The following is a 55,610-nucleotide window of genomic DNA, read 5'->3' on the forward strand; positions in this document are numbered from 1 at the left end:
GGTGGTCAGTTCGTCGGTGATCTTCCTGCTTTGGTACTCGTTCACCCGCGAGGCGTTTCAAATCCAGCCTCTGGTGCCGGCCCTTAAAAGCTGGTGGATGAAAATACACGTTCCCGCCAACTTCATTGGCTACGGCACTTTTTCTTTAGCGGCGATGGTGGGTTTTGCCTACCTCATCAAAGAGCATGGCGAAACCCGCTCGTGGGGCAAGCTGCTGCCGCTGTTCGTGCTTGGGGCGGTATTGTGCGCTGAACCGATGATGTTCGGTTCGCAAGAACTGTCCGCGACCTGGATGCTGTACTTCGGCATTGGCGCCATCATCGTCGGTGCAATCCTTGCATTGCGTGGCCCCATCTCGCGCAAGCTGCCTTCGCTCGAGATTCTCGACGACATCATGTATAGGGCCATCGCGGTGGGCTTCGCGTTCTTTACCGTCGCCACCATATTGGGTGCGCTGTGGGCCGCTGATGCCTGGGGCGCATACTGGCAGTGGGATCCCAAAGAAACCTGGGCCCTTATCGTCTGGCTCAACTATGCGGCATGGCTGCACATGAGGCTCATGAAGGGCTTGCGCGGCACCATGGCGGCTTATTGGGCGCTGGCAGGCCTGCTCATTACCAGCTTCGCCTTCCTGGGCGTAAACATGTTCCTGTCAGGCCTGCACTCTTACGGCGAACTGTAATTCAGGCGCAGGTGTTGCCGCCGGTAAAACGGCGGCCCGCGCTTGGGCCGCCGGCTGGTCGTGCATAAACGGTTTCACGTTTACGGCAATGGTTTTTCTTCCGCGAACAGGCTTTCCAGGGTTTCGCGCGGGCGCACCACATGGTAGCTTGAGCCGTCGACCATGATCTCTGCCGGGCGGGGCCTGGTGTTGTACTGGCTGGCCATGGTAAAGGCATAGGCGCCGGCCGACATAATCGCCAAGAGGTCGCCTTGCTGCACCGCCAGTTTCCGGTCGCGCGCCAGCCAGTCGCCGCTTTCGCAAATGGGCCCGACCACATCGTAGGTTTGGGCGTCGTCGGGCCGATCCGCCGCCGGCTGATCGACCTGCTCGACGCTGTGCCAGGCATCGTACAGGGTAGGACGCAGAAGATCGTTCATGGCGGCATCAACGATGGCGAAGTTCTTGGCTTCGGTGTGCTTCAGGTAGTGCACGCTCGTAAGCAGTATTCCGGCGTTGCCGACTAGCGAGCGGCCTGGCTCGAGCACGATCTGCAGGTGTTCGAGCTTGCGGGCGTGCAGTCGTTCAAAGACCGCGTCCAGCAGCATCTTTGGGGTCAGGGGAGTTTCATCGGTATAGCGTATGCCGATGCCGCCGCCAAGGTCCAGGTGTTTGATGTGTGTGCCGGCTTCGGCCAATGTGTCGATCAGGTCGAGCAGTTTTTCGAGGGCATCCAGGTAAGGCTCTACCTCGGTGATCTGCGACCCGATGTGGCAATCGACGCCGACAACGTCCAGGCTTTCAAGTTCAGCCGCACGCTGGTAGACGTCGGGCGCGGCTTCAATGGCGATGCCGAACTTGTTTTCTTTCAAGCCGGTCGAGATATAGGGGTGGGTGTGTGCGTCGACATCGGGGTTGACACGCACCGATACGGGCGCCACCTTGCCCATTTCGGCGGCAACCCTGGCCAGTTGTTCAAGTTCAGCCTCAGATTCGACGTTGAAGCATTTGACGCCCGCCTGTAGCGCATCGCGCATTTCCCAGGCCTGCTTTCCCACGCCCGAAAACACCACCTTGGCAGGGTCGCCGCCCACAGCAAGCACGCGGGCCAGCTCTCCGCCCGAGACGATGTCGAAGCCTGACCCCAGCTTTCGAAATTCGTTAAGCACGGCGAGGTTGGAATTGGCCTTCATGCCAAAGCAGACGAGCACGTCGCGGCCCTGGGCGGCCTCGCTATATGCGCTCCATGCATCGCGCAGCGCTTGCCGCGAATAGACGTAAAGGGGGGTGCCGAACTCTTGCGCAAGCTTGGCAAGCGGAACCTCCTCGGCGTGCAAGGTCTGGTTTTTGAAAGCAAAGTGGGGAGCAACAGTCATGGGAAATCAGGGCAGGATGCGCGACGGCCTTGGTTTGCCGGCCATACACGCGAGGTTGAGCAGAGTTCGTAAACTACGAACGCAGCCTGAAATAATACAACACTGCTTGCATCCGCCCTTCTTTTATTCGACAGCCAGAGGTACGGTGCCATCTGTGCTGACGTTGCCCGGCGCCGGCGGAGGGGTGGTCAGTGCTTCTTCCGGTGGCGGGGGGGGCGGCATATACAGCGGCCCCTTGTAGCCGCAGGCAAGCAGCAGCGGAAGCAAAGCCAGGCTGGCTACAATGCGGTACTTGAATGACGCGCGCGTCTTGGTTCGGGGCGCTTGCATGATGGACTCCAAAAATCGGTGAATATAAAGATATGAATGAATCTGAATTTCTTGCTCGATGCAAAAGCATACTGGATGCGCTTGAAAGCCAGTCGGATGACTGGGTTTCATTACACGATCTCGACATCGAGGCCCATCGCAGCGGCAATGTCCTGACCCTGGTGTTCGACAACTCTATTCATGTGGTGGTCAACAGTCAGACGCCCATGCGGGAAATGTGGGTGGCGGCTCCAAGCGGCGGTTTCCATTATCGCTTCGATGGGCAGCGCTGGAATGATACGCGCGGCGGCCCCCACATGGCCGAGGCGCTGTCGCAGATCGTCTCCGAGGCCACAGGCGAACCGATAAAAGTCATCATATAGGCATGGCGGCGGCCGAACCGGGCCGCGGCTGCGGGCGTGTCGCCGGCCAAGATCGTTTCGAAGTTCGGCCGTCTTGGCCGGCGCCTGGGTTACGGCTAGAACTGTACGCGTTGAACTTGCGCGGCATCGCCCTGCACATTGCCGGAACCGATACGTTCGAGCAATGTGCCGATGCCATCCAAGCCGCCGTCGTCGATGCCGCTGCCGTCAATGAACGGCTGCAGTTCTTCGGGGGTGGGCAGGCCGACACGAGCCACGGCTTGTCCGGGCGGAAACTCGGCAAAATACAGGTCGCCGTCGATTCGGCTTAGCCCGTTGGGCGGGTCGCCGGCGGGAGCTTCGGGGACCCCATCGAGAGCCACTCGCATGTAGTCGAGCCAGATGGGCATCGAGGCGCCGCCGCCCGTCTCGCGCGTACCCAATGAACGGGGCTGGTCAAAGCCCATCCAGGCCACGCCGACCAGTTTTGGGGTGAAGCCGGCGAACCAGGCATCGTGCGAATCGTTCGTGGTTCCCGTTTTGCCGCCGATATCGTTGCGCTTGAGCGCAGCATGCGTGCGTGCGGCCGTGCCGTAGGTGGCGACACCGCGCAGCATGTCGTTCATCACGTATGCGGTTCGCGGGTCGATGGCGCGCGCCGCCGCGTCGCCGGCGACGGTGGGGCGAGCCTGCATGATGACCTTGCCGTTTGAATCGGTGACATGGTCGATAAGGTAGGGCGGCACCCGGTAGCCGCCGTTGGCGAAGACCGCGAACCCGCCCGCCAGCTGCAAAGGCGTTACGTTGCCCGCGCCCAGCGCCAGGGGCAGCACGGCCGGATTTCGGGAGCGGTCGAAGCCGAACCGTGTGATGTAGTCTTGCACGTACTTGGGCCCGATGGCCTGCATGATGCGAATGGACACCATATTTTTGGATTTATACAACCCCTGGCGCATGGTCAGCATGGGTTCGTACGTGTTGCCGTAGTTTTTGGGCTGCCACGCCTTCGACCCTGTTTGCTGGGCGGTAAGCATGAAGGGCTCGTCCGACACTTGCGTGGCCGGTGTAAGGCCTCGTTCGAGGGCGGCGGCATAAATGAAGGGCTTGAATGCCGAGCCCGGCTGGCGCCATGCCTGCGTCACGCGGTTGAACTGTTCTTCGAAGTCGAAACCGCCGACCAGTGACAGGATCGCGCCGTCTTGCGGCCGAACGGATACGAAGGCTGCCTGCACCGCGGGGCGGTTTATGACTTCCCAGTGATCGCCGTTCTCGTGCACGTAGACAACCGACCCGCGCTCTATGCGGTATTGGTCCTTGGCGTTCTTGCCCAGGCCTCGGGCCACGATTTTAAGGGCTTCTTTATTGGTGACTTCGATGATTTGCTGCGAACTGCGCGCCACCGTGATTTTATCGGGGCTGGCCGACAGGACGACGCCCATGAGCAGGTCGCCGCTGTCCGGATATTTGTCTTGCAGTTCGTCGAGCAGCGTGTCAAGAGCCACGCCGTCGTTTTCCAGACCCTCGGGCAAGCGAACGGTTTCTTCTGGGCCGGGATAGATCGCCCGGCGGGTGTACTGCAGGATGCCTTCACGCACCGCATCGTAGGCGGCCTGCTGGTCCTTTGAATGGATGGTGGTGTAGATGTTGAAGCCGCGCGAATAGACATTGTCTTGGTAGACGCTATACAGCAGGCGGCGAGCCAGCTCGGCGACGTACTCGCCTTGAATGGCGTAGCCACCGGCCGGCGTGCCGGGCGCCGACTTCAGTACGATGGGCTGCTCAGTGGCTTCTTCGTATTCGGCCTCGGTGATATAGCCCAGGCTGCGCATGCGGTTCAACACGTAGCCCTGGCGCGATTTTGCGCGGGGCATGTTGGCAATAGGATTGAAGCGTGACGGCGCCTTGGGGATGCCTGCCAGCATGGCGGCCTCGGCGATCGTGATGTCGCTAAGCTGCTTGCCGAAATAAGTGCGCGACGCAGAGGCGAAGCCGTAGGCCCTATGACCCAGGAAGATCTGGTTCATGTACAGATCGAGAATCTGGTCTTTGGTAAGGGTGGCCTCTATCTTGAAGGTAAGCAGCAGTTCGTAGAATTTTCGGGTGTAGGTTTTTTCGGACGACAAATAGAAGTTGCGCGCGACCTGCATCGTGATGGTGCTGGCGCCCTGGGCCTTGGCCATGTGTGTGACGTTCGCCACAACGGCACGCGCGACACCTGTCCAGTCAATGCCCCCGTGCTGGTAAAAACGGTCGTCCTCGGCTGCTAAAATGGCCGATTTCATGACGTCGGGAACCTCATCGAACCGCAATACGTTGCGGCGTTCTTCGCCGAACTCGCCTATTAGCACCTTGTCAGAGGTGTAGACCCGCAGCGGAACGCGCGGACGGTAGTCGACCATGGCCGTAAGGTCAGGCAGATTAGGCCAGGCCAGCGCCAAGGCAAGCGCGCCAAGCAGCGCCCCGCAAAGGCCAAGCCCGGCCAGAAAAACGGCCGACTTGATCAGGAATCGCGGCAAGCGTGATCGAGGCTTGCTGTCAGAAGATTTAGTAGAGCTCATTGATGGCGATTTTAAGCCCTGGCGGTCCGCGCCGCGAGCATTGCACAAGAACAATGTAACGGATTAATGCGAAGGCAGTGGGCTAAAGAAGGATTGCAAGTGGGATAATACACAAATGACTGATTCTTTACGTGCGAATTCCGCGATTCAGGCAGGCCATCGGTGCGATGCGGAGGCTGGGTCGGCGCCCGCCGATGCCAATGAACGGCCGATATTCCTGGTGGGCATGATGGGTGCGGGCAAGACCACGATAGGGCGCCATCTTGCCAAGGCATTGAAGCGCGAGTTCGTTGATTTGGATCTTGCGCTTGAAGCCCGTTGCGGCGTGCCTGTTGCCGTCATTTTCGAAATTGAGGGCGAAGATGGCTTCCGGCGGCGCGAAACTCAGTTGCTCGACCATTACTCTCAGCGAAAAGGCATTGTGCTGGCCACCGGCGGGGGCGCAGTGCTGGCCGCAAAGAACCGCAGCATGCTCAAAGAGCGCGGGCTGGTGGTGTATTTGCGCGCCACCAGCGATGAATTGTACCAGCGCGTTGCCCGCGACCGTCAACGTCCCCTTTTGCAAACCGACGATCCGCGTGCGCGCGTTGCCGAACTTCTGGCTCAGCGCGAGCCGCTTTATGAAGAAGTGGCCACGCTGGCATTCGACACCGGCAGCACGCCTATCCCCCAGGCCGTGCACGACCTGGTGTCTCTATTGAACCAAACGAGATTGCGTGATGAACACCGTACAAGTTGAAACGCCCGGCGGCGCCTACCCCATCCATATTCATCCGGGCCGACTGGATCATCTCGGGCAGAGCATACCCTCTGACGCCACGGCGGTGGCGCTGGTCACCAACCCGACAGTGGCGGCGCTTTACGCCGCCCGAGCCGAGAAAGCCCTGGCTGACGCGGGCCATCGGGTGGTGCGCATCGAATTGCCCGACGGCGAAAAGTACAAAGACCTGCAAACGCTCAACCTCGTTTTCGATGCCCTGCTAAAAAACCGCTTCGATCGCAAGGCGGTGCTGGTGGCATTGGGCGGAGGTGTCATCGGCGACATGGGCGGCTTTGCCGCCGCCTGCTATATGCGCGGCATCCGGTTCGTACAGATTCCCACCACGCTGTTGGCGCAGGTCGATTCTTCCGTGGGGGGCAAGACAGGCGTGAACCACCCCTTGGGCAAAAACATGATCGGCGCCTTCTACCAGCCGGTCGCGGTTGAAATCGACGTGAACGTGCTCAAGACCCTGCCGGCGCGCGAGATCACCGCCGGGCTGGCCGAAGTCATCAAATACGGTGCGATTATCGACGCCGAGTTCTTTGCCTGGTGCGAACAAAATGTTGCCAAGCTGCGGGCGCTTGACGAGGCTGCAATCGTTCATGCCATTCGCCGTTCGTGCGAACTCAAGGCTCAGGTCGTTTCGCAGGACGAACGCGAATCGGGTTTGCGGGCCATTCTTAATTTTGGTCATACCTTCGGGCATGCCATAGAGGCCGGCCTGGGCTATGGCCAGTGGCTGCACGGCGAGGCGGTGGGCTGCGGCATGATCCAGGCGGCCGAGCTTTCGTCCTTGGTGCTGGGGCTGCCGCGCGAAAGCGTCGAGCGTGTCCGGTCGCTGGTGCGCGAAATCGGTTGCCCCGATACCCCGCCCGATCTTGGCGTTGAGCGCTGGCTCGACCACATGCAGGTCGACAAAAAGACCGAAGGGGGGCAGTTGCGATTCGTGCTGCTGCCGGAAATAGGCCGGGCCGTGTGTCAAACAGCGCCCGACGACGCGGTGCGCGAGGTATTGCTGCGTACCACAGCGGTTCAGGGCTAGGGGGGTGGCGGTGACGGCTTTGGCGCCTTATGCATCCAACCCCGAGCGTACTCGCGGCCGTCCGCACCCCGAGGCGCCGCCTTCCAATCGCTCTCAGTTCCAGCGCGACCGTGACCGCATCATCCACTGCAACGCATTTCGCTTGCTTGAATACAAGACCCAGGTGTTCGTCAATCACGAAGGCGACCTGTTTCGTACCCGCCTTACTCACAGCATAGAAGTGGCGCAAATTGCCCGAACTTTGGCGCGCAACCTCGGCCTGCACGAAGACCTCACCGAAGCGATTTCGCTGGCGCACGACCTGGGCCATACCCCATTTGGCCATGCAGGCCAAGATGAACTTAACGCCTGCATGCGAGAAATGGCGCCGGCCGCCGGCGGCTTTGAGCACAACCTTCAAAGCTTGCGCGTGGTCGATGAGCTTGAAGAGCGCTACGCGGCCTTCAATGGCCTGAACCTGTGCTTTGAAACCCGCGAAGGCATCCTCAAGCACTGCTCGGTGAAGCATGCGCGCGAGCTGGGCGATGTGGGCCGGCGTTTTTTGGAACGTACACAGCCCTCGCTGGAAGCGCAAATCGCCAACCTGGCCGATGAAATCGCCTACAACAACCACGACGTCGACGACGGCTTGCGCTCTGGGCTTATTCGCATCGAACAGCTGATGCAAATAGAAATATTCGCCACTCATTACTCGGGCGTGATGCGCAAGCATCCCAACCTTGAACGCCAGCGAGCCATCGCCGAGACCATCCGGGCGATGATCAATACGCTGATCGTCGACCTGACCGAAACCACGCTTGCCAATATCCAGCGCGTGGGCCTCGCCGACGTGGACGATGTGCGGGCGGCTGAGCCGCTGGCGGCTTTCTCGGCGCCCATGCGTGCTCAAACCGATGCCTTGAAGCGTTTTTTACTGAACAACCTGTATCGTCACAGCCAGGTCATGCGCATGACGACCAAGGCGCGTCGAATCGTGCGTGAGCTGTTTGTCGCTTTCATCGACGAGCCCCGCCTGCTCAAGGACGAATACCGGCGCGAGGGCGACACGCAACAGGCCCGGGCCATTGCAGACTACATCGCGGGCATGACAGACCGCTACGCTATTCGCGAGCATCGCGAACTATTCCGCATGGATTGAAGCCGCCTCAAGGCAAAAAGCGCTCGTCGGAGGCGGCAAGCGGCATGGCTTGCGCCGGGCGGGAGCGTTATTCATTCGCCCTCGGGGCATGCGCTTAGCGTTGACCCGGTGGGCATGCCGCGCATCTGGCGTATTTCTTCGATAAGCAATTGGGCGCCGGGCGAAGAATGTTCGGACGTGCGGCGCAATATGCCCACCGAGCGCGGCGATTCGACCAGCTCCAGAGGCAGCTGTTGAAGGGCGCCCGCACTGAACTCATGGTGGAACAGGTGGGATGACGCCGCGGTGACCATGTCGCTTTCCAGCAGCAGGCCTCTTATCACCGACAGATCAGAGGATTCGACCGTGGCCGAAGGTTCTTGCATGCCCAGCGCCGCGAAGGCGGCGCGCAGCACCTGGCGCGGGGGCGTGCCCTGGCGGGGCAGCACCCAATCGGCCGACAGCGTATCGGCCAGGGTGAGCCCGGGTCGCGCGCCAAGGGGGTGGCCGGCGCGGGCGATGACGCCCATGCGGTCGCTGAAGAGGTTTTCTTGTATGAGATCTGGGTACAGCTCGGTGGGGCTGAGGGCGCCCAGGATGAAATCGATATCGCCGCACCACAGGGCATAGGTAAGCGTCTTCAATGGCGCTTCAAGGGTGTTGAACTGCAGCCCCGGATGCTTGCGGTGCAGGCGCGAGATGGCGGCGGGAAGGATGTAGGGGCGTCCGAAGGGCAGCGCGCCCACGATGATTTGCCCGCGTATATGGCCGTCCATGGCCGCCAGCTCGGCGTCGGCCAGGCGTAGTTGCGACAAGGCGCGTTTAACGTGATTGATGATGATTTCGCCGGCCCCGGTGGGTTGCCACAGCGTGCCCGAGCGATCGAACAGAGCCAGGCCGATGCCGTCCTCGAGATCGCGCACCGCCATGCTGACGGCGGGCTGGGAAATGTCGAGCTGTTGCGCCACGGCGCCCATGTGTTTTTGCTCGGCCAGCGCAACCAGGGCGGCCAGGCGGCGTTCATTGACCGCCAGGCTGAAAATCGGCGCATTGCGCGGTGGTATGTCTTGCGCCGTGTATATGTCTTCCAGCTCGGTGCGGGCGGCTTCCATTTCGGCAAAAGCGTATTCGACACGGCGCAGCAATATGTGGCCGGCCTCGGTCAGCAGCATGCCCCGGGCGGCCCGCTCGAACAATGCCTGTTCCAGCCCCTGCTCGAGTTGCTGTATGGCGTGGGCCACGGCCGAATGCGCGCGCAGCAGTTCCACGGCCGCCTTGTTCATGCTGCCAAGCCGCGCAACCGCATGGAAAGCCTTGAGGTGTTTGGTATGAGGAGGCATAAAGGGTTTCGGCAACCTTAGAAGGTTTTTGCGTAACTGCCGCTTGCAACGACATGTAAGAATGAGTCCATGGATCAAGTGTAAGGCTTAGTGAGCCTGAATACGACGTCAAGGAGACGAACCATGGACACAACGGACGCATTGAAAAAAATGATCGTGACGAGCGGGTTCGAGATGCCCACTCTCGATTTCGAGGCGGTTATGCAGCATCTTATCGAAACCGGCAAACGAACCCACCAGCTTTGGCTTACTCCCGACTCGCTGGCATTTGTGGCGCGGGGGCGCGAGTATCGCAGCGAGTTCCACCTGAACCCCAGCTACGAGATTCAGTATTCGCTCAAGGGCGACCTCAATCTGCACTATCGCACGCCCGAGGGTAAAGAAGAAATCGCCTATGTGCCTGAAGGCTCGGTGCTTTTCCAGCCCCCCATGGTGCCGCATTCGCCCCGCTTCGCGCCGGACGCCTTCCAGTTTGTGATCGAGCGCGCCAGGTTGCCCGGTGAGATCGACCGCTTTCATTGGTACTGTCCCAACTGCGACCACTTCCTGCACGAAGAAAGCTACGTTGTGGCCCACTATACCAACGACCCGGTCGGACGCGCCTACGAAAATTTCTACGGCTCTCAAGAGTTTCGCACCTGCGACAAATGCGGCCACGTGCTGCCCGCTCCTGAAAGGCTGTAACCCATGGCGGCATTGCTGGAATCTCTTGACGCTCAGCTTCATCCCGAGCATACGGCGCTGTTGGTCATCGACATGCAGAATGATTTTTGCGCCGAAGACGGGTACCTGAGCAAGCGCCGCGACTATAAGGTCGGCTTCGCCGCCGGCGTGGCAGATCGCATCAAGCGGCTGATGGACGCTGTGCGGCCTTTGGGGGTGCGCATCGTGTGGGTGCGTTCCATCTACGACTTCAAATACCTGACGCCGGCCTATAGAGTCAAGCGCGGTGAAGAAGGCTGCTGCCTGGAAAACACCTGGGGCGCCGACTATTTTCGCATCGCCCCCGAAGAAGGCGACGTAGTGATCGACAAGCATAGCTTCAGCGGCTTCCACAACACCAAGCTCCATGAGCTGCTTCAGCGTGAAGGCATCAAGACCCTGGTGCTTGCCGGCGTGGCAACCAATGTGTGCGTCGATTCCACCCTGCGTGAAGGGTTTTTCCTTGGCTACAGCATTGTGCTGGCCGAAGACTGCGTGGGCAGCAACAGCAAGGTGGGCCACGAAGGCACGCTGGCCACGGTGCGCAACAACATCGGCACAGTGATCGATTCGCGTGAGATCGCGCGCCTGCTGGGGGGCAGCCTGGCTGACTGATCGCGCCGGCCCCGCAGCCGCCGAAAGGACGACCTTTCGGCGGCTGTTTCCTTTTTTGGATGCGCCGGCGGCTTAGCGCAAAGCGGCTTGTAATCGTCGGGTTCTAGGTCTTGAGCAAATGCTTCAGATAGCGGCCGGTGTGGCTTTCGGGATGGGCGGCGATGTCTTCGGGCGTTCCTTGGACGATGATGCGTCCGCCCCCCGCGCCGCCTTCGGGCCCCATATCGATGACCCAGTCGGCGGTCTTGATCACGTCCAGGTTATGTTCGATGATGACGACGGTATTGCCGCTGTCTACTAATTTGCGCAGCACGTCGAGCAATAGAGAAATATCCTGGAAATGCAGGCCGGTGGTGGGCTCGTCAAGTATGTACAGCGTCTTGCCGGTGCTGCGCTTGGAAAGCTCGAGCGAAAGCTTCACGCGTTGCGCCTCGCCGCCCGATAGCGTGGTGGCGCTTTGCCCCAGGCGCACGTACGACAGGCCCACGTCCATCAGGGTTTTCAGTTTTCTTGCAACGGCGGGTACCGCATCGAAGTATTCAAGCGCCTGCTGCACTGTAAGGTCAAGCACTTCGCTGATGTTGCGGCCCCGATAGCGTATGTCCAGGGTTTCGCGGTTGTACCGCTTGCCCCCGCAGACGTCGCAGGGCACGTACATGTCGGGCAGAAAATGCATTTCCACCTTGACTACGCCGTCTCCCTGGCAGGCTTCGCAGCGGCCGCCTTTTACATTGAATGAGAAACGGCCGGGGTCATAGCCGCGCGTGCGCGATTCGGGCACGCCGGCGAACAGCTCGCGTATGGGCGTGAACATGCCTGTGTAGGTGGCGGGGTTGCTGCGCGGCGTACGCCCGATGGGGCTTTGGTCGACGCTAATGATCTTGTCGAAGGCCGACAGGCCTTCCATAGACTCGAACGGCGCCGGCTCGGCCTGGCTGCGGTGCAGCTCATGCGACACCGCCGTGGCCAGCGTGTCGTTGATCAAGGTTGATTTCCCAGAACCTGAAACCCCAGTGATGCACACCAGCCGGCCGGCAGGAATGGCCAGATCGACAGACTTCAGGTTATTGCCTGTGCAACCGTTGATGCGCAGCCACTGCATATCGGGCGTGATCGGCCTGCGTTGCGGTATTTCAATGCGCCGTTTTCCGCTGAGGTACTGGCCGGTGAGCGAGTCGGCGTTGTTTTCCAGCGCTTCGGGGGGGCCTTGAGCCACCACTTGGCCGCCATGCTCGCCGGCGCCCGGCCCCATGTCGATCACGAAGTCGGCCGAGCGGATCATGTCTTCGTCATGCTCAACCACAATGACGCTATTGCCCAGGTTGCGCAAGTGGCGCAGGGTTTCGATGAGCCTGTCATTGTCGCGCTGATGCAGGCCGATCGAGGGCTCGTCCAGCACGTACATGACGCCCGTCAATCCCGAACCGATCTGGCTTGCCAGCCTGATGCGCTGGGCCTCGCCGCCCGAAATGGTATCGGCGCTGCGATCCAGTGAAAGATAATTCAGCCCCACATTGTTCAGGAACTGAAGGCGCGCTTCGATTTCACGCGTGATGCGGTCGGCCACTTCTTTTTTGGCGCCCGTCAGTTCAAGCTCCTGGAACCATTTGAGGCAGGCGGCCAGTGACAGCGCTTCAACTTCATAAATGGCCCGTCCGCGCCGCTGCTGGGCGCCCGGCTCGCTGCCGATAAGTACGTTGCGCGCTTCTACGCGCAGCCGTGAGCCCTCGCAGTCGGGGCAGGTTGTGGTGTTGCGGAACTTGCCCAGCTCTTCGCGCACGGCGCTGGAGTCGGTCTCGCGCCAGCGCCGTGCAAAATTGGGGATGACGCCTTCGAACGGATGCTTCTTTACGGTGCTGCGCCCTTTCTCGTTCAGATAGAGGAAAGCGATTTCTTCTTCCCCTGAACCGTACAGTACGCACTGCCTGACTTGTTCGTCCAGCTCATTGAACGGGGTTTCCAGGTCGAAGTCGTAATGGGCCGCCAGGCTGGTCAACAGGGAGTGGGTGAACGCGTTGCGGCGATCCCAGCCGCTGATGGCTCCGCTGGCAATGCTCAGTTCGGGAAAAGCAACCACCCGCTTGGGGTCGAAGAAGTCGACGTGGCCCAAGCCGTCGCAGGTGGGGCAGGCCCCCACGGGGTTGTTGAAGCTGAACAATCGAGGCTCAAGCTCGGGCAGGCTGTGGTGGCAGGCCGGGCAGGCATAGCGGCTGGAAAAGGCCAGCTCGTCGCCCGAATCCATATTCAGTGCAATGGCCCGGCCGTCGGCAAGCCCCAGCGCCGTCTCGAAGCTTTCGGCAAGCCGTTGGCGGCTTTCGGGCTTGATGCGCAGGCGGTCGACGACCACGTCAAGGTCGTGCTTCTCGGTCTTCTTCAAGGGCGGAACGCGGTCTATCTCGACCATTTCGCCGTCGACGCGCAGGCGCACGAACCCCTGGGCCTGCAGGCCCGCGCATTCGTCTTCGAAGCTGCCCTTGCGAGCCCGCGCCAGCGGCGCCAGGATCGCCAGCCGGGTATTGGGCGCCCAGGCCATGGCCTGGTCCACCATCTGGCTGACGCTTTGAGCCTGCAAGGGCAGGCCGTGGTCCGGGCAATAGGGTGTGCCCACCCGCGCGTACAGCAGACGCAGGTAGTCGTGGATTTCGGTGATGGTGCCTACGGTTGAGCGGGGGTTGTGGCCGGCTGACTTCTGCTCGATGGAGATGGCGGGCGATAGCCCTTCGATCATGTCTACGTCGGGTTTGTCCATTAATTGCAGGAACTGCCGTGCGTAGGCCGAGAGGCTTTCCACATAGCGACGCTGGCCTTCAGCGTACAGGGTATCGAATGCCAGCGATGATTTCCCCGAGCCCGACAAACCCGTAACCACCACCAGCTTGTGGCGTGGCAGGTCTACTGAAACGTTCTTCAGGTTATGCGTACGGGCGCCCCGGATGCGAATCGCGTCCATCAAGTTCTACAGTTTTAACGGCTAACTCATTACTATAGCGCGCCGGGCCACTTCGAGCTTGTTTATACTTGAGCCTTCTTCATGAGGGAAAGATGCAACCCACCAAACTGAAGCTTACCGCCGGCGAGAGGCGCGCCAGCATCATGCTGTCTTTGTTGTTTGCCTCGCGCATGCTGGGTCTGTTTCTTTTGACTCCTATTTTTGCTGTCGCCGCGCTGTCTGTGCCCGGCGGCAACGACGCCACCAAAGTCGGTATCGCCCTGGGCGCCTATGGCCTGACCCAGGCCTTTTTGCAGATACCGCTGGGAATGGCGTCCGACCGCTACGGCCGCCGTGTCGTCATCGTCTTCGGCATGGTGCTGTTCACCGCCGGCGGCGTCATCTGTGCACTGGCCACCGACATCAACTGGATCATCGCCGGACGCGTGGTGCAGGGGCTGGGGGCGGTGTCGGCCGCCATCACCGCCTGGATCGCCGACTCGACCCGGCCCGAAGTGCGCACTCGTGCCATGGCCATGGTGGGCGGTTCGATAGGAATTTCGTTCGCGGCCTCGCTGGTGTTGTCGCCGCTATTGGTCGGCCGGTTCGGGCTTTCCGGCCTGTTCTGGGCGATCAGCTTGCTGGGCTTTGTCTGCCTGTTTATCGCCGTAGCCCTGGTGCCTTCGGCGCCGCAAATTGAAAAGCCCATCGTTCAGGCACGCGCCCGGGATGTGCTGTCTCATGTCGGTCTGCTGCGCCTTAATTTCGGTGTCTTCTGCCTGCACTTCATCTTGATGGCCATATTCATGGTGGCCCCCGGCCTGCTTGCCACCCTGGGCGGCTACGATTCGGCCCATCTGTGGGAGGTCTACCTTCCGGTGATCTTGCTGTCCTTCATCCTGATGGTGCCTGCGGTGTTCTACACCGAGACGCGGCGCATCCATAAGGTGGCGCTTGAAATTGCCGTGGCGGGCCTGGCCGTTGTACTGGCGCTGATGCCGCTGGCCAGCCACAACTTTTACACACTGGTCATTTTATTTGTGGGCTTTTTCATCGCGTTCAACATCCTTGAGGCGCTACAGCCGTCGCTGGTTTCCCGCGTGGCCCCGGTCGAATTTAAAGGGCTGGCCCTGGGTTTCTACAATACGGCACAGTCGCTGGGGGTGTTTGCCGGGGCTACGCTGGGCGGAGTGATTACCTCTTACGGGGAACCCAGCATGGTGTTCCTGCTGGCCGCCGCCCTGGCCTTCGTCTGGTTCCTTACGGCAAGGGGCTTTCAGATGGGGCCGGGTGGGCAGGGGTCGGCGGCATAGGCCGCGAAGGTTTTATATAGGCTCGGCCAATGCGGTAAGAGATTCCGCAACCAGCCGCGTTTGATCGGACGCCGGTGCACCACGCTGTTCAAGCCGGCCGATTTCTATGGAGTTTTCGACCACAAGACGGCAGCGGCTATAGCGACGGTTCATGAACCCTTCAAAAACGTGTTCCACCTCGGCGTGACGGGCAGCCTCTTGCCCTAGCACCAAGGCATCTTCAACGGCCATTCCTGCTCCGGAGGCGAGCTGGGGCGTTGTCGGGTGCGCCGCGTCCCCGATCAACAGGACTCTGCCGACATGCCATGGTTTTGGCAGGAAGAAGGTCTGAAGCGGCCTCATGATGATGTTTGAATCCGGGCCAAGATTTTGTCGTATCTCCTTCAGGGGGCCTCCGTAGCCTTCCAGCAGGCCTTTGAGCTTTTCCGGCAATACTTCGGCGGGAAGATGCGGCGGACGTGGCGTGGTCTGAAGCAAAAACATGTACATTTGTGCATGGGTGACCGGGCTGAGCCCCACTTTTACATTGCCGCCCAGGAAGAAGGTTCTGCGTTCAATGGACGCTGGGCGCGGGGCAGCCAGTCGCCAGCAGGTCTGGCCGGTATATTCCGGCTGTGGTGCTTGCGGCAGTATTAAATTCCGGACACGCGAAAACAGGCCGTCGGCGCCGATGACCAGATCGTAAGAGCCAGAGGTTCCGTCGGAAAAACCGACATCCACCCGATCGGCCCGTGAAATGAGCGTGTCGACGGTGAGGCCCAGCCGGACATCTATGGGCTTTTGCTTTACCTTCTCTGAAAGAATCTGGTGCAGGAGAGGCCGCATGATCCCACCACAACCGGGCACGTGTGAGGGGCCGACGCCGGGAGTCGGTACCAGGCCGGTTGGCTCGCCTTCGACATTGCAGATTTGAATGCCCTCGCCGGTATAGGCATGCGCCATGACTGGCTCCAGTATGCCCAAGTCGTGGAACGCCCTGAGGGTGGGCCCGGTAATCGTGATGCCTGCGCCGTAGACTCGCCAGTCGGGGTCCAGGTCGATGAGGTGCACCGCGAGGCCGGCTTTGTGCAGCTCCAACGCGCAAGACATGCCTGCGATTCCTCCGCCAACTATCAGGGCTGTTCTTCTGCGTCCCATGACACTCTCTTCATCGGTGGTTGATCACTTCGCCTTGTTTCGAGCGTATTAAGTGGCCAAGCATGCGTGCGCGTCAACAGGTCGGCACGGCTTTCGCGCACTGGGTCAAAAGATGGTGCGTGCTTGGGCAAATGCCGGCAACTTTGCGGGTTTCTCCGGCTGCCTGAGGTTCGGTTTGTCGGGAAGGGTGAAGAGACGGGCAAGTTGGGTGCGCAAATAGTCAAAAGATTGTGCTGAATTGGCACAACATGATCGAGGCGCCCTCCCTATGATTAAAAGGCGAATCCCAACAATGGGGCCATTGCGCTGCAGCGGCAGCGCAAAATAAGAATGATGGAGGCAAAGGTGAACGACATGCTCAAGGGTGCGACGGTGTCCGGGCGCCCCAAGACCTTGCAGGAGGCAAAAGAGTGGATGCTGGTAAAGCTTGCCGCGCGTAATCATCCGATGAACTCATTGCCGGCCGACGAAGGTGCAGAATGGATTCAAGGTGTGCCGGGTCTGGATGGCCAGACCTGGGGCGCATACTGGGAAGCGCTAGGCTCAACCGTCCGTAAACAGGCGGAAGCCGCAGAGCAAAGCGGCGATCAACTGCTGGCTTCTCGCCTGTATCAAAAGGCCAGCGGCATATTCTTCATGGGTCGTTTCCCATGCCCGAATCATCCGGCCAAGATACGCTGTGCCGTGGCCGAGCGCGACGCCTATGTCCGGGGTTCCCGTTATTGGGAAAACCCTATCGAGCGAGTCGTAATACCGTTCAACGGACGCGAGGACGAAGGCAAAGAAATCGTGCTTCTGGTTCGAAGGCCGGCGGGTGTGGACCAGCCTCCTCTTGTGGTGATGTGGGGAGGCGTCGATGCTTATAAAGAACAGATGACGGCGGCTTCTGACGCATTTCTGGCGCAAGGTGTCGCCACCATCGCCATGGACAACGTCGGTACGGGCGAGTCACCCGTAAAAGGCGTTCCCGATGCCGAGCGGCAATTCGTCACGGCGTTCGATTGGATACAGCAACAACCCGAGTTCAAAAGCGTGCGGGTGGGATGCCTGGGCCGCTCGTTTGGAGGTTATTGGGCCACCAAGCTTGCCCATACCATGCACGGCCGGCTCGCCGGCTGCGTAAATTGGGGCGGCGGGGCGCATCATATGTTTCAGCCGGAATGGGTCGCGGCATCCCGTTACCCAGACAGTTATCTGATGGAGCTGGTCGAAACGCGTTCGCTGATGCTGGGCGCCACAAACGACAATGAATACCTCGCGGGCTTCAAGCGGCTGTCCCTTCTAGATCAGGGCATTCTCGAACAACCGTGTGCGCCATTGTTATTGGTCAATGGGAAGGAAGATCGTCAGTGTCCCGTCGAGGACATTTCGCTGTTGATCGGCGTGGGTTCACCTAAAACGGTTCGCTTGTTTCCCGGGGGACACATGGGCCTGACGCCGCAAACCCTGCCGACCATTGTCGACTGGCTGTGCAAGCAGGTACGCGGGGAAGGAGTGACATCATGACGCGTAATTGGCGCCATCTGATGCCGACTCCGGATTGCTATGCAATGAGCCGGATTCTTTACGACATCCATCATCAACCCAGCGCGCTCGAGGAATACAAGCAGGATCCGGATAAATACATGGCGAGCGCTCCATTGCCGCCCCGGCTCAAAGCTGCCATACGCGATAACGATATTGGCGCAATGTATCTTGAAGGCGTAAACCCCTTGTTGCTTCGCGCGCATTGCCTCGGCTTGCGCATACCCGAGAGCGAGTTCGTGGCGTCACTGAAGGCCATAGAGCATATTGTGCGAGAGGAGGGCGCCCATGGCTGAAGTCGTTGGCGTATACGCTGCAAGTCATACCCCGGTCATGCTGAACTTTCCGGACGCCATTCCAGAGGCGGATCGAAGCGACATATTCGCAGCGTTCACGCAGCTTGGCCAAGACCTTCGGGCAGCCAGGCCGGATGTGGTCGTTATTATTTCGGACGATCATGTCCACAATTTCTTTCTGGATAATCTGCCCGCCTTCTGCATAGGGGCCACTGACGCGTACCCGACCCCTGTCGAGCATTGGCTGAAGGCCGAGAAGCAGGTTCTGAAGGGCCATCGAGATTTGGGCGCTCACCTGCTGACCACAGCCTTGCAGGAAGGGTTCGACCCGGCGTTCTCCATGGAGCTGACACTGGATCACGGTGTATTGACGCCATTGGTACTGGCCGGCATAGCCGACCAGGTTTCCATCGTGCCCATATTGGTTAATTGCGTGCAGCCGCCATTGCCGACCATGATGCGCACATTGCAATGGGGCCGCTTTCTGGCGACCGCCTTGAGATGTTTCCCCGAGAATCTGCGCATTGCCGTGCTTGCCACGGGTGGCCTGAGCCATGATATTGCGACGCCTCGCATGGGAATGGTCAACGAAGAGTTCGACCGACGCTTTTTGGGCTTGCTGGCAAGTGGCGACGACGATGCCCTGATCGACTATGCCACGAACTACGTGGATGAGGCCGGGAATGGCGCCGAAGAAGTTCGTACCTGGCTGATGGCTCATGGCGCCGCCCAGGGCGTCTTCGAGCAGGTCTATTACAAACCCATGCCCGGCTGGTATACGGGCATCGGCTTGGGGCGTTGGTCGTTGGAGGGCCGGCCATGACGCGCTGTATGTACCGCACAGAGGGTCCTGTTGACGGCCACCCGGTGGTGCTCTTGCATGCCATTGCCACCAACAGTAGCTTGTGGTCGGCCCAGATTCCCGTTTGGGCCAGTGCGTTTCGCTTGATCTGTATCGATTTGCCCGGCCATGGCGACAGCCCCGACGTCGACAGTGAGCTTGACCTGAACGGCTACGCCGCATGTGTTTGCGAAGTGCTGGATGAATTGCGCATCGACTGCGCGTCTCTGGTGGGATTGTCTTTTGGCGGGATGGTTGCGCAAGCGTTCGCACTTCAGTATCCCGAGCGAATTCGCTCGCTGGTCCTTGCCCATTCCAGCGTCAGAACCGCGGAAGCCGTTCGAGGCATCTGGAACGGTCGCATCGCGCGTTTTGAGAAAGACGGCATGGAATCTCAAGTCATGCCGACTCTCGAGCGTTGGTTCACGCGGGCATTCGCCGAATCGTCACCGCTGACGCTTATCTGGCTGTCCGAACAAATCTTGCGTACGACGCACAAGGGGTATGTGTCAGCGATAAAGGCAATTCAAAGCTTGGATTATCTGGACAAGATCAAGGCGATCAAGGTGCCGGCGCTGGTGGTTGCCGGAGAGGAGGATTCGGCCGTACCCCCTGCTGCCGCAGCGAAGATTGCAGAGCAAATGGGCAATGCGCGGACGTTGGTGCTGGCGGGGGCGGCTCATCTTGGAAACCTCGAGCGGCCCGTCGAGTTTACGGAAGCGGTTGGGGCTTTTTTAAGCAATGCAGGTAAATAACTACTCATGGAGACATAGATCATGAAGAAGATAATTAAATGGGTTATTGCGACAGTGGGTTTAAGCATGGGCGTGGCAAGTGCACAGCCTATTCCGGTGGCTTTGGGGTATCCACCTGCGGCGGATTGGCTGCCGGCCATGGTGGCCAAGGACACCGGCATATTCGAGAAGCACGGACTGGACGTGTCTTTATCTAAAATCGCCATGGTGTCCAATATTCCGGCCGCGATTATGTCGGACAGCCTGAATATCGGCGCAATGACACCAACAGCGCTAATCGATACATCAATGTCCGGCCTGGATCTGGTCGCTGTCGCAGGCGCCACGCGCTTCGTCAAAGAGACGCCGTTTTTCAGCGTGGTGGCGCGTGACGGGGTGGAAATCCAGTCAGCTAAAGACTTTGAAGGAAAGCGTGTCGGAGTGCCCGGAATTCGCAGTGTGGCTGATGTGCTGTTTCGCAAATGGTTGATTGACAAGGGGGCGGATGTATCGAAGGTGTCCATCGTTGAGGTTCCCTTTCCCCAGATGAAAGACCTGCTCAAGTCGGGCACTGTCGATGCCGTGCCTGTTTTAGAGCCGTTCCGAACAGCTATCCTGGCCGACAAGACAGGCTATCGTGTTGCCGACTACATTGGCGAAGTCAATGAAGATCTGCTGGGACCGGTTTGGGCCGGCAGTCGTAAGTGGCTGGACGATCATCCGGCCGTGGCCCCCGCCTTCCGACAGTCGCTGGCCGAGGCTGTTGAGTACATCCGCAGCAATCCCGACGAAGCACGTGAGATTGAAAAAAAGCATCTTGGATACGCCACGCAATTGAAGTTGTCGTATTCCCTGCCTGTGGAAGCGGATGAGTTTGTCGTATACGCCGAGATGTTCAAAGAGGTCGGCTTTGCGGACAAGGTGGCCGATACGTCCAAACTGGTCTACCCCTAAGCGAGAGCGCCTCGCACGACACGCCCTGCAGGTTTCCCCAATTGCCTGCAGGCGTTTCATTAATTAAAAACTTCAAAGAGTGCACGCTGCAGGAAGCTTATATGCTCCATAACGATAGTCCTCATAATGCCGGCGCATCGCACGGGGCGAAGCGCGGTGAGCCCGCCATCGGAGTCGCGAATTTGGCAATGGCGTTCGGAGAAGGCGCCGCCCAACGCACCATTATTCAAGATTTGAATTTGTCGGTGGCGCCCGGTGAATTTCTCTGCATCGTCGGGGCGTCCGGCTGCGGCAAAACCACGCTGTTGCGCTTGCTTGCAGGCCTGGCTCAGCCCACCGAAGGCCGTGTCGAATTTCATGGCAAACGGGTTACGGGGCCTTCGCGTGAGCGCGCCATCGTGTTCCAGGACTATAGCCGGGCGTTGCTGCCGTGGCGTACCGTGGGGGGCAATATTGCCCTGGCACTGGAAACCTGCAGGTTGCCCAAGGCGCAACATGGCGAACGCGTGGCGCAGCTTGCTGCCACGATGGGACTTTCCCATGCGGTCAACCAATACCCCAGCCAGCTGTCCGGTGGCATGCAGCAACGAGTGCAGATTGCTCGTTGCTTGGCACAGAACCCCACCTTGCTGCTGATGGACGAACCCTTCGGGGCGCTGGATGCCATCACCCGCCAAGGTCTGCAGGATGAAGTAGCGCGTCTGGCTCTGGCGCAGGGTACGACTGTGGTCTTCATCACCCACGATCTTGACGAAGCGATTTATCTAGGAGACCGCGTAATTGTCCTGGCATCGAATCCGGGGCGCATATTGCGAGAGATTCCGGTGAATGTTTCCCGCCCCCGGCATCAACTTACCACTCGCGAAGATCCGAAGTTTCTCGCCCTTCGGCACGAACTGTTTGGTTTGCTGGAGGGCCACTGATGAGAGGCAAATGGCTGGGGGTGCTTATCCCGGTGGTCATTGTGGTGTTGTGGGAAGCGCTATGGCACATCGACGATTTGCGCATGGTGTCCTTGTCCAGGCCATGGGATGTCGCAATAGCCTTGTTTCATGGCTTGGCCGGCGGAGCGATCTTGATCGCTACCATCGAAACATTCGAGGCGGCCCTGCTGGGCTTCCTCATTGCTGCAGTCATTGGTCTTTTTGTGGGCCTCATCCTTGGCCTGCTTCCATCGCTTGAAAGTATCGTCGGCCCCTCGATAGATGCCATGCGTCCGGTCCCTTCCGTGGCCCTGATTCCCTTGTCATTGATGATCTTTGGATTTGGGGTTCGGATGGAAGCCGCCGTCGTGGCGTTTGCTTGCCTTTGGCCCATACTTATCGTGACGATAGCGGCGGTGCGGGGTGTCGACACCTCTTTGTTGAACGTTGCTCGTGTGCTGGAAATGACCGCCTATCAACGCCTGGTCAAGATTATCCTGCCGGCGGCGCTTGCGCGCGTAGCCGTGGGCTTGCAGCTTGCCCTGGCGATCTCGCTCATCGTGGCCGTAACAGTGGAAATTGTCCTGAATCCCCGGGGCCTTGGCCACGGCATGATGTCGGCCCAACAGGCGATGAGGTTCGACCAGATGTATGCGCAGCTGTTGTGGATTGGCATAGTGGGCTGGGGCCTCAGTGCCGGCAGCCAGGCATTGCTCAACAGGTGGTCTCCCGCCTACCGTGCTGACCGCGCCAAGGAGCGAGCATGACAAGGCGCGCACAGTGGTTGAATCGCCTGGGGGCAATCGCCTTTGCGGTTTTCTTGCTTGCCATCTGGCAGCTTTTGGCCGCTCTCGAGGTCATTTCTCCTCTGTTCTTTCCTTCCCCGGCGCGAACCTTGGGCGAATTATGGTCTCAGATCGTCAACGGACAAATATGGAGTCCGTTCTTCTCGACCGTGCTTCGCATGTTCTACGGTTGGGTAGTGGCGTCCCTGCTGGGCGTGGTCCTGGGAGCATTGATCGCGGGCTCACTGATTAGCAAACGGCTTTTTGCCCCCATACTTGAGTTTCTTCGTCCCATGCCGGCGTCGGCCATTATTCCAGTTGCCATCCTGGCGTTTGGCCTTAGTAATACCATGTCTACAGCAGTAATCGCGTTTGGCTCCATCTGGCCGGTGCTGCTGGCGGCCGTGCAAGGCTTTTCCTCGGTCGAGCCGCGCTTGCTCGAAATGGCGGATGCAATGCGCATGACTGCTTGGGATCGGTTCCGCAAGGTGTCGCTGCCCAGCGCCATGCCCGACATTCTTGCCGGAGCGCGAGTAGGTTTGGCCATTGCCCTGATTCTGGCGGTCGTAACCGAAATGCAGGCCTCTTTGCCCGGTTTGGGACAAAGCATATTGATGGCACAACGCTCATATCGCACGCCTGAGCTCTATGCGGGCGTGGTAATGTTGGGTGTCATCGGGTTTGGCGCTTCCATGCTTCTGCAATGGATAGAGCGCCGCATATTGAGATGGCGGTCCGTTCAGTGAGATTAAGCTATGACTCAAGTGCAACATCGAGATGCCGAGGGTACGCAGTTCAGCGCTCAATGCCCTCTCAGTTTCCAGCGGAACATGGAATCCATGTTCTCTGTCGGCCTCGTGGTGCGATCCGAAGAAGAAAACCCCTTCGAAGCAAAAATTTCTGCATACCGGGGGCGTAATCTACGTTTCGCGGCTTTGCGGTTCTCTCCCCATTCAACGTCTTCGCTGGCAGTGGGGCAGCGCTCTAATCGCTTGCTGGTAACACTGCAAAAAGAGGGTGTGGCCTTGGTACAGCAAGATGGGCGCGAATCCCGCGTCGAGGCCGGCGACATTTTCATGGTTGACCCACAGCGTGAATTCTTCATTGAAACGGGCGAAATCCTGACGCATTCGGTGTACATGGAGCCCGAGGTACTGCGCATCCTGGTGCCCGACTTCGACCACTATACGGCCCGAGTCATCGATGGGCGCAAGGGCGCCGGGGCCTTGTTCAGCGGCATGCTCGACGGCATGTTCAGCCTGGCATCCTTCTTGAACGAGGACACCGCCGATCGCATTGCCGAGTCGCTTCCCTATGTGTTTTCCGCCGCGCTAAGCAGCTTGGCCGTCGAACAATCAGTATCTCCATCTCGCCTGAAGCAATTGCACAAGCAAAGGATATTGCGACATATACGAGACAACTTGCGCGATAGTGATCTCTCCGCCGCGAGCATCGCAGCAGCCGTAAACCTGTCGACGAGATATATTTACGAGCTGTTCTCGGATGAAGAAGAGTCTCTGATGAGGCGAGTATGGCGCAGCAGACTCGAGCGCTGTCGTGCAGAGCTTGCGCTGCCGACGGCCGCCGGACGCTCCATCGGTGAAATTGCTTATTATTGGGGTTTCAACGATGTGGCCCATTTTAGCCGGGCCTTTCGCAAGCAATTTGGCGTTTCTCCTCGCGAGTATCGTCAGCAGACTCGTAGCCCAGGAAGCCAGGCCTAGGCGCTGAACATTTCGTTCCGTCACACCAGGTTCTGTTTGTAGCCAATTGCCGCAGGTCGGTAATAGCCGGTTTGTTAGTATGTGGGGTTGACGTTGACGTGAGCGGCAGGGGCCTCGGCGTGGTGCGACTCCTGTGCGAGTGGGCAAATTCAGCATGCGTAATTATGCGTATTTGTCCCCGAAACCCCACGAAAATCGTCGATAATAGCGGCAATCTGAATTTAAATAGTTAGGGATACTGTCATGGCCTCAGTCAACAAAGTCATTCTCGTCGGCAACCTGGGACGCGACCCTGAAGTTCGCTACAGCCCCGACGGCGCCGCAATCTGCAACGTTTCCATCGCCACTACATCGCAATGGAAAGATAAAAATTCCGGCGAGCGCCGCGAAGAAACCGAATGGCACCGCGTCGTGTTCTACAACCGCCTGGCCGAGATCGCCGGCGAGTACCTGCGCAAGGGCCGCTCGGTGTATGTCGAGGGCCGTCTTAAAACCCGCAAATGGCAAGACAAAGACACCGGCGCCGACCGCTACAGCACTGAAATCGTGGCCGACCAAATGCAAATGCTGGGGGGCCGCAACGAAAGCTCGGGCGATGCGCCCATGGGCGGCGAATACGGTGGCGGTCAGCAGCAGCAACAGCAGCGAAGCCAGCGTCCGCAACAGCAACGTCCCGCCGCCCCGCAAGCGGCCCCGGCGGCCAATCTGGCCGATATGGACGACGATATTCCGTTCTAGGGAGCTGAAAGCGACTCAGTATCTTATGAGTGCGAGCCCACCCCTGCAATTGATTAGTTAGCAGGGGAAGGCAGCCGGAAAGTCGTCTGCGGAAACCGCAAAGAAATTCTTTGCGGTTTCCCTCCAAATGTGGGCTGACCCCTATTTGCATGCCTAGTGAGGTCGACCGATATCAGAATATAAGCTTTTCGTTGACTGCGATGCCTTGCTTATCACAGTAGTCGATATACATATCAAGAAATGAGAAGACGTCCATTGTGTTCAGATGCCTATCTTCATCGTCGTAAAAGTCTAGAGCGCCTTGTACAAAGAACAAGGTTTTGGTGCCTGTGTCGCTGGTAAGTGTATGAATGACACCAGGGTTCTCCTGGACGAAATCTCCAGGCTTTGCGACCCAGTCATATTCCTCGTAGCGCCAGGACCCTTCTAGGGTAAAAGCCGATACGGGACCGCGATGCCTATGTCGCCCCAGTCCTCCTCGACCTTTCGACCAAAGTATGTTTACGTAGAGCGAATTTTTTACGTCGAATCTCAACGGTTTTAACCAAACGTCGCCTACCCATGGATGAAAGATGGATTCGTTTTCGTTGAGATACATGTCTGGAACGCCGTATTGTGCGTGACGGGACAAGACGCGTTGCTCTTCCGCGCTTAGCGCGCTGATTTTCGTGGGGGTGCTCACGCTCATGGAATGCTCCTCGATAGATGTATTCTTAGATTCAGTAATCGTTGTTGCCAATGAATGGCGTTAGTTATATTCGGTGCTTACCGAGCGCGGGTCTATAGCGAGTTTTCGCTATTTAGATGATGTCTTGTCGTAAAGTAAATTAGATACTAGGATGAACCGTGTGGATAAAGAATCCTTTCATGTGACTGCACAGAAGGGACCGTTCCTAAGCAACTGAACCGGCCCAGCTTGAGAAAAACTCGTTTATAAGCTAGGCATATACAAAAAAAGAATGACGCCGCAACGACGGAGGCGACATCATGGGGAGTTCACAGGCAGAGCTCATCTACTTAAGGCAACGTATGCTGCGTAAATTGCTTTTGGAAGATAGCCCGCACCATATTTCTTATCGCCCCGCCAGAGAGTTGGCTGCAGAATTGTTATTGTTCCTGGACGACCCGAACGCCATCTGGAACATTAGTACGGGGTGGCTGCTTAAATCTCTTGATGTCGAGCGAGTCGATGGCGGCTTTGCTCATCCTTCCGATAAGCTCTATTTACCGGGCCAGACCGAGAGCGTGCGCGAAATTGGAGAAATTCCGTCGCTGCAAGGTATAAAAGTAGATAACTTCGACGTGGCGGTGCGCCTGATCTGGCTGGCGAAACGCCCGCTCATGTTCGCCGATATCAAAGAAAGCCGCTTCGGTAAGGATCTGAAAAAAGACTTGCTCAAGACTGCAACTGAATCGAAACTCGTCACATCACTAATAGGGGTGAACGGACCTATTGGCTTGTTATGTGCGGATCGTGTGCAAATACGCCGGCGGCGCAGATGGTTGGGCAGCGAATATGATATTTTTTCCAGCGTTGCACTGGAAGTGATCGCGCCTGTATTGGATGCGGCGCAAGAGCTAGCTCGCGAAGCGTACGACCGCAGAGCGAATAGGTTCGAGTCTGCGGTGAACCTCCTTACAACAGCGGAATACGAGGTGGCTGTTTTAGCTGCGACAGGCCAAAGCTATAAAGAAATAGCCCGTACCAAGAACCGCTCCCTGCATACCATCGACCACCAGCTACGAAGCGTGCGGCGTAAGTTGAATCTGTCCTCGCAGGCAAAGCTGGTCCAGTATTTCAGCCAAAGCGCTGAATGAAAGCTGGCTGGCTGCAGATTGGCGGCGCGGTCGTCTATGTATATGGCGTCTTGGAATAAGCTGGCTGCAGGGCTTTGGCCTGGTCGTATAGTCCTTCATCCTTGCTATTGCCCAAATGTGACTTATCCGCTGGCTGGGGCCGCACGCACATTACGAGTTGTCAAGAAAGGTAAAGTCCTTCGTAAATGCCGCGTTGCTCGCTTAAGGCGAGCCGTATACTCGGGAACGTCTTTTCAGTAATTTTTCCCGAGGAGCAGGACATGGGTTTCTTCAGCAAAATTCTCGACAAACTGGGCTTGGGCGAGGCCAAGGCGGCCTCCGCCGCTGGCCAGGGTGTGGACCAAAGCGCGGCCGCGCCGCTAGCCGGCACCACCGCTGCGCCGGCCGCCGCAGCGGAAGCTTCTACGCCTTCGGGGGCGGTGCCCGTTACCGACGTTGTGGCTCAGCTAGAGCAAAAAGCGGCGTCTAATCCGCAGAAGCTCAATTGGCGCACCTCTATCGTCGACCTGCTCAAGTTGCTTGATCTGGACAGCAGCCTGGCGGCGCGCAAAGAGCTCGCGACCGAACTGGGTTGCCCGGCCGAGCTTATGGCTGATTCGGCGCAGATGAACATGTGGCTGCACAAAACCGTCCTGAGCCGCATCGCTGAAAACGGCGGCAACATTCCCGCTGAGCTATTGTAAGAATTGAGGCCGACATGGGCGTTTCCGATCCTATTGCACAGACGCCTGAGTTTCAGGCGATGGCCAGTCGTTTCGGGCTGAGCAAGCAGCAGGCGGCCAGTGCCGCCGATGCGCTGTTGCCGGCCATTATGAGCGGCTTCAAGAAACAAATGCAGGGAGTCGATGGCGGTGGCCTGGGCGCCATGTTGGGCATGCTCGGCGGGGGCGGCCTGTTTGGCGGCGCGTCAGAGCAGACCCTGGACGCCGAGCGCGGCAATCATGTGCTGGGCGAGATTTTCGGCTCGAAGGATGTAAGCCGGGCAGTGGCGCAGAATGCTTCTGCGCAAACCGGGCTGGATTCTTCCTTGCTAAAACAGATGCTACCCGTGCTGGTGTCTCTTGTTACGGCCTACATGTCCCGCCAAAACCAGAGTGATTCGGACCAGAAGCAGGCGTCTTCGAGCGGCCTGGTCGGAATGCTGGGCGGCATGCTTGGCGGCGGAGCGGCTTCGCAGACGGGCGCCAGTCCGCTGTCCGGCCTTGTCGCCATGCTTGATTCCAACGGAGACGGGAACGCGCTGGACGACATCATGCGGATGGTCGGTAAGGCGCGATAGCGTCCTGGGGTCAAGGGGCGCTGCAGCATACCGTCTGGCGCTTTCAACAAACCGGGGCCGCTACAGAGAAGTACGACGTAGCGGCCCGGGCTTTCAAGGTTTCGTGGTCTTTTTAACAGGACGCTTCCCACGCCCTACCCAGTTGCAACACCTGCCAGTCGGCGCCGGGCCTGCCGATGATCTGCAGGCCGGCGGGCAGCCCTGTGGGGCTAAGGCCGGCAGGCACACTTAAGGCTGGGCAACCCATCAGCGACGGCAAGATGGTGACCTCCATCCAGCGATGGTAGGTGTCCATGGCCTGGCCGTTTATTTGGCGCGGCCAGGGTGTGTCGACATCAAAGGGAAATACTTGCGCCGCCGGAAGCACCAGGAAATCAACCTGCTCGAACATCTGGATGACGTTGCGATAGATGGCCGATCGCGCCAGGGATGCGCTGTATAGCCGCGACGCCGGCATATCGATGCCTTGTTCGACCTCCCAGACGGCCTCCGGCTTGAGCGCAGCGCGGCGTTTGGGGTCGGCGTAATGTACACCCAGCGTGCCGGCCAGTAGAAAATGGCGCCAGGCCAGCCATGTATCCCACAGCTGTTCCGGTGAAAACCTTGGTTTTACCGCTTCAACCTGGGCGCCCACGGCATCGAACCTGCTCAACGCTTGCTCGCACAGTTCCAGTACGCCGGGCTCGAATGGAAGATGGCCGCTCAAGTCGCCCAGCCAGCCGATGCGGCAACCTTTGAAATCTTTATCCAGGGTATTGTCGAACCGGCCATTTTGCGAGGACAAAAAATCTTTGTTGCCCGGCAACTCGTCGCGCAGCGAAAACGGGTCGTATTCATCGCGGCCCGCCTGAGTGCGTAATAGCATGGCCAGATCAGTGATGTTCCGGGCCATGGGGCCGTCGGTGGCAAGCTGCTGGCAGAACAGATCAGGGGCGCCGGAAGGCACCCGCCCATGCGAGGGCCGCAGTCCATAGACATTGTTGAATGCCGCAGGGTTGCGCAACGAACCCATCATGTCGCTGCCATCGGCGACCGGCAACATGTTCAGCGCCAGCGCCACGGCGGCGCCCCCGCTTGAGCCGCCGGCGGTAAGCGAGGGGTTCAATGCATTACGAGTGGCGCCGAAAAGCGTGTTGTAGGTTTGAGAGCCCAGTGCGAACTCCGGCACGTTGGTCTTGCCGATGAAAATGGCGCCCGCCGCCCGCATTCTGGCCGCAACGGGCGCATCGTGTTCTGGTACGAAACCCTTTAGCAACGGTGACCCGAATGTGGTGCGCAGCCCGCGGGTCAGGGTAACGTCCTTGGGCGCCTGGGGCATGCCATGCATCCACCCCATATATCGGCCATTAGCCAGCATGTCGTCGTATTGCCTGGCTTCATCCAGTAGCGATTCGTGGGGCCGCAACGAGACGATGGCGTTTGCCGCGGGGTTGAGGCGATCTATTTGCCGAAGATAGGCCTGCATGGTTTCCAGGCAGGACACTTCTTTATTGCGTATCAACCGTGAAAGCGCCGCCGCGTCGAACTGGATGATGTCGGCCATGAGTGTCTCCAATTTGCAAAGGTTTGCCAGCGCTATGCATGGAAACCCTGATTTTCTTTTCAAGATAGCAATATATACTTTTGTGAAGATTGTATATTTTGGGGTATTGTGCTTTATATGATACCTAGTTAAAGCTTGCTTCCCGAAGCATCTCGTGACGTAATCCTACTAACGAAGCCACAGAGCTTCGCCCTTAGTAAACAAACAATAGCTAGACCAGGCATACAACCAGGAGACAAAACATGACGATCGATCGACGTGCCTTTTTGGCCGCTGTCAGTGCAATGGGGGCGGGGGCGATTGCATCCAACGCTTTTGCGCAATCAGGCGGCAAGCCTTCGGGCGAACCCATTCGCATTGGTGGCACACTGGCCATGACAGGGCCCTTGGCCTCCACAGGCCTGGTTCACAAGCTTACCGGCGAAATCTATGTTGATGACCTCAACGAGCGTGGCGGCTTGCTGGGTCGGCCGGTCGAGTGGATATTGAAAGACGATCAATCCAAGCCCGATGTAGCGCGCACGCTCTACGAGCAGCTTGTCACCGCCGATAAGGTCGACCTGCTCATCGGGCCCTATGCCACCGGCAATATTCTGTCGGCCATGGGCGTGGCTCAGCGCTATAACAAGATGCTGGTGCATCACACTTTCGGTATTCCCAAACTCGCCAAGTACGAGCGGCAGTTTCCGGCCTGGTCTCTGGGACCCGACCCTGAAACCACGACGCCCACCCTGTTGCTCGACATGATGGCGCAATCCCCGAATCCGCCCAAGCGCATTGCCGTCGTGACCAGTAAGTTCCCCTCCGTGCACTTTGTGTCGCTGGGCGCGCGCGATGTTATTAAAAGCAAGGGGCTAGAAGAAGTTCTCTTCCTTGAATGGGATTTCGGCAACCGTGATTACTCCCCCATTGCGGGTCGCATCAAAGAAGCCGACCCCGACCTTCTTTGGGTGGGCGGGCTCGGTCTCGAAGGGGTCATGCTGCTCGATGCTCTCAAGAAAATCGATTACAGACCACGTAACCATTTTCACTTGTATCCGGCGCCAGGCCCCATGGTCAAGGCTCCCGAGGCAGATGGGGCTTTGGCGCTCACCGTTTTCGAAGCGCATCCGCCGTTCACCGATAACCCGGTGGCGGCCAAATTCGTGAAAGAGTACGCCGAGCGTGCCACGAAGGCCAATCTGCCCGACACCGCCGTCGAGGTGCAGGCGGCCGCATCGTTCTCGGCATGGCAGATCATCGAAGCGGCGGTCAAGGCCAATAACTCTCTTGACGACGAAAAGCTCGCGACCTGGTTGCGCAGCAATACCGTCGAATCCATCCAGGGCAAGCTGCGGTTCAACGAGCGCGGCAACTTCGGTGACGACCTGGGCCGTATCAAGCAGGTGCAAGACGGCAAATGGCTCACAGTGTGGCCCACCGACTGGGCGGCGCCCGGCGCCACGCTCAGAACCAAGTAATTACGGAACCCTAATTATTTCCTAGCAGATGACATTTCCAAGCTCCACATTGTTGGCCCAGTCCATTCTGGCGGGCATTTTCACCGGCGCGCTATACGGACTTCTGGGGCTTGGACTAAGCTTGTCCTGGGGGCTGTTGCGCCAGATTAATCTGGCGCACTTCGCCCTGGCCTTCCTGGGCGCCTACCTTACGTACCAGCTGGCCAGCTATGGGGGCGTTGACCCCATGCTGACGCTGCTGATGGTTGTCCCGCTGTTCTTCGTGGTGGGCGTTGCCGTGCATTGGGTGTTATCCCATTTCAAGGTAACGCCCTTTAACTCGTTGTTGATTACGTTTGGGCTCACCATCATCATCGAAGCGATGCTTCAATGGATTTGGACAGCCGACTATCGGCGGCTCGAATCCAGCTATGCCGAACACCGGTACCGTATCGGCGACCTGTTCTTGCCGCTTCCAGAATTAATCACTTTAGGTCTTAGTGTCGGCATCGCTGTGACCGTGTGGCTGGTGCTCAAACGCAGCGACCTGGGCAAGGCTCTTCGCGCTGCCGCCGAAGATGCACCTATCGCCGCGGCCTTCGGCGTCAACCAACGCGCATTGGCATTGATGCTGTCGGGACTCAATGCGTCGTTGGCGGGCATTGCGGGCGTCTGTATCGCGCTTAGTTATACCTTGGCGCCGTCTCAAATTTATACCTGGATCGGGGTGGTGTTTGCGGCCGTCATGCTGGGCGGCCTGGGCCGACCATTGGGGCCGCTTATCGCCGGCTGCATCATCGGAGTTTCCGAAGCGGTCACCATGGCGGTGGCGTCGCCTTCTTTGGCGCCTCTGGTGTCGTTCTCCCTGCTTATACTCGTGTTGCTCGTTCGTCCAGGTAGGGCCTGATCATGCGCCGTTCTCTTTTTATCGTCCTGTTTTGCGGCGTGCTGCTGGCCATCGTGCCCTATCTGGGGCTGCCGGCTTTTTATGAGTCTGTGCTGTATTTGATCTTCCATTGGGTGGCGCTGGCCACGTCATGGAACATCTTGTCGGGCTATTCGGGCTACTTCTCGTTCGGTCATGGCGCGTTTTATGGCATAGGCATGTACACCACGGCCACGCTCACCAGCCAATTCGACGTACCCTTCCTGTGGACCTTGCCCGCAGCCGCATTTTGCGCGGCCTTGTTCGGCGCCGTGCTGGGCGCGGTTTCTTTCCGCGTCAAGGCAGTGCGCGGCGAACTATTTGCCCTGCTTACCCTGGCCGCCACTTTCGTGGTCGCCACCATCGTGCTTAATGTGTCCATTCTCGACGGCGGCCAAGGTGTGTATCTAAGTGCCGTGCCCATGCCCGAATTCGGCCCCTCGCCCTCGGGTACTTTCTACCTGCTGGCGTTAGCTGCCGCCGTTGGCACCCTCGTCGTGGCCTTGCTAATCTACTACGCGCGCTTCGGCACCGGGCTATTCGCCATCCACGACGATGAAGACGTTGCCGAGGTGCTGGGTGTTCCTACTTTCAGGTACAAGGTGGCGGCTTTTTCGCTGTCGTGCGCCCTGGCCGGTGTGGTGGGCGGCATCCAGGCGATGTTCGTGTCTTATGTCACCACGGGCGACGTTTTCACTGTGGCCATGCCCCTTACGGTGGTGTTGATGAGCGTGCTGGGCGGCACCCGGCATTGGCTCGGCCCCGCTGTGGGCGCACTGGTCATCACCGTGTTGCTGTACAGCTTCACGGCCGGAGACAGCGCGGTGCTGGGCAAGGTTGCCATGGGTGTCATCTTGGTGGTCGTCATCTTGTTCATGCCCGAGGGCATACTGGGTCAGGCCCTGAAACGTTTCGGCCGCAAGCCTGCTGGGCGTGTGGCCGTCGCTTCATCGCCTCCGTCCGCACTTAATGAACAGGCGCGCCAATCCGAATCGCAGGGTTCGGCGGCGATGGCGCCGGCGGTTGGGCATGGCGCTGATGTCGGCAAGACCGCGTCACTACCAGGGGCTGCTTCACCACCAGAGTCCGTCGCCGGGCCAGCCGCCACCGGCAAGCCCGAATCGCCGGGGGGCGAGGTGCTGCTGGCTGCGCGCGACGTCGCCAAGTCGTTTCGCGGGGTGAAGGCCTTGTCAGGCGTCAGTCTCGAAGTTCGCAGCGGCGAAATCCTGGGCCTATTGGGCCCCAACGGCTCTGGAAAATCCACCTTCATCAACGTCGCCAGTGGTCACTTCCCGGCCACGTCGGGCAGCATCGTCTTCAAAGGCCAAGAGCTGGTGGGCCAGGAGGCCCATCGAATCGCCCGATGCGGAATTTCCCGCACCTATCAGATACCGCGCCCGTTCGCCCATCTTACGGTGCTTGAAAATGTCGCCTTGCCGGCCATGTTTGGGGCTCAGTTGGTCGAGCGACGCCAAGCCGAAGAAGACGCCTGGCGCTGGCTTGAATTTACCGGTCTGGCGGCCAGGGCCCATGCGTTGCCCGACGACCTCAACCTGCATCAACGAAAATTTCTTGAGTTTGCTCGGGCATTGGCCGCGCAGCCGAAATTGCTGATGCTTGACGAGGTGCTTTCGGGCCTGACGCCCTCCGAGATCGACGAGGCGGTGGCCTTGATACAGCGTATACGGGCGCAGGGCACCACCATATTGTTCGTCGAACACGTCATGCGGGCCGTCATGGCCTTGTGTGACCGCATTGTCGTCTTTGACCAAGGCCTGGTCCTGGCCGAGGGCCTGCCTAAAGAGGTAATGGCCCGCTCTGATGTAGTGTCCGCCTATCTGGGCAACCCCACTGAAGGCGACCGGTCGACCCCAGTTTCAGGAGCACCCGCCCATGCTTGATGTCCAGTCCATCCGCGTTGCTTATGGTGCAGCGACCGCTTTGTGGGACGTCTCCATTCAAGTCGGCGCCGGCGAGCTGCTTTGCGTGGTTGGCCCCAATAGCGCCGGCAAGACCACGCTTATCAATGCCATTGCGGGCCTTAACCGCATCAGCGCCGGCAAACTGATATTTGACGGCAAGGATATTTCCCGCTTGTCGTCCCACCGGTTTTGCGGCGCGGGCATCGCGCTGGTTCCCGAGGGCCGCCGGCTATTCACGGAAATGACCGTACGCGAGAACCTCGAGCTTGGCAGCTATATCGGCTCGGCTCGCGCGCATCGCGCTGATTCTCTCGAAAGGGTGTGCAATCTGTTTCCCGCTTTGGTTCCAAAGCTGGAACACGCGGCAGGTTCGCTATCGGGCGGCCAGCAGCAGATGGTGGCCATTGGGCGCGCACTAATGGCCAAGCCGCGCCTGCTATTGCTCGACGAGCCTTCCCTGGGCTTGGCCCCCAGCATCGTGCTGGATATGTTCCGGGTCATTCGCGAGATTCATGCCGAAGGCATGGCAGTGTTGCTGGTAGAGCAGAATGTCACGATGGCCTTGCAGGTGGCCCAGCGTGCGGCAATTCTCGAAGAAGGCCGCATTGCAGCCACAGGCACGCCGGAAGAGCTACTGGCCCGCCCAGAACTGCGGCGGGCCTACCTGGGCCTGGATGCTGAAGAGGCGGCTCAGGTCTGAGCTTCGGCGGGGGCCTCGGAATTGGCAATGAAGTAGTCGGGAACGTCGGGCCCCCACAGATACATCGAGTCTTCGGGCGGGTATTCGCCTGCGGTCCAGTTGGCGTTGGCGGCAACGTAGTCGATGTCGGCCGAGTATTCCGAGAAAGAACCCCACGGGTCTTGCACGTAGTGAAAGTAATTCGACCCCAACACGTGGCGGCCCACGCCCCAGCCCACTTTGTATCCGGCGTCGCCCATTTGGCTGGCCCCGCGGCCCACGTCGTCTAGAGTGGCGACGTCCCATGAGCAGTGGTGAAAGCCCTTGGCCGTGCTTTTGGCGAAGGCCAGGATGTGATGGTCGCAGCCATGAGGCGCATGGCTGAATGCGATCAGATCGAGTGATTTATCCGACAGCCGCAGGCCGATGGCCTTGCTGTAGAACTCCATGGCGCGCAATACATCGGGGGTGAAAAGCAGTACGTGCGACAAGCGGCGAGGCGTTACGCGTTCGCCTTCGGAGCGCGCCGGCGCGCCACGCTGGTTTTCGTTTACGACGGGCACGTGGAACGGCGCTTTTGAGGTGGGCATGGTGCGCGCGCCTTCCTTGACCTGAATCAGGTTGCCGTCGGGGTCGTGAAACCAGATGCCTTCATCAGTTTTAAGTGGCGAGGCGCGGTTGAAGTCGGCGCCGGCCGCGCGAGCTTGGGCTTCGATAGCGGGCAGCTCGCCCTCGAGGCAGGCAAAGCTTAAGTACGCGAGCGATTTATGGTCTGAGGCAAGCAAGCGCCCCCATCTATGATTGTCGGCCGCTCGCAATTGAAGTTCTCCGTCGCCACGCTCGACGGCCAGGCCGAAGTTTCCGTAGAAATGTTCGGCCTGTTCAAGCGAAGGAACGTTGAGGGCAAAATGGTCGATAGAGTGGATGGCTGCGTTGCCGACGGGTTGAGCTGTCATGTCTTCCTCCGTGTCGTCGGAAATAAGGGGGTGCTTTTATGTGATTCGCCCCCCCCTTTTTTGAGGTTAAGCTTCGTCCACGATGGGGTTGCGCAGCGTGCCCAGCTTTTCGACTGTGACTTCGCATACGTCGCCATCGCGCATGATCAATTTGGGGTCGCGCGCCCAGCCAATGCCGGCGGGCGTGCCCGACACAATGATGTCGCCGGCTTCAAGGGTGATGGCCTCGCTGATGATGGAAATCAACGTGGCTACGTCGAAGATCATGTCGGAGGTATTGGCCGACTGCACAACTTCGCCGTTCAGGCGGGTTTCGATCTTCAGGCCCTTGGCTCCGGCGGGCAGTTCATCAGCCGTGACCAGGTCGGGGCCGAAGCCGCCGGTGGCGTCGAAGTTCTTGCCGACTGTCCATTGGGGCGCCTTGAACTGATATTCACGCACCGAGCCATCATTGAAGACCGAGTAGCCTGCTACGCAGCCCAGGGCGTCTTCTTTAGAAATATGGCGCCCGCCTTTGCCCAGCACCACGGCCACCTCGCCCTCGAAGTCGAGAGAGTCGGAAACCTTGGGGCGAACGATGGGCTGATCGTGGGCGATCAGGCTGGTGTGCAGGCGCAGGAACAGAGTGGGGTAATCGGGTTGCTCGTAGGGGCTCTCGGCCGTGTGGTCGGCGTAGTTCAGGCCGACACAGATGATTTTAGTGGGCCGGGTAAGCGGCGGAAGCAGCTTGGCGTCGGCCGCTTTCACGGTTTGCGAGGCCTTGCGGTTATTGGCATAGGCGGCCAGATCGGTGCCGTTGGCAAGCAGCGACTCGAGGCTTTCGTTACTAATGACGTCGATGTCGCCTTGGCCGTTGCGCACGCCCAATGCGGGCTTTCCGTTTAGTTCTATGGATACATACCGCATGAGTGTCCTCTCGGGAAAAAAGAGTTGTGTTCAAGAAATATATCGTCGATTCAAATCCTATGCCAAAATATATACAAAATCAAGTTTTATAGATTAATTTTATTGGACAGGCTAAAATAGACACCATCACGGCTCTTAGGCCTTCGGCCAGGGGCTTTATTTGTACCTGGATACAAGAAATTGAGCGCCGATCCCAATAACGTCCGTACCACGGCTTCGTCTCTGCAGTTAGCCATCCGCCAAGACCTCATCAATGGGGTGTTTCCAGCGGGGGCCAAGCTGCGCATACGCGAACTTGCCGAGCGATACGATGTCGGCACGATCCCATTGCGCGAGGCGCTGTCGCGTCTGTGCAATACGGGCTTTATCGATGCCATCGATCAAAAAGGCTTTCGCGTTTCCGACGTCTCCGAAGAAGAACTGCTCGATATCACCCGAACCCGCCAAAAGCTCGAATCTCTGGCCTTGCACGAGGCGATTGAACGCCATGACGGCGAATGGGAAGGCCAGGTGCTGGCCGCATATCATCAGCTCAAACGCGTGCCTCTGCACCTGGAAGGGCCCGAAAAAAACATCAACCCCGATTGGGAACGCGCCCACGACTCGTTTCACGAAGTACTTATTTCGGGCTGCCCGTCCACCTGGCTAAAACGCTTTTGCGCCACCATGCGCGAACAGACCGCCCGCTATCGCGCCTTGTCCGCCGGCATAGGCCATGCCGAGCAGCGCGATGTAGACGCCGAGCACGCGGCCATAGTCGATGCCATCATCAAGCGCGACGCCGATCTTGCATGTACTTTGTTGTCCGGCCACTTTGCGGCGACTTCTCGCCTGGTGGCCCGCCTGCTGAAAGACTAATCGGCTTAAGGCTCGATCTGCAGCCCCAGGCTTGCGTGCATCTTGCGAACCATTGCCTTGAAGAATTTGTCGGCGAAGCCGCTGTCTCGAATGAGCATGGCGGTAAGGTCGGCGCATTTTTGCTGCACCTCTTCCGGTAGTGGAACGTCCTCGCCAGGCAGGGCGCCTGCGGCGCACTGAACCTCGGCGGCGCGCTGCACCGTCCATAGCAAGAAGAACGCCTTGGCGATGCCGCCTTCGGCCACCGCAACACCATGGTTACGCAAAACCAGAATATGCTTTTCACCCAGGCTAGCCACCATGCGGGGCTTTTCGTCGTCGAATAAAGTGATGCCTTCGAAATCGTGATAGCCGACGCGCCCGCGTAACTGGGCGCCATAGAAGCTGTTGTGATCGAACCCCGCGCTCTTTTGCGCCACCGCTGAAATGGGGGTGGTGTGTGTGTGGATGATGCAGCGGATATCTTCGCGGGCCTCGTGCAAGGCAGCGTGCAGCGCAAAGCCCGCCGGGTTGCCGTCATGGGGCGAGTCTTCCATCTTTTGGCCCGTGATATCCACCTTGAGCAGGTTGGCGGGCGTAACCTCGGTGTAATTCAGCCCGAACGGGTTGACCAGGTATTCGTGAGTGGGCCCCGGTAAGCGCGCCGAGATGTGGTTGAAGATGGTTTCGGTCCATCCCATGTAGTCGATCAAATGGTAGCAAAGGGCCAGTTCGGTGCGTAGCGCCCATTCTTCATCATTGCAGTGAACGGGTCGTCCGGCATTGAAAGAGGCGAGTGTCTTGGCTTGTAGGGTCATGATGGGCCTTGTTTAAAAGGTCAGGCGCGCAGTGCGCGCCCGGCTTCATCGCGAAAGTGAGCAAGAGCGAGAATATCGTGCGTAACAGGCATCGGAATGCCTTGCAGCTGTGCAAGCTCAAGTACGGCGTCGCCGATGGCGGCCAGTTCGAGCCGGCGCCCGGCCAAGGCGTCTTGCAACATGGACGTGCGCACGGGGCCCATGCCTTGGGCTTGTTCAATAAAGCTTGGCGGGTCGAAATCGATGCGCGCACCGTAACTGGCGGCCAAGGCCAGGCATTCGTTCATGACCTTGCGCACGATGGGCAGCAGGCGCGGGTCGCCGTACAGGGTGTCGAGCGTGGCCCCGCTTATGACTGAAAGCGGGTTGGACGTAAGGTTGGCGATGATTTTTACCCACAGCGGGTCGCGAATGCCAGGGCTAAGGCGCGATTCAATGCCGGCATCATTGAGGGCCTGTACCAAGCGCGCCGCGCGCGGGGTTTCGGTGTGATCGAGCTCACCCAGCACCACCAACATGTGGTTGGTGGATGAAGCCACCCCTGGGGCCAGGCGTTCGGCGGTTAGAAATTGCACCGCGCCCAGCACCTGTTCGCTTGGAAGTGCTTGCAGAAGCTTGCCGTCGGGGTCTACCGCATTAACGCGGCGGCCCGCGTGCCTGCCCGAAAGACGCTGAAAATACCACCACGGCACGCCGTTGACCATCGGGATGATGCAGGTTTCGGGCCCGATAAGGGGCGCAAGCAAGGGCGCGATGCCGGCCAGGTCTTGTGCCTTGGTGCATACCAAGACAGCGTCTTGCACGCCGAGCTCTTGGGCGTTATCGCTGGCGGCCACGCGCGCCTGGATGGTTTCCTGGGCGTCGCCGCGTTCCAGGCGCACGCCGTCGGCGCGCACGGCTTCCAGCGTGGCGCCACGTGCAAGCAGGCTTACCGATACCCCGCCATGGGCCAGCATGGCTGCCAGGCTGCAGCCGATGGCTCCGGCGCCCGCAACCGCAATACGCAGCGGCGCCTGCCCGGCTGTTGTTGAGGCGCTAGCGGCTTGAATGGAATTGTTGGATGTACTCATGGACAGGCTCTTCGACCCGTTGCTGAGGCTTTACTCTAGCATCAATTTCGTCCTTAATCTTCCAGGCGCACCAGATGCTTGCCGATGCCGTTGCCGTCGAGCATGGCTCGCAAGGCGGCAGGGGCGGTGGCCAAGCCATTATGAATAGTTTCGTCCAGCTTGATGTCTCCGGCCGTGGCTGCTTTAGTCAGGGCCTGGCCGGCCTGAGCAAATGCGGCTGCGTGATCCCAGACCAGAAACCCCTCGATATTAAGGCGCTTGTAAAGTATGTCTTGCGAATTGATTCGTGCGGCCTGTCCACTGTAAGCGCTGCTTTGGCCGCATAGCAGCACCCGCGCTCCGTCGTTTGTGCTTTGCACCGCGGCTTCGAGTATTTCACCACCGACGTTATCGAAGTAAAAATCTATGCCCTTGGGGGCGGCCGCCCCCAAGGCGTCGGCCCAGCTCGTTACCGTGTGGCGATTGATTGCGGCATGGAAACCAAGCTCTTTTAGCCGCGCGCATTTAGCGGGGCCGCCGGCTATACCGACCACTCTAAGCCCGCTTAGCCGCGCCAATTGGCCTGCAACGGCCCCCACCGTGCCTGCCGCGCTGGAGATCAGCAGTGTCTTGCCTTCTTGGTCGAGCTCGTTGCGCAACAGGCAATGGTGCAGCCCCAGCCACGCAGTTAAGCCCGGTACGCCCAATACCGATAGATGCCAGGTCTCGGGGGCGGATGAGCTGGGAATGGTTACAAGGTCGGCGGCGCTGACCGTAGCATAGCGCTGCCAGCCGAATTCGCCGCGAACCAGTGTTCCGGCGGGAAGTGCGCCTTCGATGACCGTGCCCAGTCCGCGCCCCGCCATTCTTCCCTGCAGCGGCACAATCGGCCCCATGGCGTCGCCGGCGGCTCGTTCCTGCAGATAGGTGTCCATCGAAAGCCAGCGAACTTTAACCACCGCTTCGCCCGCCTGGGCGGGGACGATAGCGGTGTCGACCAAGGTGAAATCATCCGTCCCGATTTTTCCAGCGGGATGTCGTATGAGGCGAATTTCCTGGTTTTGTGGCGCGATGGACATGGACATTGAAGGGTTTAGCCTTGCCCGCCGAAGCGGCGGGAGAGAGGTGAGATCAGAAGGCGGTCTCCCGCCCAGAACAGAATGACGATGACCAGGCAGGTCGCCAGCACGGTGTTGCCGTCGGCATAGCTTTGCGCGCGCACCATTAAGTATCCCAGCCCGCTTTGGGCGCCGAACATCTCGGCGATAAGGGCGATTTTCCAGGCGACCCCGTATGCGATGCGCAGCGCCGCGATGAAGTAGGGTAGAAGCTGCGGCAGGATGATGCGCACCAGTAGCCGGAAGGGGCGGCGCGTAAAGCTGTAACCCATTTCGGTCAGTTCTGGGTCGAGCACCCGCACGCCTTCACTGATGTTGATCAGGCAATAGGGTACTAGGATCACCACTTGAATGAACAGCACTGTGGGCGTGGAGACCCCGAACCAGATTGTGGCCAATATGGCCCAGGCCACGGTGGGAAAGGAGATAAGAAACGGCTTGAGCAGATTATGTATGACGCCTTCGGTGGCGGGAACCCAGCGCGGGAGAAGGGCCAGCAGGCCGCCCAGGAAGATGGCTGCCGCAACCGAGCCAAGCACCCGTAAAAGGCTCCACACCCAATGCAGGGCAAGAGACGGGTCGAACATGATGCTTAGCATCCGGCCGCCGATGTCGAGCGGGTCGGGCACCAGCACCTGGCCCATCGAGCGGCTGGCCAGCCACCAGGCAAGCAGCAGCACCACCACCATGCCGTCGCCAATCAAGTGAGAGGCAAAGGGACGCGTCGCGGGAGGCAAATTAGCCTCAGGCGGCGTCCGACCGAAATCCTTGGGCGTCGGCCTTGAGTCGGGAGACGAAGCCGAGGTGCGTTCAGGAGTATGCATAGGTCTTGCTGATGCGTCGCTGGAGGGGATCGAGCACCAAATGGTCAATGAGCTGAAACAGAATCACCATGATCAAAGCGACCGCGAAAATAAGAGGGGTGTCGACTTCCTGGCTGGCGATGTTGACCAGGTAGCCCAGGCCCGTGTTGCCCCCGAACAGTTCGGTTATAAGCACGACCTGGCAGGCCATGCCGAAGGTGATGCGCAGCGTGGCGAACAAATAAGGCACAAGCAAGGGCAGCATCACCAAACGCACCTGCCGCACGCGCTTGCGCGTGAAAGAGCGCGCCATTTCGATTTGCTCTTCGGGTAGGGATTCATAACCGGCTCCCAGGTTGACCAGCACAAAGGGCAGCAGAATGGCGGTCATGGCGACCAGCACCGTGGGAAGCCCTATGCCAAGCCAGACCACCGCCAGGATTGTCCAGCCGATGCTGGAAAATGAATTGGCAAACGGAGACAGCCGGTGATGAATTGCCAGCCGCAATACTGGAACAAAGTGCGCCAGAGTGGCAAGCAGGCCGCCCAGCACGAAGGCGGCGGCCATCGATGCGGCAATATGCCCTAGTGTGGCGACGGTATGCTGCGCGTAGCTCCAGTCGCTGATGAACCGCAGCATATTATTCAATACCGCCAGCGGGCGGGGCACAAGATACGGGGGGTAGATCGTACTTAGTACGATCCACAGGCCCAGCACGCCAGTTGCAAAGCTGTAGGTGGCGATGCGCTTGTTGCGCATCGCCGCAGACGCAGTTGTCATCATTCAGTGGTGACGGCGTCCGCCCAGAAGTATTTTTCGTTATCGGGTTCCTGTTTGAGCACACCCCGCTTATGGGCCAGATCCCATAGCTTGATGATGGCTTTGCGGTCGTCATCCGTCAGAACGTTTGGCGACTCGGCATACCCTGCGGATAATGCCTTGAAGAAGTCTGGATCGATGTTTTGCTCTTCGGCAACAGCACCGTAGACTTCGTCGGGATTCGCGCGCAGGTACGCGGCCGACTCGGCCATCATGCGCCCGAGCTCTTTCATGGCCTCAGGCCGCTCCTTGATTTTTTCCGGGTAGCTGACATTGATGGAAGGAATCATGCGCAAATTCCACAGTTCGTACATGTCGCGAGCCGGAGTCGCCACAGGCCGGTAGTCGCCTGACTTTGCAACGCGATAGTTCTGGCTGAGGATGGTTGTGGCGGCGTCCACCTGACCGGCTGCAAGCGCGGCTTCAATCTGGGGCACCGGCATTTCAACGAATACGAAATCGCCGCCCAGCGGGTTCATGTTGACGTTGTGGCGCTCTTCGGTTGCAAAGCGAAGCAGGTTGAAGCCCGACGAGCCCAGCGAGGGCACGGCAATCTTCTTGCCCTTGAGGTCTTGCATGGTTTGATAGGGGCTGTCTTTCTTGACCCAGATGTTGTGTCCCTCTCCCTTGGCGTTATAGCGGTTGGCGGTCGAAAGAATCACCAGGGGCAGCCCTCGGTCGGCCGAACGCTGCACGTTGATCACATCGGCCTGGATGGCGTCGTATTGCTTGGTGGTGGTGGCCTGGATCAGTGCGGGAATGGACAAAGCCGTCATTTTGACTTCGATCTTGTCCGAGGTGACCTTGCCGTTTTTCATGGCCCACAGTGCGGCTTCGTACATGGGGTCCATCTGATAGGCGTAGGTGACGGTTTCTTTGGCTTGTGCTGCCGCTGTGCCCAATAGTGAGCATAGGGCGGTTACGGCCAGGAGCAATTTTGCGCGAGCTTTCATTTATGTCTCCTCGTTATTGAGTCAGTAGCTGTTCGAGTCGCCCGCGCAAGGTTTGCGATACCGGCGAGGCCAGGTTGCGCGGGCGAGGTTGATCGATGTCCATGATGTCCAGAACGCGTGTGGGCTTGGGGCCCAGCACCGCAATGCGGTCCGCCAGGGACAGGGCGTCGTCGATGTCGTGGGTGACGAATACGACGGTCTTCTTGTAGAGCCTCCAGAGTTCCGCGAGCTCGTGGCGCAGGAGTTCGCGGGTTTTCAGATCGAGCGCCGAAAAAGGTTCGTCCATCAGAATGATGGGCGGGTCCAGCAAAAAAGCTCTGGCAATGGCCACGCGTTGTCGTTCGCCGCCCGAAAGCATGGCGGGCGTCTTGTGCAAATCGTTGCCTAGCCCCAGGCTTGTCAGCAATTCGGCGGCGCGCTCGCGATATTTGCGTGCCGACCCGCCGAACCGAAGTTGTCCGGCCAGGGCTACGTTGTCGATGGCGGTACGCCAGCCTGCCAGGCGCGGCGATTGAAATATGAATGCGCTTTTCTGCCAGGCGTCTTGAGCCGGCTCGCCGTCTACGCGCAATGCGCCGGTTGAGGGTTCAATCAAGCCCGCTATCAAGCGCAACAGAGTCGATTTGCCGCAACCCGAGGGCCCCAGCAAAAAGAAAAACTTCGACTCGGGAATAGCGAGTGACAGGGATTCGTAGATTGAGTTACCGGCCAGCGTCAGGCCAACCTCGTGCACATCGATATAGGGCTGGGCGGCCATTACGACAGCTCTCCGGTTAGCGATCCCGAGTCGACGACGCAGCGGTCATCCAGGAAGACGCTGCAGTTGCGCATGGGGTAGTCGAAATGGCAGCCCGTGTAGCGGCCTGCGGTTTCGTTGGCGCCGGTCGAAAACAGAAAATTTCCGGCAAATGCCCGCAGTTCAGTGCCGTTGGTGTCGCGCTTGTCGTACATGGCCATGGCATCCCAGCGGGCGGCGGGCGCCATCCCCCAGCCCACGTGGGCCACGGCATAGGCATCGGGCTCGTTCCAGCTTTTGTAGTACCCCCGTATTAGCTCGGCATCGATGCCGCTGCCGTCTATAGCGATCACGTAATCGTTTTCGATGTGGAAAACGACTGCGGATTCGATATATCGCTTGAACGTCAGGTTGACGTCGCCCGGTGCCAGGACAAGTGTGCCGTTGACGCTGCCGGGGCGCGGAAAGCAAATGCACAGGCCGGCGGGCCAATAGCCGAAGCTGCCGGGTTGGTCGGCAATGCCCGCGCTGCCCCGGCCTTGCGTGCCTTGCAAGTTGACCGTCAGTGCGGTGCCGGCCTGCGAAGTGACCTTCATGGCTTCGGCATCGGTAATCAGCTTGGCTCCGGCCAGGCATTTGTCCTGAAGCTGGGCTGACGGCTTGAGTCGTTCAAGGATCTCGGGGTGTTCGTTGCTGATCATGAAGATCCGCGCGCCCCTGGATAGAATGGCGGCACGTTCGGGCGAATGAAGCAGCCCTTCGACCGTGCAGTCGATGACCACATCGCAGGAAGCCAGCAATTGCACTATTTGTTCGAGCTCGCCGATGGCTTGTGTGGCGCCCGTCGAACGCACCGGGATGGTTGTTTCCAGGCGTGGGGTCGGCATGCGCACATGAAACGCGCGTGCGCCCATCTGAATAAGGGCCAGTTCGGCAAGCTCGACCAAAACCGGCCGAGACTGGGTTTCTGACAAAATGGCGACGACCTCGCCGGGCTTAATCTTGCACAGGCCAAACACTTCGACGAAATCCGCCACCCATTTGCCTTCGGCTCGTTCTATCAGCATGGCTCGAACTCCTTGTTCAGGCGTTGGTACCAAGAGTTGTCCGCCGCGCCTAGCGCCAAGTGCGTGTCGAAGTGTCCCGCGCCCGGCACGATGCCATGTGTAACGGCGCATCCCAGCTGTTGCAGCGCGGCGACCATGGCCTGCGAGCTGGTGCTGACGCGCTCAAAGTCATTTTCACCCCAAATGATATGAAAAGGGACAGAGTTTTTCTTGACGAAGCACAAGGGACTGGCCTCGGCATCTTGCGAGGGGTCGGCCAGCACCAGCTTGTACACACGTTCTTCGCCGCCGCCCGGTTTCGGATTGGCGGTTCGCAGGTCGAAACGGCTGCTGACGGGAAAACAAGCCCGTATCCAGGGGAGATTGTTCCGCAGCATGGCCAGCGCCGCCAGGTGGCCGCCGGCTGAATGCCCGCCGATCACCACGCGCTTCTCGTCATAGCCGCGTTGGCGAATAAGCTCGTGAACGGCGGGCAAGGCGGCACAGACGTCATCGAAAGCGGCCGGCCATCGATGTTCGGGAGCCAGGCGGTAAGTCAGCCCGATGAACACTGCCGGCATTTCGAGCACGGCTGGCGCCATGAAACGCAACCAATCAAGGCCGCCGTGCGTCCAAGCCCCGCCGTGCAGGAAGATGAGCACGGGCGCATTGGCCGCGTTTGAAGGCTCATACACCTCGAAGCGCTGGCTGGGCAGGTCGCCATATGCGATGCTCAGAACCGGGTCGACATGTGCGAGCCGTCCCAGTTCTTCAACGCGACGCGCGTAGGCCGCGGCTTCGGCAGTGGACATGGGGGCGGGGCGTGGGGGCTGCAACGGCGTATTCATGTCTATGAGTCTAGCGGGCCAGGTCGCGGGCCGCCTACTATCCTTAAGGATAGGGACGCAGTCGTTTACTCGGCACGCCACGTGGTGGTAATTTGACTGCTACGCGAAGGTTTACATCGGAGTGCTTTGCAATGAAAAAAATCGGCTTTGTGGGTTTGGGGAGAATGGGCATGGCGATGGCTGGCCGGCTGGCTGAAGCCGGCATGGACGTCATCGCATGGAATCGCAGCGCCAAAGAACCGCCCCAGGGTGTGGCAATTGCCGCTTCGCTTGAAGATCTGGTGGCTCGCAGCGAAGTGATCCTGTCCATATTGAGCAATGATGAAGCTACTTTGGAAGTTCATGCACGCATGCTCGCGGGCGGTTCCGGCCGGGGCAAGACATTCGTCGAAATGGCCACGATACGGCTTGATACGGTGCACAAGCTGGCGGACATGGTCGGCGAGGCGGGGGGCGTTTTCATCGAGGCGCCTGTTGTCGGAACGGTGGCCCCGGCCCTTCAGGGGAAGCTGCTAAGCCTAACAGCGGGAGACAAGCAGGCCGTGGATTCGCTGCAGGATATCTGGCAGGCCTACTCTCGCCGTGTCGTGTATTGCGGGCCTGCCGGTCATGGCATGGCGATGAAGCACTGCGTCAATAACCTGATGAGCGTCTATTTTGCGGGGCTGGCCGAAGCCCTGGGCGCGGGTTCAGCGGCCGGCCTGTCGCTGGATGCGATGCTGGATGTCATTTTAGACACGCCCGCCGCATTGCCCGCCTTGGCGCCCAAGGTCGAAGTGATAAAGGGGGCCCGCACGCCGGTGGCGTTCAGTGTTGCGGGGGCGGTTAAGGATATGGGTGTCATTGTGCACAGCGGCTCCCAGAACGGCCTGCCCATGAATCTTACGAAGCAGGCGTTGGCCTTGTTCAGTGATGTGGCGCAGGCAGGAAACGCCGACAGCGACCTGGCGCTGGTGGCGCGGCACTATATCAAGTGAGCAGGGGCTGGCCGCATTCGATAAACAGCGGTAAGCCGAATTTCTGCTAGGTTGAATTCGACTGATAGGCCAGCACAATGGCTTCGGCTCGACCGGCCACACCAAGTTTTCGGAAAATGGTTTTGGTATGGAGCTTGACGGTAGACAAAGATACGCCCAGCCGACGCGCGATGAGCTTGTCGGGCATGGCCTCCAGCAGGCATTGCATCACTTCGCTTTCACGCTCGGTTAGGTTGGCCCAAGGAAACGGCGCCGGACGGCGGGCGCCCAGGCAGGCTTTTTCGATGACCGGTAGGAAAGCATTGAGCGTTTGAAGCGTATCTGCCGAGAATTCGCCTTGCGTTGCGCTTCTGCCAAGCCGCAGGCCGGCGATGATCTGGTTATCGGGGTCGCGCAGCAGCAGTTCAACCTTGTGCGCCACGCCGATGGGTTGCATGAATTCGCGCACGTAGATGGGGTGGCTATGGATGCCGCCGCGTACATCGGTGGCGGTAATAATAGACCGCCGGCTACCAGAAAAGTAACGCGGATGAAACGGGTCGTAGCGGCGATAGGTTTCGCCATAGGGCTTGATCCAGCGTGTTTCGCCGCCCAGCACCACATGCGCGCCCGGTTCGAGATCGGGGCCGACCTCGTAGAAGCAGCCGCGCGCGACGGGCACCAAGGCGCCCGCAACCTGCAGGATGTTCTGCTTGAATTCGGGAGACAACTGGTGGATGGTCATGATCGCAACAGTAAATATTCGGTAGGCGTGATAGACACCAGGATATCGTATGTCCTTTCCGGGTCGTCTCATATTGGCGTTATTGCTAAGCAGCGTGGAATTCGACAGGCCTGCTCTTACGGAAGAAGAACAATTTCCACAAATTATTGCGCCGACGCTTGACGCCAAAAGGTCGAGGCCGGGGCATTGACGTTTGCCACCCGTTGGGGCATTGTTGCTTCTTGAAATCGATTTTTTCGGCAGGGGGCGTGTTCGCTGCAAAAGCCCCCAGCAATTAATACTCAGGAGCCTCCCATGGCAGACGTATTTCCCAAATTCAAGGCGGCGGCCGTTCATGCCGCGTCGGTGTTTCTGAACCGCGACGAATCCATTGAAAAAGCCTGCAGGCTGATCGAAGAGTCGGCCGAGCAAGGGGCCGATTTGGTCGCCTTCCCCGAAACCTTCGTGCCCGGCTATCCGTTCTGGATCTGGACACATACGCCCACGCGCGGGGCGCCGCTGTACTACGAGATGTACACCAACAGCGTCGAGATCGGCAGCGACGCCACCAATCGCATTGGCGCGGCCGCTCGCCGCGCGGGGGTATACGTGGTGCTGGGCATGTCCGAGCGCGAGGGCGGCACGCTGTACAACACCCAGCTTTATTTTGATCGCAGCGGCCAGATCATGGGCCGGCATCGCAAGCTGCAGCCCACTCATGTAGAGCGCACCATCTGGGGCCGAGGCGACGGCTCTGACCTGCCGGTCTTCAACACCGACATTGGCAAAATGGGCGGCCTGATCTGCTGGGAACACACGATGGACCTGGCACGATATGCGCTTACCAGCCAAGGCCAGCAAATCCACATCGGATGCTGGCCGGGCATTTCGGCCCTTACCCACGACCCCAACTCGGGTTTCTTCAACCAGGTGGTCGAGACAGCGGCGCGTTATCACGCTTGGGCATCGCAAAGCTTTGTCATCAACGTCAGCTCGCGCATCGACGACGAAGTGCTGAAACGCCTCGACCTGGTCGACCAGCCCGACATGATCCGCACGGGCGGTGGCTGGAGCGCCATCATCTCGCCCACGGGCCGCATGCTGGCCGGCCCCAATATGGACGAAGAAAACATACTGGTGGCCGATATTGATCTGTCCGAAATCGTATTCTTGAAATACGCCTGCGATTCGGCCGGCCATTATGCGCGTCCCGACATCTTGCGCCTGGCCACCAACCTTAGCCCACAGCCGGTTTCCCAACCTTTCGGAGAAGTGCCTTGGCGCCATGAAGACGCCCGCCGCAGCGAGCGCGAGGCCGAAGCCGTCGAAGAATAAAGCAGGGCCAGACCATCATTAACAAGCAGGGGGCCGGCACCGTAGTGCCGGCCCCCTGCTTGTGCTCTGATTCTGGTTCCCAACAGCCCTGGCGTAGCGGCTTTTTTTCCTGCTACAGTTGTTGCTGCGCAGCACAATTAGCGCGGATAACGATAAGGATGGGTTTATGAGACAGCTTCCGGCAGCACGTAATTTCTTCACTGATTCCGATGTTCCGCCTCTGCGCGCCTACGTGCGTTTGTTGGGGCGCACGCTGGGCGAAGTGATCAAAGAATGCGAAGGGCAGCGTGCTTTCGATGTGGTGGAGAAGCTTCGCCAGGTGGCAGTACGGCTTAGGCGTGAGGGAAATATGCGCGACAGCCGTGCGCTTGAACGCCAGATTGCAAGACTGACGGACGGCCAGGCCACCCAAACGGCGCGGGCGTTCGGCTATTTTTTGCATTTATCGAATATTGCCGAAGATCGAGACCTGGTTCAGCGCCGCCACCGCCACGAGCTGGTCAGCGCAGAGCCCACCCATGGCAGTCTTGCGCACACGCTGGACGCCTTGCGCGGCCGGGGCGTGGGCAAGGCGCGTATTCGGCGCTATCTTGAAACCGCCCACATTGCGCCGGTATTAACCGCCCACCCCACCGAGGTGCAGCGTAAAAGCACGTTGGATTTGCATCGCGCCATTGCCGAACAGCTGGCCTTGTGCGATGAGGCCCTGACGGACATCGAGCGGCAGCGCGTCAGGCAGCGCCTGGCGGGCTTGGTGGGCACCATGTGGCACACTCGCATGTTGCGCCAGCAGAAGCTGACGGTGCTTGACGAAATCGACAACGCGATCTCGTACTATCGAAGCACCTTTCTTGAAGCCATTCCGCGCCTGTACCAGGATTTTTCCGATAGGCTGCATCCAGTGCGCCGGTCGGTCTTCGACGTTGATGTGCGCATGTTGCCGCCGTTTCTAAGGATGGGAAGCTGGATAGGCGGCGATCGCGACGGCAACCCCAACGTTGACGCCTCGGCGCTGGAACAGGCGCTGCTCAAGCAAAGCGCTTGCGCGCTTGAGCACTACCTGACCGAGCTCAAGGTGCTGGGCACCGAGCTTTCTCTTTCTTTGGCCATGGTCAAGCCCTCGGCTGAATTGTGCGGGCTGGCGGCGCAGAGCGGTGATACATCGGCTCACCGCACCGACGAGCCCTATCGGCGGGTGTGCATTCATCTTTATGCGCGCGTTGCCGCCACAGCGCAAGTTCTGTTGGGGCGATCGCTGGCCATGTTCCCCACGTACGCCGCCGAGCCTTATGACAGCCCCGAGGCTTTGCGCCGCGACCTGGATATTATGGCTGAATCGCTTCAGGGCCATAACGGCGCACTGGTTGCGCGCCTGCGCCTCGATAAACTGCGGCAGGCGGTCGCTGTGTTCGGTTTCCATCTGGCCACGCTCGACCTGCGCCAAAGCTCCGATGTAAACGAAAGGGTCATTGCCGAGCTGCTTTGCGCCGCCGGCATCGAGCACGGCGGTAAGCCCGTTGACTACGCCAAGCTGGATGAGGCCGCGCGCATCGATTTGCTGCGCCGCGAGATCCGCCAGCCCCGGCCGTTGGCGTCGCCCTGGTTGCGCTATTCAGACGAGACCGAAAAAGAACTGGCCATATGGCGCATGGCCGCCCAGTGCAGGCGCCGCTTCGGCGCCCGCTCTATCGAGCAGGTAATCGTGTCGCACACTGAAACTTTAAGCGACTTGCTTGAAGTGTTGCTGTTGCAGCAAGAGACCGGCCTTTGCGCCCCGCCGGGCCAGGCGCGCCACAACGGCGGCGGCTTGATGGTGGTGCCGCTGTTTGAAACCATCCCCGACCTTGAATGCGGGCCTGACATCATGGACGCATGGTTGGGCCTGCCCGAGGTAGCCGACCGTGTACAAAAGGACCAGGCCGGCGTGCAGGAAGTGATGCTGGGCTATTCAGACAGCAACAAAGACGGCGGCTACCTGACATCCAACTGGACGCTTTATTGTGCCGAACGCCGTTTGGTGGAAGTGTTCAAGGCGCGGCGCACGCGCTTGCGCCTGTTCCACGGCCGGGGCGGCTCGGTCGGGCGCGGCGGCGGCTCTACCTTCGATGCCATCGTGGCCCAGCCCCCGGGCACCATCGACGGGCAAATACGTCTTACCGAGCAGGGTGAGGTTATTCAAGCCAAGTACAAAGATGTCGAGGTTGGCACCAGCCATCTTGAACTGCTGGTGGCGGCCACCCTCGAGGCGGGCCTGACGCCCGCGCGGTCGGCGGTGCGGGCAGAGCACGACAACATGGCCCGCTTCGGAGACACCATGCATTTCGTATCAGAGGCGGCGCAGCATGCCTACCGCAGCCTGGTCTACGACACGCCTGGCTTTGCCGAATATTTCTTCGCCTCGACTCCCATACTTGAAATTGCCGGCCTTAATATCGGGTCTCGCCCCGCCGCGCGCAAGCCGGGTCAAAAAATCGAAGACTTGCGTGCCATACCCTGGGGGTTCTCCTGGGCTCAATGCCGTTTGCTGCTGCCCGGCTGGTACGGGGTCGGAACGGCCTTGTCGCAGTACATCGAGCAAGGCTGCGAGGGCGCCCCTGCCGAACGCGAACAGCGTCTGCAGTTACTGCGCGACATGGCGGTTTCCTGGCCATTCTTCAGAATACTGCTCTCGAATATGGAACAGGTGCTGGCCAAGGTCGACATGAATATTGCCCAGCGCTATGCCGAGCTGGTCCCCCACAAGCGCCTGCGCGATTATTTCTTCGGCTGCATCCGGCAAGAGTTCGACCTGACGCTCGATATGTTCCGCAGCGTTGCGGGCCACGAACTGCTGGCCAACGATGAGCCGCTGCGCTCGGCCCTGGACGAACGCTTTGCCTACGTTGACCCGCTTAACCGGCTGCAGGTTGAGCTGTTGCACCGCTTGCGAACCAAGTCTCGCAGCCGTCGCGAAAAGCAGTCGCTTGAAAGCGAGATTCAGATCGCCATCCACCTGACCATCAACGGAATTGCTGCGGGGTTGCGAAACTCGGGGTAGCTACGTTACAGACGTTGCTGCTGGAGCCTTTGGTGCATCCAGTAAAATCTGCCACAAAGTCTGGTCGCGTTCCGCGGTCCAGACTATGGGGTGTTCCACTCCATGCAGTTCGTCCCATGCGCGAGAAACGCCAAAGGGCAGCACGTGTTGGTATAGAGGCCACTCGCCAAAGATGGGGCGCATGGCGGTGTCGGTACGGACATAGCAGGCGCGTAGGTCCTCGCCTGCTTCGATACCGGCACTTACGTTAGAAAGCAACGCCTCTATGAAACTGCGGGTTGAGGCCGTGGCCTCGCGACAGGCGTCCAAGCCTTGCAGCACTGCACCCCGGCCGGGCACCAGCGTTGTCGGCGCCATCGCATCGACAGCGTGCAGTGTTTGGCTCCAGTCGTGTAGATAGGCATCGCCAGCATATACGCCGCAACGGTTCTCTACCAGATCGCCCGAGAACATGACACCACAATCGGGCAGGTAGGCTACAGTATCGCCTTGTGAATGACCTCGGCCCAGGCAGCTGAGGCGAATTTCGCGCTCGTCCAGCCAGAGAGTGAGTTCTTTTGTAAAACTGATATCAGGCAGGACCAGTCCAGGGATTTCCTCAACGCCCTGGAATAAGCGTGGAAACCGATCGACCTCTGATTCGAAGTCAGCCTGGCCGCGCGTTACGATCCAATCATGTGTGCCGCGACTGGCGATGATAGTGGCGTCGGGTCCGAATGCGCTGGCGCCCATGACTCTTACCGCATGGTAATGCGTCAAAACGATGTACTTCACAGGTTTATCAGTTACGCTTCTTATGTCGAGCAGAAAGTCTCGCGCCATGCGAGGCGTGGGGCGAGTGTCCACCAGCACCACCGATTCGTTGCCGACGATGAACCCGCAGTTGGGGTCAAAGTCACTGATATAGCCGTAGACGCCCTTGGCCAGTTGGGTGATGCGCGGCCGTTGTTCTCGCGTGTCGGAAGCTGAGGCAAACGCTGGTGTGGCGGGTGAAGGAATAGTCATAGCAGGCTCATTAAATAGAAAGGTTCAGCGCCCATTGCGTAATTTCGTCGGCGGCGAGCTCAATCAGGTCGGGCTGCCCGTGCAAATAATGGTTGCCGCCAGGGATGTCGACGTTGCGTATGCGTGCGCCGCCGGCATGTCGCCATGCGTCTCGCGTGCTTGGGAAAGTGCTTTGATCGGCGGTATAGGTAAGCAGCAACACGGGCACTGAGGTGCGGGCCAAATTATCGGGGCCATCGGCCTGCGAATAAGACGACCATTGCGACAGGAAAGCGGTAAGGGAAGTTGTACGCCCCATGGCGCTTGCTGCATAGTTGACCGCACGCGCATCACCCCAGACGCTGCCGGGGGCACGATCGTTGGGATCAAGAGTTAGGTCCAGGCAGCGTGGATCAGCATGGGTACGATGTATGAGGAACACTTGGTTGTCGGGGGCGCCCGGTGTTGCGCGTAAGAGCTCTAGCCGTCGAAGCACCCATTGTTCTATGCGTGCGATACGGCTGGCCTGAGCTGCACTAAATCGCTCTAAGAACGTTGGTGCATAGGGAACCTGATGGCGCGGCTCGTACATATCGAGCTCGGGGTCGTGCGACAGAGGATCGTGTTCGTCGGTAACAGAGGGGTCAATCCAGTCGCGCAACAGCCGGGAGCGCCCCAAGTGGGCGGCACAAAGCACGATCCCGTCTGCCGGGGGTAGGTCGTCGGGATGCAGGTGGGTAGGAACGCCATGCGGAAACTGGTGTGCTGTGAGCTGTTCAGCTTGTGACTGATAAAAGGCAGCCAATGCGGCTCCACCCGAATTGCCGATAAGTACCACACGTTCATAGCCTCGTTCACGCAGATAACGTACTCCGGCGCCTAGATCCTGGATGACTCGCTCCATTAGCAGCAGCGTGTCGTTTCCCGCGTAACGTGAATTCAGCCCCATGCAGGCCACGCCGCGTTGGGCCAGTGGGGCGATGAGGTAATGCCCCATGAAATTACTGGTCGGATGCATGATGATGGCCGCTACGCGACGGGAGCCTGTGGGCTCGCGCCAGGCGCCATAGATGCGAGGGTGCAGCATCTGCAAGCCCGATTGGCTTTCCATGGCAGCACCGGGCTTGACGTCGATGACGGCAAGGCGCATTTCGGGAAGGTTATGCATGCCCATGCCTATGAGTTCGTCACAGCTGCTGTTGGCTTAATGCAGGCTTTACGACGCGTCCAACTGGCCAACTTTTCATGAGCGTGCTGGGCCATGCTTTCCATGGTCTCTTCCGAGACAAGGGGTGTCGTTAATTCAAGCCTAATGCCGTTCGGATCGAAAAAGTAGATCGACTCGATTATGTGATGGTCAGTAATGCCTAGGACTTGCACGCCTGCAGCCTCAAGCCGAGCTTTGGCTGCCAGCAGTTCCGTGCGGGTGTCGATCCGCAGCGCCAAGTGGTTGACCCACGCTGGTGTATTGCCAGGGGGCGCGCTGACAGTGTTGTCACCCAAGTCAAAAAAGGCAATGTATGAGCCATCGCGCATCTGGAAAAAAATGTGCACATAAGGGCAGTATTCGCCGGTGCTGGGGACATGGTCATTTTCAATGACGTGTACTAAAGGGAGGCCCAGCAGGTCTTCATAGAAATGCCGGGTTTCTTCTGCGTCGCGGCATCGCCAGGCAAAGTGGTGCAGGCTTTGTATCGGCGGCATAGGCAGGTCCGGGCTGTTGGTCATGGAAGTACTCCTGTCGAGGTCGCTTTTATATTTCTAAATCATTAGAAGACAGGTCATCATATAATTCAAACGAATTTTGTTTATTGATTAATGAAAAAATTATATGAATCCATCCTTACGTCAGTTGCGCGCCTTCGTTCTGGTCGCGCAGTACGGTAGCTTCACGCGAGCGGCAGTTCAGATGCACCTGACGCAGTCGGCGCTTAGTGTGCTGGTCCGCGAGCTGGAGCGTGATCTGGGTGTGATTTTGTTCGATCGCCACACACGTCGCGTCACCTTGACCGAGGCGGGCACAGAGCTATTGCCTACGGTTCAGCGAATACTGGGGGACTTACACACGGCATTGACGGAAGTCGGAAAGCTGCGAGAGTTGCGGCGGGGCATGTTGCGTGTAGCGGCTCCGCCTCTTATGGCCTATGTGCTGCTGCCAAAAATACTAGCTCAATATCGCCAGCGTCATCCGGGTATCGACATCAAGGTGGTCGATACTGTGCCCGAGGCTCTGCTCGACGTTGTCAAGCGTGGCGACGTGGATATTGCCGTGGGGCCAGACGATGGGGGCGAGCACGCCAGCGTAATCCGGCAGCCACTGTTTCGCGATCGCCATTGGTTGGTTTGTCCACCTGACCACAAGCTGGTGCATCGCGGTTGCGTGACGTGGAAGGATTTGCGGGACATACCTTTTATCTCGCCCACGCATGACTTCTTGAGGCGCCTATTGCCGCAGTTGGACCTCGCTGGGCGTCAAGTGCTCGAGCAGTGTCAAATGGAGGTCTCATATATGACGACCGCCATAGGCATGGTTGCTGCGGGATTGGGCTTAACCGCATGCCCCACCTATGCAGCTGACTGGGTGGCCGCGAGCGGATTGCGTATGGTGCCAATTGAAGCGCCTGTGTTTTACCGAGAAGTGTGTCTGTACTCGATAAATGGGCGCTCCGCCTCTAGCGCCACCAGTGCATTCGTGGACCTGCTGCGTGGTCACGTGCGGCGTATGGGGGGCTACACGCGAACTTCCGTCAATCGTTTGTCTGCGATTGTGCCCGCAGATACTGAACCGGTGGGTGCTTTCGCATATAAAAAAGGGATGTAGGCTGGCTGCTTCTGCCAGCCGCCTCTGTCCTTCGGGAGTTGTTATGTTATGTGATTACAACGCTACACAAGTTTATCGGCGTTTATTTGGACGTTACCCCACGGGGGTGGCGGTATGCCTGGCTGGCCAAGCGTCGGAGCCTGTCGGCATGACGGTCAACTCGCTAAGTTCCGTCAGCCTTGAGCCTTTGCTGCTGTCATTTTGTGCGGCTCGTGGTAGCCGGACCGCGCAGGCAATCAATAACGCGGGATGCTTCAGCGTGAATCTGCTAACACATCGGCAAGAGGATATCTCGCGCCATTTTGCGGGCAAACCTTCGTCGGGCGCGTTGGACCAATTGCTTTGGGAAGAAGGTTATTGGCGAGTGCGTGAGGCTAATGCGTCTTTTTTGTGTGAGTTGGCTCATAGCATGCCGCTGGGTGACCACGATTTACTGGTAGGGCGTGTTATAGGCATGTCGGGTCCGTCAGCGGTGAATCCGCCCCTGATGTACTTTCAGGGTGGCTATGCAACTC

Annotated in this window: 54 protein-coding genes (1 of these 54 running past the window's edge); 31 read left to right on the plus strand and 23 right to left on the minus strand. The window is 59.2% G+C overall.

Annotated features, from left to right (window positions below; genetic code table 11):
- The coding region (gene ccsB, locus ACIY1O_RS07315) for a c-type cytochrome biogenesis protein CcsB (protein WP_397474433.1) at nt 1-682 on the plus strand (682 nt) is incomplete at its 5' end.
- Between the two features lie 80 nt (nt 683-762).
- Here the strand turns inward: ccsB and lysA are convergent.
- Together lysA and lptM are read right to left on the minus strand one after the other, a co-directional pair.
- Complete coding sequence (gene lysA / locus ACIY1O_RS07320; RefSeq protein WP_397474434.1) at nt 763-2,037, minus strand: diaminopimelate decarboxylase; 1,275 nt, start codon at nt 2,035-2,037, stop codon at nt 763-765.
- Nucleotides 2,038-2,160: 123 nt separating this feature from the next.
- On the minus strand, nt 2,161-2,367 hold the full coding sequence (lptM, locus tag ACIY1O_RS07325) for an LPS translocon maturation chaperone LptM (protein WP_397474435.1): 207 nt from the start codon (nt 2,365-2,367) through the stop codon (nt 2,161-2,163).
- Between the two features lie 32 nt (nt 2,368-2,399).
- Between lptM and cyaY the strand changes: the two genes are divergently transcribed.
- Nucleotides 2,400-2,729 carry an iron donor protein CyaY gene (gene cyaY / locus ACIY1O_RS07330; protein ID WP_397474436.1) on the plus strand — a complete coding sequence of 110 codons (330 nt, stop codon included), beginning with the start codon at nt 2,400-2,402 and terminating at the stop codon, nt 2,727-2,729.
- Nucleotides 2,730-2,824: 95 nt separating this feature from the next.
- Here the strand turns inward: cyaY and ACIY1O_RS07335 are convergent, their stop codons facing one another.
- The gene (locus ACIY1O_RS07335) at nt 2,825-5,266 is read right to left on the minus strand and encodes a penicillin-binding protein 1A (protein WP_397474437.1); all 2,442 of its coding nucleotides are present in this window, start codon (nt 5,264-5,266) and stop codon (nt 2,825-2,827) included.
- 115 nt (nt 5,267-5,381) lie between these two features.
- On the opposite strand from ACIY1O_RS07335, the gene ACIY1O_RS07340 reads away from it, so the two are divergent.
- From ACIY1O_RS07340 to ACIY1O_RS07350, 3 genes are read left to right on the plus strand one after another with little or no spacing between them, the layout of a single operon-like run.
- Nucleotides 5,382-6,005 carry a shikimate kinase gene (locus ACIY1O_RS07340; RefSeq protein ID WP_397474438.1) on the plus strand — a complete coding sequence of 208 codons (624 nt, stop codon included), beginning with the start codon at nt 5,382-5,384 and terminating at the stop codon, nt 6,003-6,005.
- Nucleotides 5,986-7,071, plus strand: a complete 1,086-nt coding sequence (gene aroB, locus ACIY1O_RS07345) for a 3-dehydroquinate synthase (protein ID WP_397474439.1) — start codon at nt 5,986-5,988, stop codon at nt 7,069-7,071. The genes ACIY1O_RS07340 and aroB overlap by 20 nt, the downstream gene beginning before the upstream one ends.
- A 10-nt stretch (nt 7,072-7,081) precedes the next feature.
- Nucleotides 7,082-8,209, plus strand: coding sequence for a deoxyguanosinetriphosphate triphosphohydrolase (locus tag ACIY1O_RS07350; protein ID WP_397474440.1), 1,128 nt, complete (start codon nt 7,082-7,084; stop codon nt 8,207-8,209).
- A gap of 71 nt (nt 8,210-8,280) precedes the next feature.
- Here the strand turns inward: ACIY1O_RS07350 and ACIY1O_RS07355 are convergent, their stop codons facing one another.
- Complete coding sequence (locus tag ACIY1O_RS07355) at nt 8,281-9,528, minus strand: LysR family transcriptional regulator (protein WP_397474441.1); 1,248 nt, start codon at nt 9,526-9,528, stop codon at nt 8,281-8,283.
- Between the two features lie 123 nt (nt 9,529-9,651).
- Here ACIY1O_RS07355 and ACIY1O_RS07360 point away from each other — a divergent pair, with 123 nt between their 5' ends.
- On the plus strand, nt 9,652-10,212 hold the full coding sequence (locus tag ACIY1O_RS07360) for a 3-hydroxyanthranilate 3,4-dioxygenase (RefSeq protein ID WP_397474442.1): 561 nt from the start codon (nt 9,652-9,654) through the stop codon (nt 10,210-10,212).
- 3 nt (nt 10,213-10,215) lie between these two features.
- Nucleotides 10,216-10,845 (plus strand): cysteine hydrolase family protein, encoded by a 630-nt coding sequence (locus ACIY1O_RS07365; RefSeq protein WP_397474443.1) that lies wholly within the window; start codon nt 10,216-10,218, stop codon nt 10,843-10,845.
- Between the two features lie 103 nt (nt 10,846-10,948).
- Here ACIY1O_RS07365 and uvrA read toward each other — a convergent pair whose 3' ends face one another.
- Complete coding sequence (gene uvrA / locus ACIY1O_RS07370) at nt 10,949-13,795, minus strand: excinuclease ABC subunit UvrA (protein WP_397474444.1); 2,847 nt, start codon at nt 13,793-13,795, stop codon at nt 10,949-10,951.
- A 92-nt stretch (nt 13,796-13,887) separates the two neighbouring features.
- Between uvrA and ACIY1O_RS07375 the strand changes: the two genes are divergently transcribed.
- Nucleotides 13,888-15,087, plus strand: a complete 1,200-nt coding sequence (locus ACIY1O_RS07375; protein ID WP_397474445.1) for an MFS transporter — start codon at nt 13,888-13,890, stop codon at nt 15,085-15,087.
- Between the two features lie 12 nt (nt 15,088-15,099).
- Here the strand turns inward: ACIY1O_RS07375 and ACIY1O_RS07380 are convergent, their stop codons facing one another.
- Nucleotides 15,100-16,224, minus strand: coding sequence for an FAD-dependent oxidoreductase (locus tag ACIY1O_RS07380; protein ID WP_397474446.1), 1,125 nt, complete (start codon nt 16,222-16,224; stop codon nt 15,100-15,102).
- 330 nt (nt 16,225-16,554) lie between these two features.
- On the opposite strand from ACIY1O_RS07380, the gene ACIY1O_RS07385 reads away from it, so the two are divergent.
- The 10 genes from ACIY1O_RS07385 to ssb all read left to right on the plus strand — a co-directional run bounded on the left by ACIY1O_RS07385 (nt 16,555) and on the right by ssb (nt 24,743).
- Complete coding sequence (locus tag ACIY1O_RS07385; protein ID WP_397474447.1) at nt 16,555-17,730, plus strand: alpha/beta hydrolase family protein; 1,176 nt, start codon at nt 16,555-16,557, stop codon at nt 17,728-17,730.
- Entirely contained in the window at nt 17,727-18,044 is a 318-nt protein-coding gene (locus ACIY1O_RS07390) for a subunit of meta cleavage enzyme (RefSeq protein ID WP_397474448.1), read from the plus strand. The genes ACIY1O_RS07385 and ACIY1O_RS07390 overlap by 4 nt, the downstream gene beginning before the upstream one ends.
- Nucleotides 18,037-18,867, plus strand: a complete 831-nt coding sequence (locus ACIY1O_RS07395; RefSeq protein ID WP_397474449.1) for a DODA-type extradiol aromatic ring-opening family dioxygenase — start codon at nt 18,037-18,039, stop codon at nt 18,865-18,867. The genes ACIY1O_RS07390 and ACIY1O_RS07395 overlap by 8 nt, the downstream gene beginning before the upstream one ends.
- Nucleotides 18,864-19,640, plus strand: a complete 777-nt coding sequence (locus ACIY1O_RS07400; protein WP_397474450.1) for an alpha/beta fold hydrolase — start codon at nt 18,864-18,866, stop codon at nt 19,638-19,640. The genes ACIY1O_RS07395 and ACIY1O_RS07400 overlap by 4 nt, the downstream gene beginning before the upstream one ends.
- A gap of 21 nt (nt 19,641-19,661) precedes the next feature.
- Nucleotides 19,662-20,573, plus strand: a complete 912-nt coding sequence (locus tag ACIY1O_RS07405) for an ABC transporter substrate-binding protein (protein WP_397474451.1) — start codon at nt 19,662-19,664, stop codon at nt 20,571-20,573.
- Between the two features lie 101 nt (nt 20,574-20,674).
- Nucleotides 20,675-21,496 (plus strand): ABC transporter ATP-binding protein, encoded by an 822-nt coding sequence (locus ACIY1O_RS07410; protein WP_397474452.1) that lies wholly within the window; start codon nt 20,675-20,677, stop codon nt 21,494-21,496.
- Nucleotides 21,496-22,263, plus strand: a complete 768-nt coding sequence (locus ACIY1O_RS07415) for an ABC transporter permease (protein ID WP_397474453.1) — start codon at nt 21,496-21,498, stop codon at nt 22,261-22,263. The genes ACIY1O_RS07410 and ACIY1O_RS07415 overlap by 1 nt, the downstream gene beginning before the upstream one ends.
- Nucleotides 22,260-23,027, plus strand: a complete 768-nt coding sequence (locus tag ACIY1O_RS07420) for an ABC transporter permease (protein WP_397474454.1) — start codon at nt 22,260-22,262, stop codon at nt 23,025-23,027. Before ACIY1O_RS07415 ends, ACIY1O_RS07420 begins: the two co-directional genes overlap by 4 nt.
- A gap of 9 nt (nt 23,028-23,036) precedes the next feature.
- Nucleotides 23,037-24,005: a helix-turn-helix domain-containing protein gene (locus ACIY1O_RS07425; protein ID WP_397474455.1), complete on the plus strand. Its 969-nt coding sequence runs from the start codon at nt 23,037-23,039 to the stop codon at nt 24,003-24,005.
- A gap of 243 nt (nt 24,006-24,248) precedes the next feature.
- The gene (gene ssb / locus ACIY1O_RS07430; protein ID WP_397474456.1) at nt 24,249-24,743 is read left to right on the plus strand and encodes a single-stranded DNA-binding protein; all 495 of its coding nucleotides are present in this window, start codon (nt 24,249-24,251) and stop codon (nt 24,741-24,743) included.
- Nucleotides 24,744-24,915: 172 nt separating this feature from the next.
- On the opposite strand, the gene ACIY1O_RS07435 is transcribed toward ssb, so the two are convergent.
- Nucleotides 24,916-25,431 (minus strand): 2,4'-dihydroxyacetophenone dioxygenase family protein, encoded by a 516-nt coding sequence (locus ACIY1O_RS07435; protein WP_397474457.1) that lies wholly within the window; start codon nt 25,429-25,431, stop codon nt 24,916-24,918.
- Nucleotides 25,432-25,730: 299 nt separating this feature from the next.
- Between ACIY1O_RS07435 and ACIY1O_RS07440 the strand changes: the two genes are divergently transcribed.
- The 3 genes from ACIY1O_RS07440 to ACIY1O_RS07450 all read left to right on the plus strand — a co-directional run bounded on the left by ACIY1O_RS07440 (nt 25,731) and on the right by ACIY1O_RS07450 (nt 27,840).
- Nucleotides 25,731-26,561 (plus strand): helix-turn-helix transcriptional regulator, encoded by an 831-nt coding sequence (locus ACIY1O_RS07440; RefSeq protein WP_397474458.1) that lies wholly within the window; start codon nt 25,731-25,733, stop codon nt 26,559-26,561.
- A gap of 260 nt (nt 26,562-26,821) precedes the next feature.
- Nucleotides 26,822-27,244 carry a DUF3597 domain-containing protein gene (locus tag ACIY1O_RS07445; protein ID WP_397474459.1) on the plus strand — a complete coding sequence of 141 codons (423 nt, stop codon included), beginning with the start codon at nt 26,822-26,824 and terminating at the stop codon, nt 27,242-27,244.
- Nucleotides 27,245-27,258: 14 nt separating this feature from the next.
- Complete coding sequence (locus tag ACIY1O_RS07450; protein ID WP_397474460.1) at nt 27,259-27,840, plus strand: DUF937 domain-containing protein; 582 nt, start codon at nt 27,259-27,261, stop codon at nt 27,838-27,840.
- 112 nt (nt 27,841-27,952) lie between these two features.
- On the opposite strand, the gene ACIY1O_RS07455 is transcribed toward ACIY1O_RS07450, so the two are convergent.
- The gene (locus ACIY1O_RS07455; RefSeq protein WP_397474461.1) at nt 27,953-29,383 is read right to left on the minus strand and encodes an amidase; all 1,431 of its coding nucleotides are present in this window, start codon (nt 29,381-29,383) and stop codon (nt 27,953-27,955) included.
- A gap of 242 nt (nt 29,384-29,625) precedes the next feature.
- Between ACIY1O_RS07455 and ACIY1O_RS07460 the strand changes: the two genes are divergently transcribed.
- From ACIY1O_RS07460 to ACIY1O_RS07475, 4 genes are read left to right on the plus strand one after another with little or no spacing between them, the layout of a single operon-like run.
- The gene (locus ACIY1O_RS07460; RefSeq protein ID WP_397474462.1) at nt 29,626-30,843 is read left to right on the plus strand and encodes an amino acid ABC transporter substrate-binding protein; all 1,218 of its coding nucleotides are present in this window, start codon (nt 29,626-29,628) and stop codon (nt 30,841-30,843) included.
- Between the two features lie 28 nt (nt 30,844-30,871).
- Nucleotides 30,872-31,729: a branched-chain amino acid ABC transporter permease gene (locus ACIY1O_RS07465; RefSeq protein ID WP_397474463.1), complete on the plus strand. Its 858-nt coding sequence runs from the start codon at nt 30,872-30,874 to the stop codon at nt 31,727-31,729.
- A gap of 2 nt (nt 31,730-31,731) precedes the next feature.
- Nucleotides 31,732-33,648 (plus strand): branched-chain amino acid ABC transporter ATP-binding protein/permease, encoded by a 1,917-nt coding sequence (locus ACIY1O_RS07470; protein WP_397474464.1) that lies wholly within the window; start codon nt 31,732-31,734, stop codon nt 33,646-33,648.
- Nucleotides 33,641-34,369: an ABC transporter ATP-binding protein gene (locus ACIY1O_RS07475; protein WP_397474465.1), complete on the plus strand. Its 729-nt coding sequence runs from the start codon at nt 33,641-33,643 to the stop codon at nt 34,367-34,369. Before ACIY1O_RS07470 ends, ACIY1O_RS07475 begins: the two co-directional genes overlap by 8 nt.
- Here the strand turns inward: ACIY1O_RS07475 and ACIY1O_RS07480 are convergent.
- Together ACIY1O_RS07480 and ACIY1O_RS07485 are read right to left on the minus strand one after the other, a co-directional pair.
- A complete protein-coding gene (locus ACIY1O_RS07480) occupies nt 34,360-35,304 on the minus strand; it encodes a VOC family protein (protein ID WP_397474466.1) in 945 nt (314 codons plus the stop codon). The two genes, ACIY1O_RS07475 and ACIY1O_RS07480, sit on opposite strands and share 10 nt — an antisense overlap.
- A 66-nt stretch (nt 35,305-35,370) precedes the next feature.
- Nucleotides 35,371-36,210, minus strand: coding sequence for a fumarylacetoacetate hydrolase family protein (locus ACIY1O_RS07485; protein ID WP_397474467.1), 840 nt, complete (start codon nt 36,208-36,210; stop codon nt 35,371-35,373).
- Between the two features lie 180 nt (nt 36,211-36,390).
- Here ACIY1O_RS07485 and ACIY1O_RS07490 point away from each other — a divergent pair, with 180 nt between their 5' ends.
- The gene (locus tag ACIY1O_RS07490; protein WP_397474468.1) at nt 36,391-37,068 is read left to right on the plus strand and encodes a GntR family transcriptional regulator; all 678 of its coding nucleotides are present in this window, start codon (nt 36,391-36,393) and stop codon (nt 37,066-37,068) included.
- A gap of 5 nt (nt 37,069-37,073) precedes the next feature.
- On the opposite strand, the gene ACIY1O_RS07495 is transcribed toward ACIY1O_RS07490, so the two are convergent.
- From ACIY1O_RS07495 to ACIY1O_RS07535, 9 genes are read right to left on the minus strand one after another with little or no spacing between them, the layout of a single operon-like run.
- A complete protein-coding gene (locus ACIY1O_RS07495) occupies nt 37,074-37,865 on the minus strand; it encodes a class II aldolase/adducin family protein (protein WP_397474469.1) in 792 nt (263 codons plus the stop codon).
- Nucleotides 37,866-37,885: 20 nt separating this feature from the next.
- On the minus strand, nt 37,886-38,935 hold the full coding sequence (locus ACIY1O_RS07500) for a ketopantoate reductase family protein (protein WP_397474470.1): 1,050 nt from the start codon (nt 38,933-38,935) through the stop codon (nt 37,886-37,888).
- Between the two features lie 53 nt (nt 38,936-38,988).
- Nucleotides 38,989-39,999, minus strand: coding sequence for a zinc-binding dehydrogenase (locus ACIY1O_RS07505; protein WP_397474471.1), 1,011 nt, complete (start codon nt 39,997-39,999; stop codon nt 38,989-38,991).
- Nucleotides 40,000-40,007: 8 nt separating this feature from the next.
- Nucleotides 40,008-40,856 carry an ABC transporter permease gene (locus tag ACIY1O_RS07510; RefSeq protein ID WP_397474472.1) on the minus strand — a complete coding sequence of 283 codons (849 nt, stop codon included), beginning with the start codon at nt 40,854-40,856 and terminating at the stop codon, nt 40,008-40,010.
- The gene (locus ACIY1O_RS07515; protein ID WP_397474473.1) at nt 40,843-41,619 is read right to left on the minus strand and encodes an ABC transporter permease; all 777 of its coding nucleotides are present in this window, start codon (nt 41,617-41,619) and stop codon (nt 40,843-40,845) included. Before ACIY1O_RS07515 ends, ACIY1O_RS07510 begins: the two co-directional genes overlap by 14 nt.
- Nucleotides 41,616-42,608 carry an ABC transporter substrate-binding protein gene (locus ACIY1O_RS07520; RefSeq protein WP_397474474.1) on the minus strand — a complete coding sequence of 331 codons (993 nt, stop codon included), beginning with the start codon at nt 42,606-42,608 and terminating at the stop codon, nt 41,616-41,618. Before ACIY1O_RS07520 ends, ACIY1O_RS07515 begins: the two co-directional genes overlap by 4 nt.
- A gap of 13 nt (nt 42,609-42,621) precedes the next feature.
- Entirely contained in the window at nt 42,622-43,365 is a 744-nt protein-coding gene (locus ACIY1O_RS07525; protein ID WP_397474475.1) for an ABC transporter ATP-binding protein, read from the minus strand.
- Nucleotides 43,365-44,411 carry a 2,5-dihydroxypyridine 5,6-dioxygenase NicX family protein gene (locus ACIY1O_RS07530; RefSeq protein WP_397474476.1) on the minus strand — a complete coding sequence of 349 codons (1,047 nt, stop codon included), beginning with the start codon at nt 44,409-44,411 and terminating at the stop codon, nt 43,365-43,367. Before ACIY1O_RS07530 ends, ACIY1O_RS07525 begins: the two co-directional genes overlap by 1 nt.
- Nucleotides 44,405-45,238 (minus strand): alpha/beta hydrolase, encoded by an 834-nt coding sequence (locus ACIY1O_RS07535; protein WP_397474477.1) that lies wholly within the window; start codon nt 45,236-45,238, stop codon nt 44,405-44,407. The genes ACIY1O_RS07530 and ACIY1O_RS07535 overlap by 7 nt, the downstream gene beginning before the upstream one ends.
- A 92-nt stretch (nt 45,239-45,330) precedes the next feature.
- Between ACIY1O_RS07535 and ACIY1O_RS07540 the strand changes: the two genes are divergently transcribed.
- The gene (locus tag ACIY1O_RS07540; protein WP_397474478.1) at nt 45,331-46,215 is read left to right on the plus strand and encodes an NAD(P)-dependent oxidoreductase; all 885 of its coding nucleotides are present in this window, start codon (nt 45,331-45,333) and stop codon (nt 46,213-46,215) included.
- Between the two features lie 46 nt (nt 46,216-46,261).
- On the opposite strand, the gene ACIY1O_RS07545 is transcribed toward ACIY1O_RS07540, so the two are convergent.
- Nucleotides 46,262-47,011, minus strand: a complete 750-nt coding sequence (locus ACIY1O_RS07545; protein WP_397474479.1) for a helix-turn-helix transcriptional regulator — start codon at nt 47,009-47,011, stop codon at nt 46,262-46,264.
- A gap of 222 nt (nt 47,012-47,233) precedes the next feature.
- Between ACIY1O_RS07545 and ACIY1O_RS07550 the strand changes: the two genes are divergently transcribed.
- Nucleotides 47,234-48,253, plus strand: a complete 1,020-nt coding sequence (locus ACIY1O_RS07550; RefSeq protein WP_397474480.1) for a carbon-nitrogen hydrolase family protein — start codon at nt 47,234-47,236, stop codon at nt 48,251-48,253.
- Nucleotides 48,254-48,419: 166 nt separating this feature from the next.
- A complete protein-coding gene (gene ppc / locus ACIY1O_RS07555) occupies nt 48,420-51,290 on the plus strand; it encodes a phosphoenolpyruvate carboxylase (protein ID WP_397474481.1) in 2,871 nt (956 codons plus the stop codon).
- On the opposite strand, the gene ACIY1O_RS07560 is transcribed toward ppc, so the two are convergent.
- Genes ACIY1O_RS07560 through ACIY1O_RS07570 form a run of 3 tightly spaced genes read right to left on the minus strand, consistent with a single transcriptional unit; the run spans nt 51,291 to nt 54,002 of the window.
- Complete coding sequence (locus ACIY1O_RS07560; RefSeq protein ID WP_397474482.1) at nt 51,291-52,295, minus strand: MBL fold metallo-hydrolase; 1,005 nt, start codon at nt 52,293-52,295, stop codon at nt 51,291-51,293.
- Nucleotides 52,296-52,305: 10 nt separating this feature from the next.
- A complete protein-coding gene (locus tag ACIY1O_RS07565; protein WP_397474483.1) occupies nt 52,306-53,442 on the minus strand; it encodes an alpha/beta hydrolase in 1,137 nt (378 codons plus the stop codon).
- 8 nt (nt 53,443-53,450) lie between these two features.
- Complete coding sequence (locus tag ACIY1O_RS07570; RefSeq protein ID WP_397474484.1) at nt 53,451-54,002, minus strand: VOC family protein; 552 nt, start codon at nt 54,000-54,002, stop codon at nt 53,451-53,453.
- Nucleotides 54,003-54,105: 103 nt separating this feature from the next.
- Between ACIY1O_RS07570 and ACIY1O_RS07575 the strand changes: the two genes are divergently transcribed.
- Nucleotides 54,106-55,095: a LysR family transcriptional regulator gene (locus tag ACIY1O_RS07575; protein WP_397474485.1), complete on the plus strand. Its 990-nt coding sequence runs from the start codon at nt 54,106-54,108 to the stop codon at nt 55,093-55,095.
- Between the two features lie 43 nt (nt 55,096-55,138).
- A protein-coding gene (locus ACIY1O_RS07580; protein ID WP_397474486.1) for a flavin reductase family protein crosses the window boundary here: on the plus strand, nt 55,139-55,610 show its 5' portion. It continues 23 nt past the right edge of the window; only the first 472 of its 495 coding nucleotides appear in the window; the start codon lies at nt 55,139-55,141; its stop codon lies beyond the right edge, outside the window.

It is taken from the genome of Pusillimonas sp. (assembly GCF_044464525.1).
In the GTDB taxonomy this organism is placed as follows: Bacteria; Pseudomonadota; Gammaproteobacteria; order Burkholderiales; family Burkholderiaceae_B; genus Pusillimonas.

Coding starts and splice junctions, on each gene's coding strand:
- ACIY1O_RS07445 (WP_397474459.1), top strand. CDS start 26,822: ATGGGTTTCTTCAGCAAAATTCTCGACAAACTGGGCTTGGGCGAGGCC.
- ACIY1O_RS07475 (WP_397474465.1), top strand. CDS start 33,641: ATGCTTGATGTCCAGTCCATCCGCGTTGCTTATGGTGCAGCGACCGCT.
- ACIY1O_RS07425 (WP_397474455.1), top strand. CDS start 23,037: ATGACTCAAGTGCAACATCGAGATGCCGAGGGTACGCAGTTCAGCGCT.
- ACIY1O_RS07415 (WP_397474453.1), top strand. CDS start 21,496: ATGAGAGGCAAATGGCTGGGGGTGCTTATCCCGGTGGTCATTGTGGTG.
- cyaY (WP_397474436.1), top strand. CDS start 2,400: ATGAATGAATCTGAATTTCTTGCTCGATGCAAAAGCATACTGGATGCG.
- ACIY1O_RS07435 (WP_397474457.1), bottom strand. CDS start 25,431: ATGAGCGTGAGCACCCCCACGAAAATCAGCGCGCTAAGCGCGGAAGAG.
- ACIY1O_RS07520 (WP_397474474.1), bottom strand. CDS start 42,608: ATGAAAGCTCGCGCAAAATTGCTCCTGGCCGTAACCGCCCTATGCTCA.
- uvrA (WP_397474444.1), bottom strand. CDS start 13,795: ATGGACGCGATTCGCATCCGGGGCGCCCGTACGCATAACCTGAAGAAC.
- ACIY1O_RS07510 (WP_397474472.1), bottom strand. CDS start 40,856: ATGCATACTCCTGAACGCACCTCGGCTTCGTCTCCCGACTCAAGGCCG.
- ACIY1O_RS07575 (WP_397474485.1), top strand. CDS start 54,106: ATGAATCCATCCTTACGTCAGTTGCGCGCCTTCGTTCTGGTCGCGCAG.
- ACIY1O_RS07340 (WP_397474438.1), top strand. CDS start 5,382: ATGACTGATTCTTTACGTGCGAATTCCGCGATTCAGGCAGGCCATCGG.
- ACIY1O_RS07410 (WP_397474452.1), top strand. CDS start 20,675: ATGCTCCATAACGATAGTCCTCATAATGCCGGCGCATCGCACGGGGCG.
- ACIY1O_RS07420 (WP_397474454.1), top strand. CDS start 22,260: ATGACAAGGCGCGCACAGTGGTTGAATCGCCTGGGGGCAATCGCCTTT.
- ACIY1O_RS07365 (WP_397474443.1), top strand. CDS start 10,216: ATGGCGGCATTGCTGGAATCTCTTGACGCTCAGCTTCATCCCGAGCAT.
- ACIY1O_RS07390 (WP_397474448.1), top strand. CDS start 17,727: ATGACGCGTAATTGGCGCCATCTGATGCCGACTCCGGATTGCTATGCA.
- lysA (WP_397474434.1), bottom strand. CDS start 2,037: ATGACTGTTGCTCCCCACTTTGCTTTCAAAAACCAGACCTTGCACGCC.
- ACIY1O_RS07515 (WP_397474473.1), bottom strand. CDS start 41,619: ATGATGACAACTGCGTCTGCGGCGATGCGCAACAAGCGCATCGCCACC.
- ACIY1O_RS07485 (WP_397474467.1), bottom strand. CDS start 36,210: ATGCGGTATGTATCCATAGAACTAAACGGAAAGCCCGCATTGGGCGTG.
- ACIY1O_RS07545 (WP_397474479.1), bottom strand. CDS start 47,011: ATGAGACGACCCGGAAAGGACATACGATATCCTGGTGTCTATCACGCC.
- ACIY1O_RS07440 (WP_397474458.1), top strand. CDS start 25,731: ATGGGGAGTTCACAGGCAGAGCTCATCTACTTAAGGCAACGTATGCTG.
- ACIY1O_RS07400 (WP_397474450.1), top strand. CDS start 18,864: ATGACGCGCTGTATGTACCGCACAGAGGGTCCTGTTGACGGCCACCCG.
- ACIY1O_RS07405 (WP_397474451.1), top strand. CDS start 19,662: ATGAAGAAGATAATTAAATGGGTTATTGCGACAGTGGGTTTAAGCATG.
- ACIY1O_RS07505 (WP_397474471.1), bottom strand. CDS start 39,999: ATGTCCATGTCCATCGCGCCACAAAACCAGGAAATTCGCCTCATACGA.
- ACIY1O_RS07535 (WP_397474477.1), bottom strand. CDS start 45,238: ATGAATACGCCGTTGCAGCCCCCACGCCCCGCCCCCATGTCCACTGCC.
- ACIY1O_RS07525 (WP_397474475.1), bottom strand. CDS start 43,365: ATGGCCGCCCAGCCCTATATCGATGTGCACGAGGTTGGCCTGACGCTG.
- ACIY1O_RS07560 (WP_397474482.1), bottom strand. CDS start 52,295: ATGACTATTCCTTCACCCGCCACACCAGCGTTTGCCTCAGCTTCCGAC.
- ACIY1O_RS07335 (WP_397474437.1), bottom strand. CDS start 5,266: ATGAGCTCTACTAAATCTTCTGACAGCAAGCCTCGATCACGCTTGCCG.
- ACIY1O_RS07385 (WP_397474447.1), top strand. CDS start 16,555: ATGATGGAGGCAAAGGTGAACGACATGCTCAAGGGTGCGACGGTGTCC.
- ACIY1O_RS07455 (WP_397474461.1), bottom strand. CDS start 29,383: ATGGCCGACATCATCCAGTTCGACGCGGCGGCGCTTTCACGGTTGATA.
- ACIY1O_RS07395 (WP_397474449.1), top strand. CDS start 18,037: ATGGCTGAAGTCGTTGGCGTATACGCTGCAAGTCATACCCCGGTCATG.
- aroB (WP_397474439.1), top strand. CDS start 5,986: ATGAACACCGTACAAGTTGAAACGCCCGGCGGCGCCTACCCCATCCAT.
- ACIY1O_RS07355 (WP_397474441.1), bottom strand. CDS start 9,528: ATGCCTCCTCATACCAAACACCTCAAGGCTTTCCATGCGGTTGCGCGG.
- ACIY1O_RS07450 (WP_397474460.1), top strand. CDS start 27,259: ATGGGCGTTTCCGATCCTATTGCACAGACGCCTGAGTTTCAGGCGATG.
- ACIY1O_RS07570 (WP_397474484.1), bottom strand. CDS start 54,002: ATGACCAACAGCCCGGACCTGCCTATGCCGCCGATACAAAGCCTGCAC.
- ACIY1O_RS07500 (WP_397474470.1), bottom strand. CDS start 38,935: ATGAGTACATCCAACAATTCCATTCAAGCCGCTAGCGCCTCAACAACA.
- ACIY1O_RS07565 (WP_397474483.1), bottom strand. CDS start 53,442: ATGCATAACCTTCCCGAAATGCGCCTTGCCGTCATCGACGTCAAGCCC.
- ACIY1O_RS07375 (WP_397474445.1), top strand. CDS start 13,888: ATGCAACCCACCAAACTGAAGCTTACCGCCGGCGAGAGGCGCGCCAGC.
- ssb (WP_397474456.1), top strand. CDS start 24,249: ATGGCCTCAGTCAACAAAGTCATTCTCGTCGGCAACCTGGGACGCGAC.
- ACIY1O_RS07460 (WP_397474462.1), top strand. CDS start 29,626: ATGACGATCGATCGACGTGCCTTTTTGGCCGCTGTCAGTGCAATGGGG.
- ACIY1O_RS07530 (WP_397474476.1), bottom strand. CDS start 44,411: ATGCTGATAGAACGAGCCGAAGGCAAATGGGTGGCGGATTTCGTCGAA.
- ACIY1O_RS07550 (WP_397474480.1), top strand. CDS start 47,234: ATGGCAGACGTATTTCCCAAATTCAAGGCGGCGGCCGTTCATGCCGCG.
- ACIY1O_RS07465 (WP_397474463.1), top strand. CDS start 30,872: ATGACATTTCCAAGCTCCACATTGTTGGCCCAGTCCATTCTGGCGGGC.
- lptM (WP_397474435.1), bottom strand. CDS start 2,367: ATGCAAGCGCCCCGAACCAAGACGCGCGCGTCATTCAAGTACCGCATT.
- ACIY1O_RS07495 (WP_397474469.1), bottom strand. CDS start 37,865: ATGACCCTACAAGCCAAGACACTCGCCTCTTTCAATGCCGGACGACCC.
- ACIY1O_RS07360 (WP_397474442.1), top strand. CDS start 9,652: ATGGACACAACGGACGCATTGAAAAAAATGATCGTGACGAGCGGGTTC.
- ACIY1O_RS07470 (WP_397474464.1), top strand. CDS start 31,732: ATGCGCCGTTCTCTTTTTATCGTCCTGTTTTGCGGCGTGCTGCTGGCC.
- ACIY1O_RS07380 (WP_397474446.1), bottom strand. CDS start 16,224: ATGGGACGCAGAAGAACAGCCCTGATAGTTGGCGGAGGAATCGCAGGC.
- ppc (WP_397474481.1), top strand. CDS start 48,420: ATGAGACAGCTTCCGGCAGCACGTAATTTCTTCACTGATTCCGATGTT.
- ACIY1O_RS07480 (WP_397474466.1), bottom strand. CDS start 35,304: ATGACAGCTCAACCCGTCGGCAACGCAGCCATCCACTCTATCGACCAT.